Genomic DNA, 57,671 nt, shown 5'->3' on the forward strand with positions numbered 1-57,671 from the left:
TCTAGGAAAGGGCTAGCCCTTTCCTAGACACCCAAATCAACACTTCGAACAAATCTATTTGAATACGAAGGTGATCATCTACCTTGAGAAGTTGAAAAGTCATTTACACAAAAATATTGACAGTACCTTCTACTTAATAGCAAGGTTAATACTAAAATAATAAATAAAGCAATAATAGAAGACCGAAAAAGTAAAATACCAAATAACACACTAAGCACGATTGCCATTCCTTTTATCCATGGAGCAGCTAATAATTTGATTGCTGCAAATAAGCCAATTAATGCATTAGCGATGAAAAAAGCATTCGCAAGTCCAACTAATTGCTCTACTGTCACGATTTTTATAAATAGCAGCACAACAAAGAAGAGATGTGTCAATACAAGAAGTGCAATTGCTTTATATGGAGCACCGTTGGAAAGTTTTTTTGTTAAAAAATGAAAAACTGGAACCGATTTTGATAAGGATGCTATCAGTCTAGCTACTCCTCCCACAACCATTAAATGTGTGGTTATACAAAGTCCTGTTGCCACAATTGTTAGTAAACCAATAGCCAATGGACCAAATAAAGGGAACATGACACCAGTTAAGCGAATTGTAAACGAACTGTTGTATGTCGTCCATTGTACAGCTGCTGATAGCACTAAATTGACAAGCAAAATGATAGCCGCACTAAAAAAAATGGCTTTTCGAATCGTCGACCTCGGATTTTTCACTTCACTGGAATAATTCCCGATAATTTCCCAGCCTACAATTGTCCAAAAAAGAAGCAACAGACTGTAACCAAAGGAATCGAAATGAAATTCAGGAAAATCCCAAGATCCACTAGGCTGGTTCAACAAAGAAAATATACTTCCACTAACTAAAATCAAAACGGCAAAGGAAGAAATAAAAAAGGATAATTTCCCAAGAAAATTCAAGCGGAGCAATAAAATCAACCCATTCATTACTAACAGGATTATTGCAATCCATTCCAATTTTATATGCTCAGAAAATAGCCAGGTCTGAATATATTCAGCAGCAGTCATCATAACTGCAACTGGCCCCATAAGTGCTGCAATCATGAGAAAGATTGAGGCAAGATTTTTTATTTCTGGTCCAAATGCAGTTTCCATTGCATTTCCCAGACCAGATTCTCCTGGAAATTGAATCATTAATTCTCCACAAACATATGCAAAGCAAATCCCAATTATAGACATGACTAACCATGCAAAAATTGCATAGTTTCCTAGATTTTCATAAATAATGGTTGGCAATAAAATAATTCCAGATCCTAATAATGGACCAATGATTAATCCACTTAAGGTTAAGGAACCTATTTTTCCGTGCTTCATTCTTTCTCCCACTCCCCAATAAAATTTATCAATTTCTTATTACCTATTGTATTTCCCTTTTTCCATTCAGTAAAATAGATATATATGATAGATACTATCGAATTTACCGATATCAGGAGGAGAAACAATGGAGATTCGTCACTTACAGACTTTTAAAGCTATTATAGAAGCAGGAGGATTTGCAAAGGCAGCCAACCAGCTTGGCTATGCTCAATCTACGATTACTTCTCATATACAGGCACTAGAAATGGACTTAGAGGGACCGCTCTTTGATCGGCTTGGGAAAACAATTGCTTTAACAGAGCTAGGTAAATCATTTCTTCCCTATGCGAATGAAATGCTTCGTTTACATAAAGGAGCAAAAGAACTTCACCAGTCTTCTATTACTAAAAAAGGAAAAATCACGATTGGAGCCTCAGAATCATTAACAGTTTATCGACTTCCAACAATAATACAGGCATACAAAGAAAAATTTCCAGATGTCCATTTATCGGTTCGCATGGGCACCTGTGAGGAGATTCAACATTTAGTTGAAATAGGAGATTTAGATATTGCCTTGCTTCTTAATTTAGAATTTAAAAAGCATCCATCATTAGAAACGATTAAAATGTTAGATGAACATATGAGCATCATATCTTCACCAGGCCATATGCAGCCTAATTCTATTCTTTATTCGGAAAGCAATTGTCCCTATCGAATGATTTTTGATAAATTTATGGAAGAAGAAAATATTATTCCCTCCTCTGTTCATGAGTTTTGGAGTATCGAAGCAATCAAGCAATGTGTTCAATGTGGATTAGGATTAGCACTTGTTCCAGAAATTACGATTCAAAATGAACTAAAGGATGGCCGTTTATCTGCACAACGTATAGATAAAAAACATGGTCAAGTTGCTTCCTTTCTTTTTTATCATAAAAGCAGATGGGTCTCTCCAATTGTGCATTATTTTATAGAAGAAGCAACAGCCTATTTTAAAAAAGAAGAAGAACAAAGGAAGAAAGAAGATGAGATGTATAAAAAAGAAGCCAGTTACTAAATCGTAATTGGCTTCTTTATCACTTACAGCTTATGCAATTGCAGTTTCTTTTTTTTGCTTATTATTTCTTCTATTGTTCCATTGCTTTTTGATATATGGCATTGCATAACGGTCTAGACCAAATTTACCTGCGTTTGCACCTGCTACGATAACGAATATTGCTAATAGAATCATTTGTCCATTTGTGCTTACTGTTCCACTAAATAAGAAGGCAAAGTTCATGACCATTCCCATCAATGTTGCAAAGCTTGTGAATAAACCTAGGATTAGTGCGATCCCTACTAGAACTTCTCCCCATTGAACCATGAAACTGAATAAATCCGCATTTGGGAGTGCTATATGTTCTAGAAATGTTGCCCACCATCCTTGTACTGCTGGGTGATCACCTGTGCTATTTGCAATTGCCCCTTGTAAAAATCCACTTGCGTCAAAGCCACCACTTGTAATTTTTTCATAGCCTGCATGGATAAATTGATAACCAAGATAAATTCTAAATATCGCTAAAATTCCGGCAACCACTTTATTATTTCTTAATAAGTCTAACATTTTACTCCATCTCCTTAAGATTAGTTATCTGATTATATTGTTCACTATTTCACATTTTTACAAGATCTTGTTTGTTTCTTACTACACTTATATAATATCACCATTTCCAACGTAATAAAGATGTTTGTGATTTAATTCACATTCAGTTCACAAAGTTATGTCTGATTGGTGAACTATTTACATTAATATCACTTCCTATATGGAAACATGATTCATTTACCATTTCCTAACACGTAAAAAAAGGGTACTGAAAAGTTAACAGCACCCTTTTCTGATATTCTGTTTATAACTCATCATACTTAAAGTATGGAAAATAACTTGGTTTCTTTTGCCCACTTAAATCTTGTGTACATACCCCCACAAAGGTTCCTGTGAAGCGGATATAATCTGCATCATCATCCGACAAATGACTAATATCGATTTTACTGCCGATATCCTTCCATTCACTGTCTCCTTCTGCATAAGCAAACTGTAGCCATTGATGATTGACTTTTGCCTTTAACTTAATCTCCCCAATGGATTTTAACGAGATATCTTGATCCAATAGTTCATCATAAACGCCATGTTTAGATTCAATTATTCCGATACACTTTCCTAACGTTTCATGTGTCGTAATTCGGAGGTACACATAATCATCAGTATCATAATAAAAAATTAATCCAGCCATTTGTTGAAAGTTTTCTGGTGTATAATCAACAGCTGTTTCCACTTCCGCTGTGAAAGTCTCTAGTCTGCGCGCAAGCAGGCTTTGATGATGAAGAGAACTCATTGATTCCCCACCTTTTAAAGTTAAATATCCTGGTCGTTCCGTTAAGGAAAGCCATTCTTCACTAAATATTCTTCTTAAAGAGTTCCAGTACTTCTTTAAAGAATGACCTTGGAAATCATCATAGTTGCTCTCTTTTTCAAAAGGATGTGGCTTTAAATGAGGCGCCTCCACAATGGTCGATGGATTTGGTCCTCCTACAATGCGCAGCCAGTCATCTTCCGTCCAATAACATTTTTGGATCGCCGTTTCTCTCCCCAGTGTACATTTTTTATCAACTACTGGTCTTCCGCATAGATGTGCCATATACCACTCACCATTTTGTGTTTCCACTAAACTTCCATGACCTGCTTTTTGTAGTTGATTCTTATCGTCTTCGTTTGAAGTTAAAATTGGATTGGTTGGATCAATTTCGTATGGCCCGAATAAAGAGGTTGATCTAGCTACTGTTGCCGCATGCGTATACCAAGTTCCCCCTTCAGCTGTCACTAAATAGTAGAAGCCATTTCGCTTATATAAATGAGGCGCCTCTGTTAAACCAATCTCTGAGCCTTTAAAGATGTTGTGAATCGGCCCAACTAATCTTTTTTCTTCTACTGAATATTCTTGTAGCGCAATTCCAGCAAATGAATTGGTCCCTTTACGAAAATCCCAAATCATATTAAGTAACCACTTTCTACCATCCTCATCATGAAATAAGGATGGATCAAAACCACTGCTATTAAGGTAAACCGGCTCAGACCATGGTCCTTCCACATTTTCAGCTGTCACTAAATAGTTATGAGTATCCTTAAAAGCTCCCACTCTACTTTTCACATCTGTATAGATTAAATAAAACAAGCCATCTGAATAACTCAAACATGGTGCCCACACACCACCTGAATTGACATTCCCAATCATATTTAATTGGGATTCCCTTGTTAATGGATATGTTAGCAGTCGCCAATTAATCATGTCTTTTGAATAATAAATCTGTACGCCTGGAAACCATTCAAAAGTAGAGACAGCTAGATAATAGTCATCTTCGACTCTTAAAATAGAAGGATCAGGATGATAACCTGGCAAGACTGGATTGATTATTTTACTCATTTTATAACCCCTTTTCTTATAGATTCGTACATTCTTCAGATAATTGGAAAGGAATCTACAAATCTAGTACATTCCTTTACCTATTCTTTCTACTAAACTTATTTTTTCTCCGGCTGGTGTTGCTTGTGTCGGCGTAACCTCTTCCCTTTGTAAATTCGACGACATCTTAATTCCTCCAATCGTTTATTTTTGTTTACGCTTACAACGAATCAAAAATAAAACTATGTTACACCCTTAATCCTTTCGCTTTCTTACCAATTTTATCTGGAGAAAGAACCTGCTTCTTTCGCTAACGCCTTCTTTCCTGTCTCCAATACTTCAATAATTCGGTCGACATCGTACACACTGCCTCGCCAAGTACCGCCACTAACTGCTTGTAGTGCTGCCCAAAGCCTTGTATCATCTGGCAAATCCGGGTCTGGTTTAAGATCTGGATGAACTTCTCGTGTTTCTAAAACATGTGTTGCTTCTTCTTTTGATAATCGCTGATCTCCTGTGCCAATAAAATCAACAGATCCTACCAAGTTTTCACAATCAACCATAATTTCGATTAAGTCCCCATCACGAAGCTTTCCGATTGGTCCATCGCTCAATGCTTCTGGACCAATATGCCCGATGCAGGCCCCTGTTGAAACACCTGAAAAACGAGCGTCAGTTATTAGGGACACATATTTGCCAAAAGGTAAATATTTCAATGCCGAAGTTAATTGATAGGTTTCTTCCATCCCTGTTCCAGATGGTCCTCCACCCATTACGACCATTACATCTCCTGCTTTTATTCCACCAGTTTTTATCGCAGTAATAGCAGATTTCTCAGATGTAAATACCTTTGCTACTCCTGTATGTCTATAGATTCCATCTTCTCCTACTACCGATCGATCGATAGAAGTTGATTTGATAACAGATCCTTCAGGAGCAATATTCCCTTTTGGAAAAGTAATTGTAGAAGTAAGCCCTCTTGCTTTTGCTGTGTCTGGATCCATAATTACTTGGTCAGGATTGACTCCATCTGCTTCTAATAAACGTTTTCTTAATAGCGCTCTCCGTTCAGATTTTTCCCACCAATCTAAGTTTTCTCCTAAAGTCTGGCCAGTAACGGTAAGGACATCTTCGTGTAAAAGTCCTAATTTTCGCAAATGAAGCATTACTTCTGGTACACCTCCAGCAAGAAAAACACGTACTGTTGGATGATGATCTGGTCCATTAGGCAAAACACTTACTAAACGTGGAGTTTTGCGATTAATTCTTGCCCAATCATCAACTGTAGGTATTTTACATTTGGCAGCATGTGCAAGGGCTGGAATATGTAATAAAAGATTGGTTGATCCACCAAATGCAGCGTGAAGAACCATTGCATTTTCGATTGCCTTATCTGTAATAATATCCTTTGTTGTAATATAATTCTTTTCCATTTCTAAAACTGCTCTTGCTGACTGCCTTGCCATTTCCGCCCAAATCTTTTGTCCAGATGGAGCAAGTGCGGAATGTGTGATCGCAATACCTAATGCTTCTGCAATTACTTGAGAAGTTGCAGCAGTACCAAGAAATTGACAGCCTCCTCCTGGTGTAGCACATGCCACACAGCCAAGCTCTGCAGCTTCTTTCAAGGTAATTTCTTTATTCGCAAATCGTGCCCCAATTGTTTGGATTTTCCCTGCATCTTCCCCGATTGTTGGAGGCAAAGTAACGTCACCAGGCACAATGATGGTTGGTAAATCATGCATAGAACTAAGCGCAATCATCATGGCAGGAAGTCCCTTATCGCAGGTCGCAACGCCTATTACTGCTTCTCTAGTTGGCAATGAACGGATTAAACGTCGATAAACAACTGCAGCATCGTTTCGATAAGGAAATGAATCAAACATCCCTAGTGTTCCTTGAGAACGACCGTCACAAGGGTCACTAACAAATCCAGCAAAAGGAACCCCTTTATGTACCCGAATTTCTTCTGCTGCCTCTGCCATTAAAATATCTACTTCCCAATGCCCTGTATGATACCCTAATGCAATTGGCTCTCCATTGTGATCCCGTATACCGCCTTTTGTGCCTAGAATCAGGACTTCTGTTCCCAATAGATCTTTCGGTTTCCATCCCATCCCTACATTTTGACTAAGTCCGAATAAATCCCCACTTGGCGAATCCTCCAACATTTGTGCAGTAAGTGGCAGTGTTCCAGTCGGCCCCTTCGCATTCGTTCTTACTTCATAAAGGGATTCATTCTCGTTTTCAAAAATAAATGGTAATGTCATAACTTTATCCCTCCATCTTGTGTTTGTTTAGTAAACAAATAATCATTCCAAAAAGAAAAACTTGACCTTCTATTATACTAGTTGTGCCTGTTGCAAAATTTCTTTCACTTGCTGTTTCTTCTCTGCGCTTAGTGTTTTGGTAGGAGGCAAAACCTCTGTTGTAATATCAATACCACATAATTTGGATGCTTCCTTCACTACATTTACAAACGGGCTATCAATTTTATATAGTTGTGGCAAAATGGATAATTGTTTTTGGAAAGAAACTGCTTTTTCTAAATCTCCTGCTAAAAAGGCATTGTATATACCAACCGATAATTGTGGAGCAAAATTTGCACTAGCTGATATTGCTCCGTCTCCACCTAGCAGTAATGTATTAAATAGATGATCATCAAACCCGCAAAATACGGAGAAATTAGGATTAACCTTTTTGACCTTATCAATCATTTCGCGAATATGTCCGATAGAATCAATCGTTTCTTTAATGCCAACTATATTTTTATGGTTTAAAACAAGCTCTCCCACAAAATCAGGTGTTAAATCCTGTCCTGTTAGCGTTGGAAAATTATAAAGTAGAACCGGTAACTTTACAGATTTCGCAATGTCACTGAAGTATGTATATAAATTCTCTTCGGTCAAATTCCAGTAATACGGATTAATGGCAACAATTCCATCTGCACCTATTTGTTCCGCATGTTGACTGAGCTGGAGTGCCTCCCTAGTATTCGCACTGCCAATTCCAATTAACACAGGAACTCTTTTGTCAACATACTTAACAGCAAACTCAGCTATTGCTTTTCTTTCCTCTATAAACATTTGCGAAAATTCTCCACCAGTACCTAAAAAGAATAAACCGTTTACTTTTTCCTCTATTAGTTTGTCAATTAATAGCGCCATTTCTTTTTCTTTCAGATTTCCTTCTTTATCAACAATACTTGAAACTGGCGGAATAATTCCTTTAAAGTAATTTAGTTCGGTCATATTTCCCTCTTCCCCTTCGTTTGTTTTATATTATAAAACTCAATTCTACAATTTAGTCTATTCGAGTTGATTATAACATACAGCCCTCAAAAGTAAACACTTACATATAATTAATTTCGAATTTTTTAATTAGTTTAAAATAGACATTGCTATTTTTATATGGCTATATTAATGTAAAATTACTAGATTAGTTTGTTATAATAGCAATTAGTTAAATATTATAAAACGAATACGGAGAAGATATTATGCCAATCATTCAATCAGTGGAACGTGCCCTGCAAATACTAGACCTATTTAATGAGCACACGATCGAATTAAAAATCACGGAAATTAGTGACCAAATGGGATTACATAAAAGTACCGTACATTCCCTATTAAAGACGCTCCAGCAATCTCGCTATATTGATCAAAATCCCGAAAACGGAAAATACCGTTTAGGCTTAAAGCTCGTGGAAAGAGGTAATTTAGTTATCAATACTTTAAATATCAGGCAAATCGCCAATAAATATCTCGTTGAATTGGCACTAAGAACTGGCCAAACATGTCATCTAGGTATTTTAGATGGGAATGCAGGTGTATACATTGACAAGGAAGAAGGGGCTAATTCTGTTATTCGTTACTCTCGAATTGGACGAAGAATTCCCCTTCATTGTACTGCAATCGGAAAATTACTGTTATCCTATCAAAAACAAGAAATAATTGATTCCCTATTAGACGGCTATCCGTTTACGCAAGCTACAAACCGGACTATTACGAAGAAAGAAGATTTTCTTATTGAATTAGAAAAGGTGAGACATAACGAGTATGCTGTGGATGATCAAGAAAACGAACTAGGAGTCCGATGTATCGCGGTACCAATTATTAATCAGCATGGACAAATACTAGCAGCACTTAGCATTTCTACATTAGTTTCTAGAGTAGGAGATGACATCCTTGAAGACTATATACAACTATTGAAAAAAACGGGAAAAGAGTTATCAGAAGAAATGCGGTATGGGGTTGCAATGAAATAAGAGACAGGCAGTTATTCCTGTCTCTTCCTTTTTATCCAAATAACTGTTTCTCTTTTTCTAACGCTTTTTTCATCCACTTCTTCGTTAAAGTAGCTGCTTTTACTTTTAAATTTAGATTTTCAGAGATGTGGATTTTATATTGTTCAGAAACAATGGATGCCTTCAATTGTTCCACTGAATCACATTCATTTTGAAACTCATTATATATGCAGCCATATTGCAAAAAATGATGTGTATCACTTCCGCCAACAACTGGAAGTCCTAATTTCCCCGCAAAATCCTCTAGTTTTTCTCGATAAGCTATTTGACCTTGAGCATAAAGATCTTTTCCATTTAGATCAAGGGCATCCAAACGCTTAAGCTGTTCTGCCTTCAAATGATAAAGAGGGGTACTATCACGGAAAGCATGGGCACCAATTTTTAGAATATCATAATGTTCTGCTATATCCATTAACTTATCAAAGGCAAGAAAATTATCCTCACTCGTGTTAGTTTCTAATAAGCTTCTGATGGATAAAACATCCTTTCGATTACCAATAAGCAAAATATGACCAATCTCTTTCACATCTACTTCTATTCCTGGAAATAGCTTTAACCCATCTATCATGTAATAGTTATTCTCATATGGATAATGCGTATCCAGAAAATTATAAATATCTGTATATCTCCTTGTATTGAAATGCTCTGTCATCGCTATTCCTGTTAACCCAGCTTCTCTTGCCTCTTTCATCATTTCTTGAAAATATTCTGGCATAAAATCAGTTTTTTTGGAAATTTTCACATGACTATGTAAATCGATTCTCATTTATAACCCCTCCTACAGAAATAAAAAGACGAATGTATATAAAAATAATAGATAAAGCACAGACACCATTAAAAACAAATAATCTCTATATTGAAAATGAAGATGTGCAAGTTTGATTTTCTTTATCTCCGGCCGACTAAATGCATAAAAACTTCCTTTTGTTTCTAATGCTTCTACTGTTGTACGTGCTCTTTTTGCAGTACTAAGTAGTAAGGGATAAAAGGAAAGAACGGCTATCTTTGAAAAATAAATGATAGATCGCCAATAAAGAATTCCATGCTTCTCCGGTGCCTTTCCACGCAAACGAAAGGAAAGAAATACGTGGTGATATTCTTCTAGAAGACTAGGAAGCATACGATAGCCATAGGCAATACTAAAGGACACTTGTCCGGGAACTCCAATTTTCAAAAGTCCATTGCTTAATTTTTCAGGATCCATGGAGCAAAACACTGTGATACTAGCTAAAGAAATAATAGAGAGCTTTAAAGTCAGTGTTAATAGAGGAACAATGACTTGTAAATCCCCACCAAAAAACCAAGAGGCAATCAGTAGATATCCTCCCTGGCCAAGTAAACCGAGACAAAGAATGATAATTACTAAAGGTGTAACCTTGGACATAAAGGTTGTAATGGCCATAAATACAAACAACCCTATTAATATACTCTGATTATGAATAAACCACGGAGCAATTCCGAAATATAAATACCAGATAAATAGCGTCCGAGGATCAAGCTTTGCGAGAAACGTTTCATTATTTCCATAAGCAGTATGAAGCAGCTCAATCTTCACTTGCTCTACAGACAGTTTTTCCGTTAATTTTCTAGTATACTCCATTTAACAAGCGCTCCTTTGTATCGATTGATTGCACAAAGTCTGTGACAGTATAAGCTAAGTTTTTCTGCTTCATTCTTCTGCTCAATTCCAGAATTTGCGGAGGCTTGAGACCTGCTTTTTCTAGGAGGGTATGGTTACTAAATACGGATTCACGATTGCCATCATGGATAATCTCTCCTTCATGGAGAACGATAATTCGATTGGCCCATTCTGCGACAAGCTGCATATCATGTGTAGCAATAAGGACTGCTCCCACTTGCGCCTGTAAGGAATCAATTAATTTTGTAATATGCTTACGTGTCGCTATATCAAGATTTGCCGTTGGTTCGTCTAACAATATAATAGATGGATTCATCGCTACTCCAATCGCAAGGGATGCTCTTCTTTGCTGACCACCACTCATTAATCGACTGTCCTTGTCCTGCAACTCTGTCAATTCAAATTGCTTCAACACTCGATCAACCTGCTCCTCGAATCCAGGAACCTTTCGCGCTTTTAAAAAGAACTCTACATCTCTTCTCACACAGTCTTCAATAAACATCTCTTCTGGATTTTGATAAATATATGTTACGATATCTGCCAGTTTTTCTGGCGAACAATGGCGAGTATTTTGACCTTGAACAAGTATTTCTCCTGTCTCTGGTTTTACAAGTCCTGTTAATAAACGCATAAGCGTAGATTTTCCTGCTCCATTGTTGCCGACAAATGCAATTAAATCATTTTTATAAATATCAATGTTTATGCCTTTCACTACTTGCTTTTTGGAGCGATCAACAAGTTTATGTGAAAAGCTTGCATCTCTTATTTGTATCAACCTTTCACGCTTCGTGAATTCCTTGTCATTTTCTATGTTATTCTTCCTCTCTCTTTGTGAAACGGTCTGAAAAAAAACTTCTGCCTCTTCCACTGTAACTGGCAATACCTCTTTTGAATATCCTAATTGATAGGCTGCTAACGTTACTTGTGGCGGATAAATTTGCCGTTGTAGCAGCTCATTTACTTCTGTTAAAGCTTCTTTTGTTTCCTTATTCCAGACAACTTTCCCCTTATCCATCAGAACTACTTTGTTGCAATAATCCGCAATAAATTCGGTATGATGCTCAATAACAATGATTGTTTTCCCATACTCTTGATTTAATTTTTTTAAAATAGCATAGATTTGTGTAGCATGCTCTGGATCAAGCTGTGCAATTGGTTCATCAATAATAAGAATATCCGGGTCCAACGCCAATGCACCAGCTAAGGCTAACTGATGTTTCTGCCCTCCGCTTAATTGCCAAATAAATTCATCGTCATGATTCTTTAGACCAACTAAATCCAGGGCTTTTTTACCCCTTTCAAGATAATCCGCATACCCGAAGTTAAGAGGGGCAAAGCTCGCGTCCTCCAATACACGCGGACTAACAAGCTGATTTTCAAAATCTTGATAAACATATCCAACATGGGAAGAAAAATCAGTTACTTTATGCTCTGTCGTAACCAGTCCATTAACGGTAACTTTTCCAGAATAATCTCCTACATAATAATGAGGAATAAGGCCATTTATTAATTTACATAGAGTGGATTTCCCACTCCCATTACTACCAATAATGCCAAGGAAATCGCCTTGATGAACCGATAACGAAACATTATCTAATACTGGCTCCTCAACACCTGGATATTGAAAGGAAACTTTCTCTATTTCAATTTGAATGGTCATAACTGAATCCTTTCTTCATTACTTGCATTATTTTTCTTTTTCATTTTCTGCATGATACCTATAGTAATACCAGCTATGCATGCCGCAGCAGCAATGCTTACCCAAATAAACCAATCACCGTATGACTTTAGAAAATCTGCTTCCCACTCGACATTAAATCCTGCTTCTGATAAATATTCAAAGAAAAAGGCGAAACAAGCTAACACAATACCAACAAGAATCAATTTAGGCGTTACAATACTGCCCATAGAGTACTTCATTTTATTATTTCTCGGCTTCATGCCTAATAATGGCTCCATTTTCCCATATAAACGTGGCACTAAATATAAGGTTGGCAATAGAGCAAAAAGGATTCCGGAAAATAATACATCATTTAAGAAAGCAAACCCTTCCACAATCACAACACTTTCCGCTAATCCAGGAACCGCCTCCAGCTCTTCTACACCTATCCATACTTTTCCAATATCAACCATTGAGCTTAATGCTTGATGAATGATGACACCTGTTATTGCAGCAATTCCAACCTGCCTTTTATTCTTTGGATCATTCACAAGGGATCCAGCAATAAACATGGCAAGAGAAAAAGTAATAAATTTTTCTAATTCCCCAAAACCACCAAATTGTCCTAGCATTATCTCACCAAAAACAACTTCTCCTAAAGCAGCTCCAATTGCAGCATATAAAGGATGAAATAGCATACATAAAGTCAATGGAATAAATGCAAAATACTCAACGGAAAATTCGACAGGACCAAGGTGAAAAGCAGGAATAAGTTCTGTAATCATGTTGGAGAGTCCATATAAGGACATAGATAAAATGAATACCATCATCTTTTGAGACTGTGTTAAAACATACCTATCTTTTAATTGATTCATATTATTTGCCTCCTTTATTTGAATACCTTTATCATAAAGCACAGAATTTAATGGAATATGGTAGACAAGTAAAAGGAACGTAAATTTATTATCGTTTTTTAACATTATGTAAAAAAATTATCAGGAATAATTTGTGAAGAAAAAAATGTGCTATATTAAGGTCAAATAAAGACGGAGGTTAGAGGTTATGTTTAAATGGAATACAAAATCAATGTCGCCAAGCCAATACAAAATTGCAGATTATCTTCAAAAAAACACGCATCAAGTTCTATTATTAACGGAACAGGAAATAGCTGAAGCAGTTAATGTTAGCATTGCATCTGTGTCTAGATTTTGGCGTATAGTCGGCTTTAAAAATTTAAAGGAATTTAAAGGAGAAATTGCTGCCCAGCTAAAGCCATCCCCTGCCAAGAAAATAGCAAAACTAATAAATACGGTCGATAAACAAGCTTTCCCATACCATACACTTAATGCTTCTATCCAACATCTCTATAAAACAATAGAGCAGTTTCGAGAAGATACTTTTAAAAATGCTGTTCACTCGATTATTTCCGCAAGAAAAGTCTATTTATATTGTCCTGGCCCTTCCTTAGGACTTGGAGAATTACTGAAGTATCGAATAGTTAGATATGGATTAAACTTTTCTATCCTTCATAAAGGAGGAAGTGAATTACTAGAAGACTTTATCCATTTTTCCAAAGAGGATGTAATCATTATATTTGGCTTTATCCGTTTGCTTCCAGAAGCACAGGCGCTTATGGATTATCGTAAGCAAATTGGCTATAAAATCATTATCATTACAGACCAGCTTATTTCAGAATTTACGACACAAGCTGATATTGTTTTATTTGCAAGTAGAGGAGATATCCGTGAGTTCCATTCGATGATTGGTCCAACCTATTTAATCGAGAATCTTGTCCTTGCAGTTGGAGCGGAGAATGAAGCAGCAAATCTACAAAGACTTGAGAAAATTAGTGAATTGAGGACTCAATATGATTATTTGCTGCCGAGATAAGCCTGCTATTACCAACATTAAAGCATTGTTATTCGCCGCCATTGCTTTTATTCCCTTTTATCTTTTGGAAAAGACCCCCATAAATCATTGACGCGGATTAGCATTCTTTCGATTTTCTGCTCATCATTTAAATCAGCTTGCCCGGTTATATTTTTTACTTCTTGTGATTTCCCCTCTTTCTGATACTGTAATTGGATGGAAAAATTATATATATTCTCTTTAGAATGTGTTCTTTCATATTCAATATTTTCTACCGCAAGTATATAGTTGTTTTTATGCGATTCTGTCATGAATACTGTTCCATATCTTGAAATGAAATCATTATATGCTGTTTCACTTGCAAAATAATCTTTATATAAACTATCTTCGTATTCAGTCAAAGCTGTGGATCTTTCATTTCCTTCCTTCAGCTCTAGTATGTCTTTCAATGTATCATCTGGCCCTGTTAAGGCATTATGTAAAACAGCATCTACTGCCTGTATGTATTCATCTGTTTTCTCATCTACTTTTTCTGTACAGCCAATTAATAATAAAATAATAGGAAATAAAGCGATACTGAAAGCTTTATAATGAATTCTTTTCATCTCAACCCCTCCATGCTATTAACATATACGAATAGACAGATTATAAAGTTTCAAATATTTTCCTTTCTACGATTATTTAAGATGGTTAAAATAAAAAAGAGGAGTATTCCTATTGAATTCCCCCTCTCATTACATTAGTTTTTATATTTTCGTAAAACGAAATATCAATTTCTTCTTATTATATAGAAAACGCGTGATTACCTATTCGTTTAACTACTGTTCTTGAGAAAATCCAATCACTTGTTGCAGTGTCTGGATTATAAAAATAGAGAAGCTCTTTGTTCTCTTTTCCATTTTTTAACGCTTCTTCTACTGCTTTACGTGACTCTTTATCTGCTTTTTTTTGGATTGAACCGTTCTGTACAGGTTGAAAGGCATTCTTTTCATAAATGACACTTTCTACTGAATCAGGAAACTGCTTATTTTCCACACGATTTAATACTACATCAGCTACTGCCACTTTACCGGCAAACGGCTCACCCTTCGCTTCTGCATGAACAAGACGGGCCAGTAAATTCTTTTCATTGTTCGTTAGATTTGCTGATTCATCAGAAGCTTTTACATTCTCCTTCTTATCAACAGCAAATTTTCTTGTTGATACATTTTTTGTTTCTTCTGTATTAATTGATGCTGCTACGGCAAAAGATGGAACATATATATAAGAACCAAAAACTAAAGTAATGGTAGTTGCTATAAATAATAACTGTTTCATTTTTGTATACCTCCTGTTTTAACAGGCCCATATACAAGGCTAACAGGTTTGCAAGCAAAACTCATTACATAATTGTTGGAAAAGCTGTAAGATTTCACGGGATAATTGGGAGAAATAACTATATATTTACAATTAGATATTACTCAATATGACCATTTGCTCTGTTTTCCCGGATAAAATTGTGTAAATAGGAGAAGTTAAATGATTAGTACAACTTATTAAAAGTTAATTCTTTTCCCAATGGTTTTTCTACCCGCACCTTAAGAATTAATTCTCCTGTAAAAAAGAAAACTGATATCAGAAAAAAGCCGATATCAGTTTTCAATCTTAACTATTTCGAACTAATAATGCACAGCATTCTACATGCACCGTATGTGGGAATAAGTCCACAGGCTGTACTACTTTTAATGTATAGCCGAATGGCTCAAGCTGTTTGATGTCTGTTGCAAACGTATCTGGATTACAAGATACATAAACGATACGTTCTGGCTGAGAGCGTCCGATACGTCTCATTACTTTTCCACCTGCTCCAGACCGTGGTGGATCTAGCAATAGTAATTCTGGTCTGCCAAATGTTTCTAAAACTTGGGCTAATCCAGTTCTTGCATCTTGTGCTAAGAATGTAGCATTATCAATGCCATTATCGCCAGCATTACGTTTGGCTGATTCAATCGAGCTTTCTACAATTTCAATTCCTACAAGCTTGCCAACTCTGCTTGCAAAAGGAAGGGAGAAAGTACCTACACCACAAAAAAGGTCAATCATATTCTCTGATTTTTTTGGTTCTGCCATTTCTACAGCTAAATCAACTAATTTTTGTGCTTGTGTTGGGTTCGTTTGGAAGAATGTATCAAACCAAACTCGGAAACGGTATCCATCCATTTCATCATATATAAAGTCTCTGCCTGCTAATGTATGGCTTTTTTCTGATTGTGTACGATCTGCCCAATCCGTATTTTCTAGCCACATAAAGCTTTTTACTTGTGGGAATTTTTCTGTAATGCGAGCAATTAAAATGTCCACTGCATTTTTTAAAGATCCATCTGGAGCTTCTGTTGCAAATAAAGCCAACATCATTTCCCCTGTAGCAAAAGACTGTCTCACCATCAAGTGACGAAGAAGTCCCTCGTGTGTATCTTTGTTATAGCCTTTTAATTCATGTTCTTTTACCCATGTAGCTACTTCAAGTGCTGCTTCCACCATTTCTTTTCCAGCAATAAGGCAAGTTTCTAAAGAAATGATTTTTCTAAAATTCCCTTGCTCATGTAAACCAAGAGAACCATCTGTAGCAAAGGTGAATTCCATTTTATTACGATATCTCCAAGGCTCGTCCATTCCGATAGTATCTTTTACTAGGCTGGGGTCAAATCCTTGCTCCTCAATTACATGTTTCACATGATTTGTTTTTTGTTGTAATTGTCCATTATATTCCCAATGCTGCCAGACACAACCGCCACATTTTTCAAAATGAGGACATTCTGGTCCAATTCTTTCCGCATGGGCAGCTAATATTTCTTCTGGCATTGCCTTTCTATGCCTTCTTTGTGGCTGATCAACAGTAACTCTTACCTTTTCGCCAGGTAATGTTTGCGGAATTGTTAGCTTTAGTTTCTTCTTGTTTCCTAATTCATTTTCGCGCCAAACAACCGCCTGTCCAGCACCTTTTTCATCCACATTCTTAATATCTACAATCATTGTTTCCTTTTCAATTGTCGTCAAACGTTTTTTCCTCCTTAAACAATTTCACTAATCAAATGTATTTTAAAATGATTTATTTTTCATTGTTAGTTTACCTATTATATTTTTAACATACTTCCCTAGTATAAAGGACAATCATACATATGAAAATAATTTTTATTTTGTAGATATTAGGAAATTCCCACCAAGGCATATAGGAATTTAAAAGGGACGTTGCTCTTATCACAACGTCCCTCTTTCAAAACTATTTCAAGTTTCACTCCAATACTAACACATCATAACCCTTCAATCTTACCTTCTGATAAACCTTCTCTCCTGTTAAAATATCTGTCATTTCTTGTTTCACGTTAATTTCCTGAGACAAATGAGAATAATTCAACAAGAAGACAAATTCCTGCCCTTCTTTCTTGCGAATAGATAACTCTACACTTTCAGGTAACTCAAATTTATTTCGATAATCATTTATTTGTGTTTCTTCCATTAGTTTTTCAGCAAGCTCGATTGTAAAAACCCCACCAAAGTAATAACAAGTACCCTCGCCAAATTGTCGTTTAACTAGGCTAGGCTTTCCCTCAAAATAGCAGTTTGAAAATTCCCCAATCACTTCAGCATTTTCTGTTTCTACTTTCAAAACCTCATAAAAATTGGTTGTTGTGATTTCCGTTTTTTCTTTATAAATTATCTTAGGAGTAGCTTCAAATGGCGCTTCCCTTGTAAAGTCTTCTACTGTAATTCCAGTAAGCTCTGTTAGATAACCAGGAAAAGCTTTCATATAAGTTTGACCCGTTTCATCCTTATATCCACTTCGACATCCTAGAATTAATTTGCCCCCTTGTTTTACGTACTCTTTCAACAATTCTGCTGTTGCCTCTGACACAATTGCTGCATGGGGATACACTAGTACTTTGTATTTTTTCAACTCCTGTATAGTAGAGTTTCTATTTAAATTATAAGCATCTACAGGTACGTGATTGTACTGCAACGCTTTAAACCAAGCATCTTTGCTTATGGAAGTAAATGGCCCACTCCACTTATCAAATTCCCCGTCCCACTCATTATCATAGTTGGTGACAATCGCTATCTCAGCTTGATAATTTGCTCCTACTACCTTCTCTCCAATTAGTTGAATCTCCTTGCTTACTTGCTCCACTTCTTTTATACGGCGGTTAGGCAAATTATGATAATCATTAATACCATGCCAATAAATTTCTGTTCCTTTTGTTGCCGTTCTCCAGCGGAAATACATCACTAAATCTGCACCATGAGCAATCGATTGATATGTCCAAAGGCGGAGCTGTCCAGGATTAGGTGACGGTTGTTCTAGTCTTGTTACCCAGCCACCGGGACCAGACTGCTGTTCAAAAATCGCGAAATTAGGTGAAATACTGCGCACAACACTTAAATTCCAGCTCCATTTTCGGTCGCGTAAAGGCTTCTCACTTTTATCTTCTAGCACCCTTCCAAAATTAGGGTAAGAATCATATGCATAGAAGTCTAGTACTTCGTTCGTTAGTTTATGATTATCGAGATGCTTAAACATTCCATTTGTTGTAACCCATTGATTAGGAGTTAATTTGCGAATGATGTCGCCTTGCATTTTTGCATAGGAAATGGCACTATCAGAAATGAATCTCTTTTCATCTAGCATTTGATGTGGATTCGGTGAATTTGAAACAGTTGACCTTGTTAAATAGACTTGATCCCAGTCTGTATACGTCTGATTCCAAAAAACCGTACCCCACGCCTCATTTAATTGATCTAACGTTTTATACTTTTCCTTCGTCCATTTTCTAAAAGCAAGATGATCTGCTTCCGAATAAAAAACATCTATTTCACAATTTAATTCATTATCAATCTGCCAACCCACAACTCCTGGATTACCACAATAATGTTTAGCCATTTCTGTAACGATAGCCGAACTCAATCTTCGATAGTTTTCCGAATTATAGTTATAATGTCGACGTGCTCCATGCTGGTATGGAATACCTGTTTGTGAGACATTCAACACATCCGGATATTTCTGTGTGAGCCATGCTGGTGGTGTTGCCGTCGGAGTACCGAGCACTGTTTTTAATCCAAATTTATGTGCCTTTCCAATCGCCCGATCAAATAAATCAAAGGAAAAAACGCCTTCTTCTGGCTCAAATATCGTCCATGCAAATTCTCCCATTCTAACATAGGTAAATCCTAAATCCTTCATTCGTTGAAAATCATCTTCCCACAGTTCCTCTGGCCAATGCTCTGGATAATAACAAACTCCAAGTGTTAATTTATCTGCTGTCCATTTTTTTGTCATGACTTCAGCTCCTATCTATATCATTTATTCTTTTATCGAACCACCTAAAATACCGGAAATAAAGTGCTTTTGCAGGATGAGAAAAACGGCCATTACTGGGATTACCGAAATAGCTGTCCCTAACATTAATTGCCCGTAATCAATAGAATTAAGACCTGCTAAAGTGGATAAAGCTACTGGTAAAGTATAATTTTCCTGTGTCGTCATCACTATTAATGGCCACATAAAATTATTCCATTGATGGGTAAAAAGAAAAATCCCAACAGCTGCCAAAGCCGGCTTCATTGTAGGTAAAGCAATTTTGAAAAAGATAAAGAATTCACCTGCACCATCTATTCTCGCCGCCTCTATTAAGGAATCTGGTATCCCTTGCATATTTTGCCTAATCAGAAAGATAGCAAATGGATAGCATATTTGCGGCAATATAATCGCTTGATACGTATTAATCCAATCTATCGCTCCAAAAATCTGAAACAGGGGAATAATCGTAGCTTGATACGGGATCATCATCGCCAATAAAAAGGATGCAAAAATCAGATTACTACCCTTAAATGTAAATTTCGCAAAAGCATAGCCAGCTGCCGAGCATATTAATAAACTTACTACCACAAACACAATGGCAATGATAGATGAATTCGTTACTGCTTTCATAATATCGATGGAATTACTCAAATTTCGTAAGTTCTCCAGCAAATAATCACCAGGAATCAACTTAGGAGGAAAGGCTAATACATCGCCTGAAGGATTGGTTGCACCTACAACCATCCAATAAAAAGGTCCAATCGAAATGACAACACCAATAAGTAAAAATAGATGCATCAATATTTTTTGAATACGTTTCTGTTTTGCCATTAGTCATTTCTCACCACCTTAAATTGAATCCATGATAGAACGGCGATAAAGAGCACGATTACATAAGCAATGGCAGATGCATAGCCAAAGTTAAAGAAACTGAACCCTTGATTATATAGATAGTAGGTAATCGTTATCGTCGCATTATTTGGACCACCATTTGTTAAGTTGTACGGCTCATCAAATAATTGAAAGGAACCAATTGTAGACATAACAAAAGTAAATAATAGGACTGGCTTCAGCTGAGGAATTGTGATATAAAAGAATTTCTTTATCGTACTGGCACCATCTATACTAGCTGCTTCGTACAAGCTATGCGGAATATTTTGTAAACCAGCTAATAAAATAACCATATTATACCCGGTCCATCTCCATGTTGTTACAAGAATAAGAGAAACCTTCGCCCAAAATGGGTCTGTTAGCCAACGAACCTTCTCAAGTCCGATTGATGTTAACAAATAATTGATTAATCCATAATCGGTATTCAGTAATAATACAAAGATGATGGAGGCGGCAACTAATGAAGTAATTGCAGGTGTAAAAAATGCAACTCGATAAAAACCTTTCATTCTTAATAACCCAGAATTCAATACACTGGCTAAAATGACAGCAAGAAATAACATGATCGGAACCTGCACTAACAAAATAATAAAGGTATTGCCTAGCGCCTTATAAAAGAGCGGGTCACTGAAAAGCCGTGTATAATTTTCAAACCCAGAGAAAGTATAAACACCTGCTACCTTTGTTTGAAAGCTTAATAGAAAAGATGCAATAATAGGATAAACGGTAAAAGCAATAAACAATAAAAGAGCAGGACCAACAAATATATAAGGAACTGTCTTAGGCGTGATAAACTGTTTCTTCTTTTTTATTGTTATAGGATTCGTTCCTGTTTCCAGCATTTTATTATCCGCCACACTTATTCCCTCCTTTTTTAGAGGCTGCTTCAAAAATAGGTTCTATCTCTCAGCTAGCCTCTAATTTTGTATCAAGAATAGTTTTTAATTGCTTGATGCCAATCCAGTTTGCTGTTCTGCTTGTTTTTTCCCATCTTCTAATATTTGTGCTACTGGTTTGTCTTCTAGCAAAAATGCTTCCATTTGACTTGTCATAATGGATCTAAGCTCTAACTCTGCACTGCTGTGATTAACAGAAGGAATATCTATTACTGTATCAGCAAAATCTTTAAAGAATGTTTGGTTGTTAAAATATTCTTGTTCTTCGCTGAAAATAGGCTCTTCATATGCCGCTAATAAAGCTGGGAATAAACCTCTATTCGTAAGCGCCTTAATTTGTGAATCTACATCTGTTGATGCAAATTCAGCAAACACATATGCTGCAACTTTATTATCCGATTTACTTGGAATCGCCAAGGCTGATCCTCCATCATTAGAAGCTCTTCCTCCCCCTTCTTCAAAAACAGGAAGTTGGAACATGCCCCACTTACCTGACAGCTCAGGCATTTGTTCAATCATCGTTCCACTCCACCAGACAGCACCAGGCTGTGTCGCAACCTCTCCATTTTTCATTGCTGCTACCTGTCCATCCCAGTTATTTGTATAGATAATTAATCCAGCATCTTTCATTTTTTGTAAAACATCAACTGCCTTTTTGGCGGCGTCTGAAGTAAGATCTAATTTATCATCCTCTGTAAAATAATAGCTTCCTTGCTGTTGTAACATGATTCGAAGCAATCCATCACTATCTGTTCCTAAAAAAGCCTTGCCTGTATGGGCAACAACTTTTTTCCCTGCTTCAATATAGTCATCCCAAGTCTCAATACTTGCCGGATCTATTCCAACCTCTTCAAAAATATCTGTACGGTAAATGACACCAACTGGTCCTAAATCTCTTGGTGCTGCGATTATATTTCCATCCTTATCCTTTAACCCATCAATTTTTGATTTAGAAAATTCACTTTCATGTTTATCAAAACCTAGCGAACTTAAATTCGTAAATGCATCAGGAAAATCATCTGTGAATGAATGAATGCGGTTATTTTCTACCTGTACGACATCTGGTAATCCACTTCCGCCTGCTGAAAGACCTGCACTTACTTTTTGGTATACTTGATCAACACCAATATGCTCAACCTTTACATTTACATTCGGATATTTCTTATTAAATGCCGGAAGTACATCCTTTTCTAAATAGTTTGCTTCTAAGGCCCAAGCCCAAACTGTAATTTCCCCTTTTACATCTTCTGGATTATCTGGAATAGTTAAATCTTCTGTGCTCGTCGAAGAACTATTACTACATGCCCCTAACACCATTGTAAATAGGAAGAATAAAATAAAAGCATACTTTTTCCTCATAAAATCCACTCCCTTTAAGAAAATTATTTTACAAACTATTAATCTGCTTGTATATTTAAGAATGAGCAGATCATTAGTAAGCGCTTACTTTCTTAGTCCAAGTATATAATGATATCCAGCTTTGTTATGGTATAATTTCTATTATTATGGGATTTTAACTACCTTATCACTCTCTAAATTTTGACAATATTCAAGTGAATGGAGGAGAATCTAGTGGAAAATCGTCTAAATCTGAAGAATTTGGAGTATGTATGTAGCTTAATGAAAGATATATTAAATGTCTCTTTTCATGTACTTGATAAGAAAGGAACCTTAATCATAGACATTTCACCAAATGAATCATTTAACCCCCTTTATCCCTCTAAACAATCTTTTTTTAGACAAGTCTTTCGTAGGGAGGAAAAGAGAAGTCCTGGTCCCACTATAAGAAGCACTCCATTTTATGAAACCGTATTCTTTATTCCTATTGGCAACTTAGGAACCGTTATATTAGGTCCGGTATTATCTTCTCGACCAACTCAAGTGCTAATCGATGAATTGATTTCTAGCTATGGCAAAAAAGAGATGGAAGAGTCATTAAGGAAGTATTATCATTCTCTTCCTGTAATAAACCGCTCAAAATTAATTCAAGTTTCCAAGCTTTTTTACTTTTTATACCATAAAAAGATAGAAGACCAGGATATTATTGCTCCCGAAATGCAAATGGACAATCAATTAATCGATGAAAAAATGTGTAATAAACATATGTTAGAAATACATCAAAACTCCTCTTTTCACCATGATCCTATTGCTGAAAAAAAAGTCTATCAATATATAATGGATGGACATAAAGAAAAGCTTCTTCCTTATTGGAAAGCATTTAAAGAAAACACTTCTTTTGATTTTGGAAAACTTTCCAAAAAAAATGAAGTAAGAAACCAAAAAAATTTATCCATTGCAACCATTACACTTGCTACTCGTGCAGCCATTTCAGGTGGACTTCATCCAGAGATTGCTTATTCTTTAGGAGACAGTTTTATTCAAGACTTGGAAGAATTGCAAGATATAGAGGACATTCATCTTTTCACAGAAAATATTTTATATGAGTTTGCAAGTAGGGTAGAAAAAGCCAAAAGAGAAAATCACTCGAGACCCATCTTTCAATGTAAAAATTATATTTACAAGCATATCTATGAACCACTATCTTTACAGTCCATCGCAGAACATTTGAATATGAGCCCCAAATATTTGTCCAATTTATTTAAAAAAGAAGTGGGAATCCCAATCAGTGAATATATTCAGCAAACCAAAATTGAAGAAGCTAAAAAACTCATGACATTCGGCGAACACTCCTTATCCGATATTCACTCCCTATTAAATTTTACCGATCAAAGCTATTTCACGAAGGTGTTTAAAAGGTATACAGGAATTACACCTAAACAATTTATGAAGAAACCTGTTAGTTTTTAAAAAAATATAAAACGAAGGTTTGTCTATAAGTCGGCTATCTGACCTATTTGACAAACCTTATTTGTTCTTCCCTTTCTCTATGAAATCTTTTTTTTATCATTTTTTTCTCCCTAATAAGAATAATAATTTCACAAATACTTTCTCACATAAGTCAAAAACTTATTTATCTACAAGAGACATTCCCATAACAATCCCTTTTCGGACCCATTTTTCCGAAAATAATGTTATACTAGTTAATGGCTGTAAGATAAATTTTAAAAAAAGTTGGTTATTTAGTTAGCAAAATCGGGTAGTTAGTTTTAAAGAAAAGTCTGGAGGTGTTCGTAGAAATTGATCCAATTTAAAGAAGTTACTAAAACGTTTCAAGATGGATTTAAAGCACTTAAAAATATTTCATTTCAAGTGAATGAAGGTGAATTGCTTGTTCTAATTGGACCAAGTGGTTCTGGTAAAACAACAACAATGAGGATGATCAATCGACTAATTGAACCTTCCAGTGGTTCCATTACCATTGAAGGAAAAGATATTTCCACTGAAGATCCGGTAAAACTCCGCAGAACTATTGGCTATGTCATTCAGCAAATAGGTTTGTTACCCCATATGACGATTAAAGAAAACGTCTCGCTCGTTCCGCGACTTCAAAAATGGAAAAAAGAACAATACATGGATAAAATCAATGATTTAATGAACATGGTTGGGCTTGATCCAGAAATTTTCGGTGATCGCTATCCGTCTGAACTAAGTGGTGGACAGCAACAAAGAATTGGTGTTATCAGGGCACTTGCTGCTGAGCCAAAAATAATCCTGATGGATGAACCATTCAGCGCCTTGGACCCTATCAGTCGAGAGCAGCTTCAGGATGAATTAGTTCGATTACAGCAAGAAATTCAAAAAACGATAGTCTTTGTAACACATGATATGGATGAGGCCTTAAAAATTGCGGATCGCATTTGTATTATGAAAGACGGAGAAGTCGTGCAACTGGATCGACCGGAAAATATTTTGCGTCATCCAGCAAATGAGTTTGTTCGTAATTTTATCGGAGAAGATCGATTACAAGAAAATATTTCTTTACCAAAATTGAAAAAGTTAATGATTACCCCCGTAAGTGCCGGCCAATCACGTGGTCTTGCTGAATCATTGAAATTAATGAGAAGAAAACGGGTAGATAGTCTTGTTGTGTCAGACAATGCTAATACCTTCCTTGGTATTGCTACTGTTTGGGAAGTACAAAAACGATACAATGAAGAGGAATTAACATTAAAAGATATAATGGACACCAATGTAAACACACTCAAACTGGATGAACCGACAGAAAAGGCTTTTCAACTAGTAAATGAATCCAAATATGGTTTTGTGCCAGTAATTGATAAGGATTCAAAAATTGTTGGGATTGTCAATCGTGCAAGCCTTGTTGAGTACATCGCTGATCAAATTGGTGAAGGAGGTTTGAACCATTCCTAATATAATTACAGAGACAATAGATGTCTTTATAAACCGTTGGCCAACAATTTGGAACTTAATTTTAGAGCATATGTACTTATCTCTTCTTTCGATTGCCATTGCAATTGTGATTTCCGTTCCTCTAGGAATTTATTTAACTCGCCATAGAAAAATCGCAGACTCCATCATCGGAGTAGCTGGCGTCTTTCAAACAATACCAAGTCTTGCGCTACTAGTGTTTTTAGTGCCATTCATCGGAACTGGTAAGCTTCCAGCCATTATTGCTTTAACTGTTTATGGCTTATTACCTATTTTGCGCAATACATATTTAGGAATTATCGGAGTAGAACGATCCGCAATAGAAGCTGGCGTTGGGATGGGCATGACCAATCGCCAAGTGCTGTGGATGGTTGAATTACCACTTTCCCTAAGAGTAATCATGGGAGGAATCCGAACCGCAACTGTCTTAATTATTGGTGTGGCAACGATTGCTGGACTCATTGGCGCAGGCGGTTTAGGAGATTTAATCTTCCGTGGGTTACAAACATATAATACTGGGCTTATACTTGCTGGTGCCATTCCTTCTGCTCTATTGGCGATTATATTTGATTATTTATTGAAAGTATTGGAAGCGGATGTAACGCCTCAAGGTCTACATGGTAGTAAAAAAGGAAATAAAAATAAAAGCCGTATTCGAATATGGATAATAGCAGCCATAATAGTCTTAGTCCCACTGTCAACTGTCATTGCAAATTTCAGCAATGGAAAAGGCGGAGAAGATACCATCACCATCACTGGTAAAAATTTCACCGAACAAGAAATTATGGTTTATGTGATGGGGCATCTGATTGAAGAGCATACCGATTTAAAGGTAAACTATGAATCTTTTCTTGGCGGGACAGCTCCAGCATTTGAAGGAGTTAACACAGGCAATTATGATATGTACATGGAGTATACAGGAACAGGATTATTAAGCATTCTAAAAGAGGACATGGTTAGTGATCCCGATGAAGCCTATGACATTGTAAAAAAGAAATTTAAAGAAGACTATAATTTAGTTTGGCTAGAGCCATTTGGTTTTAACAACACATACACTTTAACACTTCGAAAAGAAGACGCTGAAAAGTATAACATCCAAACTATTTCGGACTTAAAAAAGATGGCTCCGGAACTTACATTAGGCTCTGAACCAGAATTCCTTGAAAGAGAGGATGGTTATCCAGGTCTCATTGATACTTATGGGATAGAATTCAAAGATACCCAAGCAATGGACTCTGGCATTATGTATAGTGCGATTAAAAACGGAGATGTCGATGTAATTGATGCATTTTCAACAGATGGACGTATCCCTGCATTTGATTTAGAGGTTCTAGAAGATGATCAAAACTTCTTCCCTCCTTACTACGCAACACCAGTAATTAGAGCAGAAACATTAGAAAAACATCCAGAATTAGAAGAAGTATTAGGAATGCTTGTCGGAAAAATCGATAATGAAAAAATGCAAGAACTAAATGCACGTGTTGATATTGACAAAGAACAATATGAAGATGTTGCAGTAGACTTTTTGAAAGAGGAAGGTCTTATTGAATAATTAAAATAGTGGTTTGGACATAGCTATCCCCGAACAACCATATGGAAATCCTATGGTTGTTCGGGGTTTTATTAGTTTATAAAAGGTCTGTTTCAAATGGCTGTGATTCACCCTGCTTCGTCTTACCAATTCATTAAATTTTTTTATTTCCACAATAGTATATAGAAAAACAATCTTTTATAAACAAGTGGTATGGAGCGGATAACACTCCTATCCATTATTCAATCATTTCAAGAATTTCTTCGATATCATGTTTCTCCACATAAGCTTTACTATCATTTAACATTTCATCTGTAAACTGGATTCCGCTCATTACAATATAAGGTTTATCTACATCACTTACGCGTGAAAGTTGCAAGACTGCATCGCCTTTAAATAATTCAAGTGGCAATATCTGCTTTGTTTCCGTATCATAAATCTGTAATTCTCCACTAGGAATCGTCCCATACATATAACTATTAATATAGATAATATAGCGCTCATCTAACCAAAGAGCTCCACTTGGATAATATTGTTCTCCTGAAGTAGCTTTGACATTGATTAATTCCTTTAGTCCATTTTCTTTTGAATAGACATAAAGCGCCCCACCTTCTTCCCATCCATATTGTGGTGTTAACAAGACTTTTTCACGAGATGGCGAGTAATCAACAGGTTCCATCTTCCCAAAAGCATTATCATGCTCAAATATTTGTTCTGATCCATCCTCTTTTGTTAAAATCAAGGAAGTTTGTTCGACACTGTAGGATACATTACCATTACCACTATCTGCCTCTTCCTTCTCTTCTGTTTCCTTCCCATTTGATTCTTCTTTAACAATTTTCTCAGACTTTGCCTCAGTTGCCTTTTGGAAAGAATAATTACCAATTAATACAATTCCTGCTCCGATGATTAACACCGTAGCAACACCAATAATAAATCCAATCCATATATTTTTTTTCACGAATAATCCCTCTCTTTCCTCCTAGCATACCTTCTCATATTACCATACCATATTTTGTGTCATTGATTCTTATCATAGGAAATTATTTATGATGTATTCAATAAGGACCATCTCTTATAAAAATATGCATATAATCTATACTACAAAAAGAGAGGAAGGGAATGAACCCCTACCTCTCTTCTCCCATCCTATTAAAATCAGTAACTAATAAACATTTGATGATATTATTTAAAAGATATCCCTCTGCTATTTTTTCTCATTCACCCAAACGATCATTTCACCTGGTTCGCGATTACACCAAGCATAATACGGAATCGCTTTCAATTGTACTTTCGTAGTACTGTCCTCAACTGTACGATACAGCTCGCTATTCCAATTGCTTTGGTCTAGTCGTTCCGCTTCCCCAGTAATACTAACAACTCCTTCAAGCAATTCTGGGTCATATTCTACTTTTAACTCTGCATCTCTTGGTAAGATAATGCCATGTAAATTTTCTCCATTATCTACTTGCTCTAGACAATAAACCACTGGTCCACGTTGAATAGCCACTTTCCCAACATTATGGCGTACCTGTGGATTCGATTGGATACGTTCTGCTACCATTGGGAGAGATAATTCAATATGGTCATTTTCTTTCCATCTACGATTAATATATACATAACCATTCTTCATTAGTGGAAAATGATCTACTATCTCCCCATTTAGCATCACCACTGTTCCTTTTGCCCAACCAGGAATGCGCAGTGCCATAGTAAAGGTTTCCTCCTTTTCCGGAGAAACAATCATTGAGACATTTCCATCCCACGGATAGTTCGTTTGTTGAACAAGCTTAACTTGGTTATTTGCGATTTGAACATTTGTCTCACTTCCCATATATAAATGGACAAATAGTTCTTTTTCCTTTTGTGAATAAATGTAATGGCCAATAGATGCAATTAACCTTGCTAAATTCGGAGGGCAGCATGCACAGCCAAACCACTTTTGGCGAACAGATTTCACATGCTTTTTATCCTTTCTTTTATCACTAGCTTCTGGTAAAACTTCTAATGGATTGACATAAAAGAATTTCTTACCATCTAAATCCATTCCGCTAATGGTACCATTATAAAGAGCCAGTTCCATTACATCAGCATACTTATTATTTGCTTCTAGCTGTAACATACGGTTAGCCCAGAAAACTAAAGCAATAGAAGCACATGTCTCTGTATAGGACAAATCATTTGGCAAATCATAGTTGAAGGAGAAAGATTCACCAAACTCCATGGAACCAATGCCTGCAGTCACATACATTTGCTTTTGGGTGACATTATTCCAAAGTTCTTCACATGCTTTTTTTAGGGATTCATCTTTCGTTTTCAATGCAAGATCGGTCATTTCTGTATACATATAAGTAGCTCTAACTGCATGGCCAACTGCTTCTTTTTGTTCCCTTACTGGCTTATGTGCCTGATGATAAGCATAATCGTCGTTAAACCAAAACGGTTTTGTTTCTTTTCGTTTCTCTTTCTCTATATCAAAATAGTGAGGCTGTTTTCCCCGTTCATCAATAAAATATTTACTTAAGTTCAGATATTTTTCCTGCCCTGTTACATCATATAATTTAACTAATGCTAACTCAATTTCTTGGTGTCCTGGATATCCCTTTAACTTATCTTCTTCCGGACCGAAAACGCTATCAATATGATCCGCATATTTACACATAATATCAAGGAATTGCTTCTTTCCTGTAGCTTGATAGTATGCTACTGCTGCTTCTATTAAATGTCCAGCACAATATAATTCATGATTATCACGAATATTCGTCCATCTGTTATTAGGCTCTTTAACTGTATAATAAGTATTTAAATATCCATTTTCATCTTGCGCTCTGCCTAATAAAGCGATTACTTCATCTGCCGTTTTCTCTAGTTCCTCATTTGGCTCATTTTCTAAACTATATGCAACAGCTTCCAGCCATTTAGCAATATCACTGTCTTGAAACACCATTCCATAATATTCACCAGAAGATTCCCCTGCTGCAATTCGAAAATTTTCAATGGCATGGCTTGGGGAAGTATCTGGTAATCGATCATTCAATGCATCCCATTGGTAAGGGATGACATGATTCCGTACAACCTCTAAATATCGCCCCCAAAATCGATCATTAATTTTCACTTTATTCGTTGCGATTTCTTCTACTTTCTTCATTCATTTAAACCCCTCTCCTATTATTCTTTTACTATTTTCTTAAATTGCTTTACTCATAGATTATAGCTTCTGTGAATTTTGTAAAAATCCTTTTTTACATCTATTATTTATTCACTTGGATATCTACCTTCCAATAATGGAGAAACACTCTCTTCTAATTCTGCCAGGACATCATCTAGAGATTTCGCATCTGTCCAATATTGGTCAAGTCCTTGTTCTAATTCTGTATTGATTTGATCCCAATTACCCCTTTTCCGATATAGTCTAAAAGAAGCTACCATCGCAAATAAAACGAATTGTTTAGAATATTAATAATATTATTATATTTATTACTAGAACGCAATATTTATATAACAAATCCGATATACTTAGTGCGATTAAGCACATATTTTTTGTAAGCACTATTTTATTACGATTCAATCTTTTTTATTACAATCATGTATTTTTTTTGTAAATTTTCGTTATATCTATGCGTTGTTTGATAAAATAATATCTAAATCCGTATATCAGAAGAGGTGATACTTTGTTTAGAAAAATCATGAGGAAAATACAGCAATTTTCGGGCAGCTACAGTAAAAGCCGTCGTCATAAAAGATATAGCAGTAGTGACCGAAGAGGTTATCACAAACACAAAAGCTACAGCAGCTCTGATTATAGAAAACGCAATCCATACGGTGGGAGCCATTATTATAAGCGCCGGAAGCATAGTAGTAGTTAATACTAAAAAATCTTGTACTCAGATGTACAAGATTTTTTAGTTTATACATTTTTTTAAAGCTTCCCTCACACTTTTTAAATCATTTTCAATTTTATTCCCATTCGTATAAGGTTCGGAAATAGCTAACAATTTTTTAAGAAGCTTTACTGTTGCAGGATGCAACGTTAATTCCTCAAGCCATGTCCTTTTTTTGCTTTTCTTCCCTTTAAACTCTGAATACAATAAAAACAAAAGTATCTGTCCCAAATCATAGTAATCATCTTGACGATAATTACTCATTTCTTTCTCCTCATCTTCCACTTGCTTAGCAAGACCAAAGTCAATTAAATACACTATACCTTCTCTAACAAGAACATTTGGTGGTCTAATATCTAAATGAAAGATTTTGTGTTGATGAAGATAGTTAATAATAGAGAGAAGTTGAGTCATCAGGTCTAGCGCTTCTATTTCTGTGAACTTTTGATTTTGATAAAATAATAAATCTTCTATATTATCTCCCTCTACATATTCCATCACATAATAATGTAGAGTTCCTATTTTAAATTCCTCGATTAGAGCTGGGACCGCGGGGTGCTCTATTTTTCTCAATAACGCTGCTTCATCCTTAAAACGTTCACACTCGCGCTGTTTTTTCCCTTTGCTTGGCCGCAATTGTTTCACTACATATTTCTTTCCTGAGCGTTTATCTGTGCACAAGTAAATCATCCCATATGCACCAAAGCCAAGACATTTATCGACTTCGTATATGTTTAAGGAGGTTCTATTTTTTAGTGGTTTATCAAAGATCCAACGATTTACATAACTCCATTTCAATATGGTTTATCCCTTCTGTTTAAATGTTCTACATTCCATTTTAACAAAAATAGTCCAAAAAAGCACCAATCTATTAAGACTGGCGCTTCTATTACTATTTATCTAGCAAAACGATGATTTCCAATTGTAACCGTTACTTCTCGTGTTAAAATCCAGTCACTTTTGGCTGTTTTTGGATTAAAGAAATAAAGAGAACCATTTCCTTGGCTGCCTAAAGCAATGGCTTCATTCACCGCTCTTTTTGACTCTGCATCAGCAGCTTTATTTATCTCCCCATTTTGAACTGGAGTAAATGCATAATAGCCATTTGATTTTTCATAAATGACATTACGAATTGTATTTGGAAATTCGTTGCTTTTCACACGATTCAGAACAACAACTGCCACTGCAACCTTCCCAGCATAAGGTTCTCCAACTGCCTCCGCACGTACCAATCGTGCCATTAAATCTTTATCAGCAGGTGTTACTGTTGCATTTGGTAGAATCATATTTTGACCTGTCATTAACGGTTTATTATTATTAGCCTTCATTAAATCACTGACAGGAATCCCAAATCCTGTAGCTACTTTCCAATAAGTGTCTCCAGATTGAATCGTCCGATTCGTTGCTGCCTCTGCTTCTTCTATTAATGTAAAAGCTAAAAAAGATAACACTATTCCAGCGGCTACTATTAGCTTCTTTAGTTTCTTCAAATTCTATTACCTCCTAGTAGTTGTTTCTGTGTCTACTACTAAGCTATCAGATGTAATATTTCTATTCATCGTCCAAAAAGTGGTAATAGAGAGATTGCTAGGTGAAAGCTTTGCTAGATAAGGATTGAGATTTTTGATGGAATTGTTAACCAATTGAGTTAGTTAGCTAGAGATTTCCTTAGGAGGAGAATTTAGGTAGGAATGTTACAATGTGATAATTGCTTTTAACATTAGAAGAGATAAATTAGCGCCCTGATATCCAGATTAAAGGGCGCTAAAAAAGATAATGTACATATTTCCCTTATACCGAAGATAAATACTGTTTTAAATAATCAAGGGATTGCCCAATTTCTTCTTCAAAATCCCGCCAGTTACACTCGATGGAGATTCTGCCATCATAGTTTGCTTTGTGAATGTAATTAGCAAACGCTGAATATGGATACGTGCCAGTACCTGGAGGAAACCTATTAGAATCGGCAACATGGATATGTGAAATAAAGTCTTTATGTTCATATAAGTTGGTAAGTGGTTCATTTTCTTCTTCCATATGATAGAAATCAGCTAACGCTCTTAAAGATTTTCGATTTATCTTCTTTGTCCATTCAACCGCCTCAGGTACACTATTAATCACATTAGATTCCTTTTTGTTTAGTGGTTCAATGACAATTGTTAAGTTTAGCTGTTCGGCAATATCTGTAACCATCGACAAAAAGGCTGCAATTTGTTCTTCCCCTTTTTCTTTCGGAAATCCCTTAGGCAAACTTCTAGCACCACCACTTCCGAATACAATAGTATCTGCGCCAATTCGATGTACACGTTCTAATGCCGAAGAAAGATAATTTTTCACTCGCTGATTATTCACGTTTTCTCCAACAATTTTCAAATCGCTTGGAAGGAGAATATTACACGCTTCAATCGGTATCGGGGATTCTTTATATTTCTTAAAGATGTTTTTAAATACTTCTTCGCCTTCCTCTGGCATGAGAGAAACAACGGTACATTCAATAAAATCATAGCCCGCTTTATACAGAGCCTCTGCCTTATCAATAGCAGCACAACAGCCAAACTTCATTCAAATCAACACCTTTATCGGAGAATATTTTTCATATACTTACTCACTAGTGTCGCTCTAAAATAATTCAACACAAATTTTAAAACTGAATTTTCTGCAACTTAATTTTTCCATAAAAAAATCCTTTATAATGGTTGGGAGGTAGTAACCTATCCAAATCCAAAATAAAGGACCTACGCATGGATAAGTTTACACGAAAAACATCATTTGAACAATGGCTTTCACCGCTTAATCAGACATTATTAGAAGAACAGGTGAAAACACATCAATTAAATTACTATACAAAGAAGCTTTATATGGTTTCCTTTTTGAAACTTCTTTTGTATGCGCAGCTCCATGAGACCGAGAGTTTACGGGCTTTGAGTGACGCTGTATTTTCAGACGATTTGCAATGTGCTACAGGGTTGAACTCGATTAGCTTCTCCCAATTAGGAAGACGAATCAATACCATTCCAACAGAGTTCTTTCAAACGATTTTTTTAGATTTGGTCGCCCAAATCCACAAGAAAACAGATTTTGAAAAACGAAGAAAGATTTCGACACCACTGAAAATCATTGATTCGAGTACACCCCCACTTAATTTAACCAATCATACGTGGGCAGAGTTTCGAAAGACAAAATCGGGTGTAAAGCTTCACTTACGCCTCGTGTTCATGGAAAAGGGTTTCTCTTATCCAGATAAAGGAGTGCTTACGAATGCCATCGAACACGATCGAGGTCAGCTAGAAATATTCATGGACGACAAAGAATGCATGTACGTATTCGACCGTGGTTATTTAGACTACGAACGTTTTGATCGCATGACGGATGATGGCTATTTCTTTGTCACAAGACTTGGCAAAAATGCCGTAGTACGAGTACTTGAATCATTTACACTGCCTACACATTCCACGGTTTTATCGGATGATATGGTGGTGATTGGTACAACTCAAAACCGTTCAGAAAACGTGTTTCGTCGACTGAAATTACTTGATACAAAAGGCAAAGAGCTAACCTTACTAACGAATCGATTTGATTTAAGTGCAGACGAAATCGCAGAAATCTATAAATCACGTTGGGCGATTGAACTCTTTTTCAAATGGATGAAACAACATTTGAATATCAAAAAGTTCTATGGTCATAGTGAGCAAGCTGTACACAATCAAGTGTATATAGCGATGATTGTGTATTGTTTGAACGTATTGGCCCAGTTGAACTCGAGTAGCGACCGAAGTTATTTACAAATTAGTCGCTATTTAAAAGCAGCTTTATGGAAATCCGCAAACATTTGGTTACGCAAAATCAAAGGAAAGTGCGTGCCATAAGGGCTTTAACAGTCGTTGTTGGATAAGTCACAGGTTATAGTAAAAAAATGGATGTTTACTACCTTAGTTTTGGTGTTTTCATTTTTTCTTAAAAATTGAGGAAATTTAAAACTGAAAATTCAGAACTTATTTATGCGACACTAGTGTGAATGGATATACATCTAAACGAAGCGCCTTATCTACATTCCTTTCCTTTTGCCTTTTATTTTTCATCCTATTTATTCTATATTCTTATGATTGTTACCTTTTAAAATTACAAAAATAATAGTGAAAAAATGTTTTAATTGATAAAGTATTAATACTTATTAGATTCATAAAAAAAGACCGGCATGGCCGATCTCTCATAACTGAGCTTAACACGAGATAGAATGTGATATATCACTCTCACATCTCCTCGATACACAATCGAATCCCTCTAACCAAATCAGCATGAGACATACTTGGTATTTTCCCATGCTGAATAGCAAGTTCATGGGAAGCCGGAATATGAATAAATCCAGATTTCACATTAAGTTGATTTATCTTAATATGATATAACATTCGATACATAACATGATTACAAAGATAGGTACCTGCTGTGTTGGAAATATCAGCTGGCAAACCATTTTTTGTAAGTGATTGTACCATTTTGCGAATAGGAAGCGTACTGAAGATTGCATCAGGTCCTTCTTCTATTATTTTTTCATCAACTGGCTGATTGCCATTGTTATCTTTGGCTCCATCATTACAGTTAATCCCTATTCGTTCTGGTGTAATTTTAAATCGGCCACCGGATAATCCTAAAGAAATGACGGCATCTGGCGTAACCGAATCAAAATGATCTAATATTTCATTACCAGATTTGGAGAAATCAACCGAAAGAATTTTACCCACTATTATATAATCATTTATCGCAGTTCCATCCAATTCTTCTACAATTTGCTTTGTAGGATTAATGGGAAAATCTAAAAATGGTTCAAATCCAGTTAGTAGTAGTTTTTTCATATTACTGCACCTCATTAAGTCTTATTGGTCTTTCTCTATATATTGCACGCTTCTTCTTATTAACTCGATGATTCACTCGTATATTACCTTGAATCATCGTTTCAATAATAGCTGTATGAAAAAGCTTTTGTGCTTTTATACAAGCTTCTAATGTTTTATCATACACTGTTTCGTCTGCTGCTTCTGATATAATATCAGCTGCTATCCAATCTGGAAATCTAGACACGGCACTGGTCGCAGAAGCATTAGCTTCTACATTCCAGACGTAAAAAATCAAATCCTCATGCAATTGAAGGGGGAAAATATCAGGAATCCAATTATGACCATATTTTTTGTATCGATTTAGCCAATAATGGTTCTTTTTTTGAATATCCGTTCCTACAATTTTCTGTTGAATACTTTTTATAATATTCTTCAAATTCTCAACATGGAGGGAACTATTATTTAACTGACGACCTATTCCGTATATTAGGGCATTCGGGATAAAGTATGAAACCGGAAATCTTGGAGGACTATTATATCCTGCAAATGGCTGTACCCACTCATGTGAAGGGATTCCATGTCCATCAACGATTACATCTGGTGCCCATTTTTTCATCACTGCTGGAATAACATCAGCCTCTCCAAACTCTGTTTCCTGGTAAAGGACATCACGATATTCCAATCCCACTGCATTATAGCGGGCAGCATGATGTTTCCATTCCGGATTATCTTTTGTCATTTTTCTATGTAATTCTCTCCCATCAGGATTTGCCATAGGAAGTACGACAAGATTAACCTTTTGTAACACATCCGTTTTTATTTCCTGAATTAACTCCAAAATAGCAGGTGTGCTGGACACTTCATTCGCATGATGTCCTGCTTCAATAAAGATAGTAGGTTTATAGATGGATAGTTTTATGGAAGAATGAAACTCTTCCTTCATTGGAGCAGTAACCTCTAGTATTTGCAACGGATTCCCTTTATAAGAAACAGCAGGATACCATTCCCGTATCTGTTCTGATTGTCTGTGCTTATAAATTTTATTTACTTTAATAGCAACCTTTTTACGCTTGTTCGTCTTTACATCTACTAGGTAAGCAAATCTAGCATCACCATTCTTCGTAAAATCAATTTTTTCTGTTAGCCACCTATCTTTACTCTTTGATTGCCACCTGTAGGCAATTATTTCGGCAAAGGGAGTCGCAGCTTTTACTGCCTTCACAAAAGGGTGCACACCCCCAGGGGCAGTATAACCCTTCCCAACCGTTTCTTCCCCTTTTAGCATAAAGTAATCTAATGTATTAAAATAGATATCTTCATGCAATGCCTCCATAGAGGAGATTCGTTCTTCATTCAGAAAAAGCTTTCTTTCTTCTTCACTCATCGTTGCATAAACATCTATTCGATCAAATAATGGTTTGGAAAATCCTTGGCCTTCTTCTATATTGCCAATCTCTTTAAATAGTAACTCCATCACTTCATGTTGGTAATAAAAATAAAAAGATTCTCTGTCGGTCATATGTAACTTTTCATAAAGGCATTTGTCATTTTCTCTAATCCGTAGCAATCCTGTTGTAGGGAAAACTTTCTTACCCTTATCTATATAGGGAGATTCACGAACAGGAACGGTCAGCTTTTCACGTACGATTATTTGCTGCTCTCTATTATATGCTGTCAAACAATAGGTAGAAGGAGGACTTTCTACTAGAGAAAAATGAATATTTTCCTCTAAAATTCCTATCTCTCTTTCTATTAATAAATCAACTGGATATAACTCTTGAATCCATCTAATTGGTAATTCTACTCCTGCTAATAAATCTTTTTCACATTCAATCATTATGTGGCTAATATTGTCAGCATGTTGCTTTAATAGTGGCAGAATCTCTTCCTCAATCCAGAAAAATCCAGGTTTGAAAGCAGAACGAACTTTTACATGGTTGGTGTCGAATATTTCTTCTACTTGTTCTTTCACTTGTTTTCGAACCTCTGTTGGTTCCGATAGAAAGATTTCAATCATAAGATCTTTTCTCCCTTGATAAATGCTTGCTTGTTGCTGACATAGCTCTATCATTCTTTGTACTTCCCCTTTATCCTCCCATCTTAGATGAAACATCACCTCTTCCTTCATTGCCTTATTATTATCTTCCAGCTCTTGTTCCCATGATAGATAGGATCCCCCTTCAGAATAGTGCTTGCTACTACTGAAAAAATTCACCATTTTTGGAAGAATCGCAGATTTTCCTTTAAACTGAAGTATTTGAGTGTTCGGCAAAAAAACAATTTCCTCTTCTCTCTTACTATCAATAAATTCAATCGTAATTCCGTCCTTGCAAATACTGTCAGTCAGAGGGAAATGAAGCTCTGTAGACATCATGCCGATTCTAGCAGCTAAATAACATGCCTCCCTTATAAGATTGCTAGTACAAGGTTGTAAGAAACGAAAACCAACCTTTGTTTCCTTTGCAGGCGCTGCTTCTTTAACCTTCGTAAAACCAATTCCATCCCAAAAATCAGATAAAGACTGAATAGGATAATATTCAGTTTCTTTTTCTATAGAAGTGACAGGAATGGGTAGATGCATTCTCTTTCCATCTATTGCATATGCAAAAAATTCATTTTCCTGAAAGCCGACTTTATAAACTGGTCCATCTAAATTTTCACCTGGCCAATAATGTGCAAAATAGCGAATCAGCTTATCCAAATCCTTTCCATTATTATAGGTGAATACTAGATTTCCACTTGCATCAATTTGACATGCCGTTTCTACGTCATTTTTTTCAAAATAAATTCTCCAATCATACTTTGTTGATTCTTTAAAAAAATCAAAAGAAAGAGCTGTTGTTTCAAAGCCTAGTCTTCCACAAAAATCGATTAGTGCTATTGGAATAAAATCTTCTTTTAAGCAAATACAAACATTTACCCCATCAGGAACTCCATCATTATTATTGTCTGCAAGTAATCCGCCTATCTTCCATAAAGAATTTAGATCCCTCATATCATCCCAACCTTATAATTTTAAATTTGGATCCAATTTATCTCGAAGCCAATCTCCAAGTAGATTAAAACCAAATACTGTCAACATAATAGCAATACCTGGGAAAGTCGACGTCCACCATGCAGATGCTATATAATTTCTACTATCCGCCAACATTCCACCCCATGATGGAATTGTAGGGTCTACCCCAAGCCCTAAAAAAGTTAAGGACGCTTCTAAAAGTATGAATTCAGCTATATACAAGGTGCCGAGTACTAATATAGAGGAAATAATATTAGGGAAAATATGTCGCCTAATAATAGAAAAATTAGTGCCTCCTACAGCTTTGGCAGCTTGAACATATTCTAGCTCTTTAAGCGTGATTACTTGACCTCTGATTAATCGAGCGAATCCCACCCAATAGGTTAAGCCAAGAATAAGCACAATATTCCAAATACCTGTTCCTAATACACTCATAATAACAATTGCGAATAAAATAAAAGGAAATGCAAGCTGAACATCAGCCACACGCATAATAATATCATCAAGCCATTTTCCGAAATAACCAGATACCAATCCTAATACCGTTCCAATAACTAGCGCTATAAGGACTCCAAAAAAGCCAACTGTTAAAGAGATTTTTGCCCCATAAATAATTCTACTAAAGAGATCTCTTCCCAATTGATCTGCACCTAGAAAAAAACTTGATTCTCCTGATTCATCAATCCATGAAGGAGGAGCTAATCTAGCTGTCAAACTTGCTTCTCCAGGATCCATTGGTGCAATTAATGGGGCAAAAAAAGCACACATGACACTTATCAGTACAAGCAATAAACCGATCATTCCCCCTAAATTATTTTTCAGAAACACCAAAAACTTCATTATTTTTGACTGTTTCTTTTTTTCAATCTCACTAGAAAGAATGGTAGATTCAGCTTTTTCTACTAAAGGTTCCATCATTTTGCACTCCCTCCTGCTTTAATCCTAGGATCAAAAAAGCTGTAACTTAAGTCGACAATTAAATTTACTATTACCATTAATAAAGCCAAGACAATAACGCCACCTTGAATTACAGGGTAATCCCGTTGATTAATGGCATCCACAATTAGTCTCCCAACTCCAGGCCATGAATAAACTAATTCAATGATAACCGTTCCACCTAACAAGGAGCCAAATTGTAATCCAAGAAAAGTAATGGTTGGTATTAGTGCATTTCTGAAAGCATGCAATAGTATAACTCTCCATTCCGCTATTCCCTTGGATCTCGCTGTTGAGACATACTGTTGATTAAGTGTTTCAAGCATCGAGGATCTTACTAGTCTAGCTAACACTCCAGATAAAATTAATCCAAGTGTAAAAGAAGGAAGAATTAAGTATTCAAACCCTTCATACCCCGAAGAAGGAAACCATTTTAGATTGACAGCAAATATAATCATTAACATAATACCTAACCAAAAGTTGGGAAAAGAAACCCCTAATAAGGAAAAAACACGACCTGAAAAATCGATAAATGTTCCTCTCTTTAAAGCAGAGAGGATTCCAATTGGGAAGGCAATTAATATCGCTACCACAATTCCTCCTAAAGCTAAAATAACTGTTGCTCCCATTCTATCTTCAATCATGTGACTTACTGATTGGCCTGAATGAAAGGAAGTTCCTAAATCAAACGTTATGATACCTTTTAAAAATATCCAATATTGGACATATAAAGGTTCATCTAGCCCAAGACTTTTCTTTATTTGTTCAATCGCTTCATTAGTTGGTTCTCCAGCCTGAAACATTACAGCAACCGGATCTCCCGTTAACCGAATAGAGAAAAAGACTAATAAAGAAATCGCAAAAATAACAAATAAAGTATGCAATAATCTCCTCAGAATATATTGTATCAATGCGGATCCCACCTAATTATTAATTTTAAGATAAAGGATAGTATGAACCATACTATCCTTTAGGTCTCTTTCTTTATTCAACAGTGACATTTTCTAAAAACATACGGTCATCATGTGGTGGTTGGAAATTCTTCACTCTATTATTCACAGCATATAAATCAACTGTAGAATATAATGGAATTTCAGGAGTAAGTTCATAAATTCTTTCTGTTAACTCCATGAAAATCTTTTCACGTTCCTCTTGATCAACAGTGGTTCTTTCAGCAGTTAACAATTCTTCTACCTTATCATCTTTAAAAGTAGGGTTGTAATATTCACCTTCGTGATACATTAAGTAAGCAGTATTATCAAAATCTAATGTCCATCCGCCCCAGCCTTGTTGCCACATATGACCAGCGTTACCCTGAGGGACTAATTCTGTTCCTAATGTATTACTATCTACACTATTAATATTTGCTTTTAATCCAACCTGTTCTAAAAAGAAAGCTACGGCTTGAGCAATTTCTTTAAACGTTGCATCTGTTCCAGAAATATAGAAATCTAATTCTGTTCCCTCTGCAACACCCGCTTCCTTAAGAAGTTCTTTCGCCTTTTCAGGATCATATGGATAAGGTTCTAAATCCGGATTATTCCCAAATGATAACTCACTTTGGAACGAAGCAATCGGTTTTCCATATCCACTTAATATCTCATCAATTAACGCTTGTTTATCTATCGCATAATTAATAGCTTGTCTCACTCGAACATCATCTGTAGGTTTTTCGTTAAGGTCAAAGCGAATGGCATTAGCAGTTGGTGTTCCGACTTCTATTAGATTCAAAAATGAACTATCTTTCACTGTTTCAGCTTGGCTAACTTCCACTTTTTTCATAATATCAATTTTTCCTGTTTGCAATTCAGCAAGTCGCGTAGCAGACTCTGGTATTATTCTAAAAGTTACTTTATCCAACTTTGGAAGCTCTGCTTGCCAATAATCAGGATTTTTCTCAAGTACAACTTTATTATTTGATTCGTATTCTGTTAACTTAAACGGACCTGTTCCAACAGGATTATTATTGAAAAATTCATCGCCCTTTTCTTCAATATATTTAGGCGGTACGATTACTGCTCCATAGCCTGCTAGTTTTGTGATAATTACAGGATCCTTCGTTTTCATAATGAAATTTACTGTATAGTCATCCACAACTTCTACATGATCTATTGATGTATAATTAGCTTGTTGCGGTCCCTTTGCACCTTCCTCACCAAGTAAGCGATCAAAAGTAAACTTAACAGCATCAGCATTAAATGGCTCTCCATCGTGAAAGACAACTCCTTCACGCAATTTAAATTGTAATGTATTGTCATCAATATATTCCCACTCAGTTGCTAATCCTGGTTGAATCTCTAAATCTACTGTTCTCGTAACAAGCCCTTCATAAACAGAGGTCATTACCGTACTCCAATCTAAACGAAACGTATCAATTGGATCCCAGTTTTGAGGTTCTGTAGCTACCCCAATTACAATCTCATTACCTCTGTCTGTAACAGGATTTTCCTCACTTGAATTATCATCACTTTTACTTGATGATGACGAATTTGAACTACATGCAGCCAATAATAATATACCTATTACTACAATAGATATAAATTTAAAACTAATTGTTTTTCTCATTTTTTGTCCCCCATTTTCCTAGTTATTGATTTCTACTATTAGCTAATTTTTTCACTCAGTTCTTTATTGTAAAGATGACATGCTACCAATCTTCCATCTGAAAATTCCTGTAATTTCGGGGTAACCGATTTACATACTTCCATACACTCATTACATCTAGTATGAAAGCTACATCCTGCAGGTGGATTAGAAGGACTTGGTACATCCCCTTGTAAAATAATCCTTTCCCGTTTTTTCAAAGGATTTGGAACCGGTAACGCTGATAATAATGCCTTAGCATATGGATGTAACGGATCATTATATAGGCTCTGTTTATCCGAAATTTCAACCATCTTTCCTAAATACATAACCCCTATTCTGTCACAAAAATGTTTCACGACACTTAAATCATGGGAAATGAACATATAGGTCAATCCCAGTTCTTTCTGTAAATCCTTTAGCAAATTAAGAACTTGAGATTGGATAGAAACATCTAAAGCAGAGACTGGTTCGTCCGCCACAATTAGCTTAGGATCTGTTGCCAGTGCACGCGCTATTCCTATTCTTTGTCGTTGTCCCCCACTAAATTCATGGGGATAGCGATCAATCTGACTAGCTGTTAACCCTACTTGATCCATTAGTTTCAGTACTTTTTTCCTTCTCTCTTGCTTATCATATAAAGAAAAATTGATTAGTGGCTCCTCTATGATTTCTCCAACTTTCAAGCGTGGGTTTAAGGAAGCAAAAGGATCTTGAAAAATTATCTGTAAATCTTTGCGCAGTAATCTCATCTTTTCTTTATTAAGCATTGCAATATTTTTCCCTTGAAAATAAACTTCGCCATTTGTAGGTTCTAAAAGGCGAATAATCGATCTACCTGTCGTACTTTTCCCGCAACCCGATTCTCCAACTATCCCAAGTGTCTCTCCTTTATAAACTTGAAAGGAAACATCATCAACAGCTTTCACTTGTTTGCCTTCTTTTTTTCCAAATAATCCTTCTTTAATGGGAAAATATTTTTTTAAATTCCTTACTTCAAGTAAAACTTCATTTGTCATCAGCAAGCACTCCTTCCATTACGTATGCTTGATCATATAACCAACACTTACATGTTGATTTCTCATTAATTGAAAAAGTAGGAGGCTCCTTTTTGCACCTTTCATGGACCATAGAACATCTTGGTGCAAATCTACAACCTTCTGGCATATTCCCCGGGGAAGGTACTACCCCTGGAATGGAGGATAAGTATTCCCGTTCATTTTCGATGTCCGGTATAGCTTCTAATAATCCCTTTGTATACGGATGTTTAGGATTTTGAAAAAGCTCTACTACATTTGATTCCTCAACCACTTCTCCTGCGTACATGACAATGACAGTGTCACACATTTCCGCAACTACTCCTAAATCATGGGTGATAAGAATAATGGACATATCTAGCTCTGTTTGTATTTTTTTCATTAATTCCAGAATTTGTGCTTGTATCGTTACATCTAAAGCAGTCGTTGGTTCGTCTGCAACAAGTATGTCTGGATTACAAGATAATGCAATTGCAATCATCACCCGTTGTCGCATTCCACCAGATAATTGATGTGGGTATTCATGGAGTACTTCCGTTGGTCGAGGAATCCCTACTAGCTCTAACATATGTAAGGCTCGTTCATATGCTTGTTTTTTCGTTATAGTTTGGTGATTTCGAATAAGTTCTACTATTTGATAACCAATTGTATAAACAGGATTGAGAGAGGTCATCGGTTCTTGGAAGATCATTGCAATATCTTTCCCTCTAAATTTCCTCCACTCTTTCTTTTTAAGTTTTGTTAAGTCTCTTTGTTTTAAATTGATTATTCCACCTTTATAGCTTACATTAGGAGGCAATAAGCCCATCAAGGCGAGAGATGTCATACTTTTTCCACATCCTGATTCACCAACAATTCCGAGGGTTGTCCCTTTTTTTAACGAAAAAGAGACATTATTTACAATGTTGATATAGCTTCCACCCGCCGTTACGCCCACTTCCAAATCTCTTACAGTTAACACTTCTTCTGTCAAAAAATCAGCCCCTCTATATTCAAAATATCAGAAAACAACTAATTGAAAAATCTGATAATCTTAAATTTTTTGAATTTTTAAAGTAAAAAATATTCTGAATGATAAAGTTTGTCATTTTGTTGGAATTGGTAATCATTTTCCATAATAAATGTTCAAGTTCTGAAATTTGGAATTTAAGTTCCGAATATTTATTATGAGTTTCATTCTAGCATGTTAAATTTAATTGTAAAATGTTTTGTTAGATCTTCTGACAATATTTTTACATTTTGTTGTATAATAAATCATTACAGTGGATAATTATTCCATATACTAGATTCAGAATATATTTAATTTTTCCTTCTTTACTGTGGCACGCCTACTTTATATCCTAGTTTTACAGAGATTGCATTTGCCCCTTCTCTTACCTTTTGAATAAAAAGATCAAGCTTCTCTTCTTGAAAACGCACTTCTGGACCAGCAATACTAATTCCAGCAATAATTTTTCCTTCATGATCAAAAATTGGAGCTGATACGGATACTGTATAATTTTCAAGCTCTGATTTACTAACTGTATAACCGTTTTTGCAGGTTTCTTCTAATTGATAGCGAAGTTCATTCTTGTTTGTAATAGTTCCTTCACCAATCGGCTCCAAAATAACTTCTTCTAAATACTTTTCCTTCTCTTCTTCAGGTAGATAAGCTAATATAATGCGAGAACATGCCCCAGCATATAAAGGCGATCTTCTACCTATAGCTGTATATAATCGAACGGGATGATTCGTATCCAATTTCTCAATATAAATTGCTTCTTTTCCATCTTGTATAATGAGATTAACCGCTTCATCCACCTCATCACGTAGATTTCGCATAATAGGCAAGGCAACTTGGCGAATATCAAGTCTGTCTGCAACCAATTGACCAAATTGCAAGAATAATAGCCCTAGTGAATACTTTCCTTCTTCATCCTTTTCTAGAAAACCCATATCTTCTAAAGAACCAAGCATACGATGCACTGATGTCTTAGGTACCCCTGATAAGGAAATAATTTCATTAAAAGATAGTTTTGGGTAAGTAATAAAAAGGGTGAGTATATCTTTTGATTTAATTACCGTTTTATTTTTATTTTGCATCCTTTACCTCTCCTAGTTGAAACGATTTTCATTTATTTTCATTTTTAAAAAAATATCTAGCTCTCTCATTCCTTTTTCCTTTTGAATGATTAGGTATTCTGCTTCTTGTAGGGTACTTTCTTGAAAACTAATTTTTTCTCCTGGCTTTATTTGTGCTATTAAAGATAAATCCGCGGAAACTACTTGCGCAATTTTTGGATAGCCACCTGTTGTCTGTCGATCTGCAACAAGAATTATGGGATTGCCGTCAGGGGGAAGTTGAATGGTTCCGAACGTTACCGCTTCAGAAAGCAGCTCACATTTCTCGTTTAGTTTCACTTCCGGCCCATTTATTCGATACCCCATACGATCAGACTGTGGAGTCACAGTATATTTTCCAGTATAAAAATTCATCTGACTGTTAGTAGAGCACATCGAAAAATGATTTCCAGCTAAAATTCGTATTCTGTATTCATTAGAAAATGTAATAAATTTATGGAAATCTACAAACCAGTTGGTTGAAGTAAATGCATTTAATGCTTTGTTGTTCTGGAGTTTAATGATAAGTTTCTCAGAAAGATGAGATATCGAATTAATCTCAATCCTATCCCCTGCTTTTAAGGGCCTGCCTTTATAACCACCCATACGAGCACGTAAATAGGTGCTCTTACTATTTAGCATCTCAGGAACAGTGAATCCCCCGGCAACACAAAGGTAGGCACGGCATCCAGACTTTATTTTTCCAAAATTTAGCACACTTCCTTTTTTCACTAAAACAGGACGCCATAATGGAACACTCTTCCCCTCTATTGCTGGGGATAGATCTCCTCCGGTAATAGCAATAAGCATATCATTTTCAAATAAAAGTGTAGGACCTAACAAAGTAATTTCTAAGCCAGCTTCTTCTTCTTTATTACCGACAATTAAATTACCAATTCTAAGAGAATAGCTATCCATTGCCCCGCTAACGATCACGCCATGCTTCTGGAAGCCATGTCTCCCCAAATCTTGGATACTTGAAAGCATGCCCGAATTAAGTACGGTAATTGTCATGCTTTTTCCTCCTTCTGGAAAAGGAATTCCTCTTCTGATATAGGAAAAAATTTCACAATGTCTCCAGCTTGAAGTAAACTTGGAGGATTTTTATTGGACAAGAATAGTTGCAAGGGAGTTTTACCAATGAGTTGCCATCCTCCAGGTGTAGCAATAGGATATACCCCTGTTTGTACTCCAGCAATTCCTACTGACCCAGCAGGAATCAATTGTCTTGGAGTAGAACGCCTTGGTGTCGCAATCTTTTCTGACATTCCTCCTAGAAAAGGAAATCCTGGTGCAAAACCTATCATATGGACAAAGTATTCTCCACTAGAATGAAGGGCTATAACTTGATCAACAGTAAGATTATTATATCTTGCCACAAATTCTAAGTCAGGACCGTATTCTCCACCATAACATACTGGAATCTCCACTTTTCGATTGGTGGTCATTTCTGCTTCTTCAAGATGATTTACAATCTCTTCCATTCGCGATTTCACGATAAGAAAAGGAGACAAAGATTGGTTGGTTGTTTTTCTATAAGATTCATAAATTAAATAAGGATGATAATAAACCGTTACATTTGTATATGCTGGAACACATTCAATAAATCCTGGAAAAGCATGATTTTCTAAATAGTTAGTTATCATTTGCACTTTTTGATGAATACCCGAGTCAATGCAATTACCAAAACGAACAACAATTGCTGAATCGCCAAAAGATTCTATTATTACATTATGTTGTATTCTAGATGCATCAAGCAGTTAAACCACCTCTTTCTACTTCTAAATTCAGTTACAACTACACTTGTTTTCGATTCCCGAAATTCAGAAGTTAAGTTCCGCTTTTTAATTATAAATAATCTTAGCATGCCCTCTTCCAAAAAAATACTATATTGTCAGATTAACTTACACATCTTTTATGAGTGTCTCTCTCATTTTTATGGGGCTTATTGTATATTCATCCTTAACTTGATTTTTTTTATTGAAAAATATGTACAAGAATGCATAATATTATTAATAATGAAGAAGGAAGAATTAGTTTATTTCTTATATAGTTTTTTCAAATGAAGAATAGGGAGAAATAAAAATGCTCATTCGAAATGTCCAACCATCGGATTTACCACCATTATTAGAAATAGAAAATATCGCTTTCACTTCAGCAGAAGCAGCAACAAAAAAAGCCTTTATAAATAGAATGGAAACCATTCCTGATACGTTTATTATTATGGAAGAAAACGGAGTAGTTATAGGGTATGTTAATGGACCCGTTATCTCGAAAGCCTTTATAACCGATGACTTATTCGAAAGAACTGTTCCAAATCCTCCAAAAGGGGGCCATCAAAGCATTTTAGGCATTGCAGTCCATCCCAATTACCAAAGAAAAGGCATCGCTAGTATCTTGCTTAAAAAGTTAGAAAAAATAGCAGCAAAAGGCGAGCGATTAAGCATCACTCTAACTTGTCGCAAAGAGCTGATTCCTTTTTATGAGAAAAATGGTTATCAAAATCAAGGTATTGCCGACTCCCATCATGCTGGCGTTCAATGGTTTAATATGATCAAGCAGTTAAAAAAATAAAAGGGGGACAACATTTATAAACAGTGTCTTCACACTTTATAAATGTTGTCCCCCTTTTTTATATCACTTTATCTCCTCTACTGAATAAACCTGATTTAACACCTTAAGTGTTTTATTCTTAGCTGTTTTCACGACTTCCTCTGCAGTTAATTGATAATATTCTGGTCTAAACAATTCAATAGAAGCATGATCTGAAAAACCTTTTTCTTTTATAATTGAAAGAATGCTAGGCAAATCAATCACTCCATCACCAGGATATAGACGATCCTCATCTAACAAAATCCCCGGGTTAAAATCCTCTACGTCATTAATATGAAATAAGAATACTTTGGAAAAATCCGTATTTTTTAAATCTTCCATTGTGGAATTCATTGCATAAAACTGAAAGGTATCAAATACGATTCCAACATTTTCACGATTTACGGCTGCTACAATTTCATTAGCAAAGCTTAGTGTATTAACGGTTGCATGCGGATGGCCAATAAATTCAAGCGCTAGCTTTACTCCATATGGATTGGCTAAATCGGATAACTCGGTTAATACTTTTACACAGCTTTGTTTAATTTCCCCTCTCTCTATTTTCTTTTCAGAGACCAATGGAACAACCACAATTCTATCGATATTTAACATTTGCGCATACTCTAGCATTTCTTTGTATTCTTCCAACAACGCTTTGTATTCTTCTTCCGTACGATTATTAAAATAAACTAGCGCATTGAGTGATAATGGCTTTAAGTGATGGGTTTGAAAAAAATCTACTAAGTCTTGGATAGTGTGTGATTGTAAATATTCCTTCAATTTATCAATCGAACGAATTTCAATATAATCATAGCCGTACTTCTCTAATAATTGAAGATCAAGCTCCAGACTTGAGTTCTCTAGAGTAGTACCTTGATTCATTCCTAGTTTCATCCTTTTCCCTCCATTTTGTTTAGAACGAATAGTTAAACATTTGCTGGTCTAAGATTTTTCTTGTAAAAGTCAGGCTGTTCAAGGAAAAAAACATCTTCTTTCTTTCCTGAATTTTGTGCTTTAAGACAAGCCTCAGCAGTGACTTGAGCAATATAGCCATCCCATGCTGTTGGTCCATTTGGCTCACCCGTTTTTCTAATAGCATCTATAAAATCCTGCCATTCTGTATCATAGGCATCCATAAAACGCTCTTTCCAATCCATTAAAATATTGGAGCCAATTCCTCCATTTTTTCGAAAGGTAATGCTAGGCACTTCAGGTAATTTAGCTATCCCTTCTTCCCCTACAACCTCACACTGAATATCATAGCCATACTTGCAATTAACAGAGATTTCTACATTTATTACAATCCCTGATTTAGTTTCCAAAATAACAAATTGAGGATCTCTTAATTCTTCATGTGCGTAACGCGTTTTTTTAGGAAAAATAACTTGTACCGATTTATAGTCATCATTCACTAACCAATGTAAAACATCAATTTCATGAATCAACGTATCTGTAATGGCCATGTCTGTCGAATAAGTTGTGTCAACCTCTGGATTTCTATGGGCACAGTGTAAAAGTAACGGCTCACCTATGAATTTATTATCAATAGCTTCCTTCAATTGTAAGTATCCACTATCATATCTGCGCATAAACCCTACTTGCACTAATCGCTTCCCATGTTTCATTTCAGCTTCAACAATTCGCATACAGCCTTCAATAGTTGTAGCAAGCGGCTTTTCGCAGAAAACATATTTTCCTGCTTCTATTGCTGCAATCACGCTTTCCTCATGTTCCGGTCCCCAGCTCGTCACCAACACTGCATCGACATCTCCCTCTGCAATTAGGGTTTTATCATCAGGATAAATAGCTGCATCTAATCCAAACTGTTCCATCGCAGATTTTGCGGATGCTTCCTCTATATCTGTGACTGCAACTATCTTTCCACCTGAGAAATTGTAAGTAATTCTTCTAATATGCTCCTTTCCAATTGCACCTGTACCAATTACCCCAATTCTTAATGTCATAGCAAATCACTCCTCTATTTCTAGCTTCATATAGTGCTTTCATACTTTACACAAAATATAGCTATCTATTATTAGATACCTTTACCCAAGTGACATATTTCTACAAACATCAAACATAGAGAGTCAAATGAATGCCTCTCCAAAACAATCTTATTTTTCACTGGTAAATGAATTCTCGTAACACTCATTCGAACATTTGCCTTTATAACGACTTCGTGCAATTTAGTACTGCCCTGTCAAAGCGCTCTAAATGTTTTACACCAAGTATGAAAATTGTCATGTTGTATCTTTTAACTTTGGAACAGTAGATACAACATATCCCTAAATAAAAAACGAAAGAGTCTTTTTGATATAAAGCACTCTTTCGCCATTCACAAATATTCTATTAAATTAACGCTGTACCTATTATCTTAAATGAATTGTGTATCACGCTATAAAACTAGCAGGTTTTGATGTCTTCATAACTTATGGTGCTTGCATTTTCTTATTGTAACTCCTAAATTTCTTATGCAGAAACCCAAACCAAGCATTTTTCCAGTATGTTCATAAAACCTGGATCCAATAAACCTTCCTTGTTATGGGCAGGTGTTAGACAGCAAACTTTTCCATTGCCGTAAGTATGATACCAGCCTGCAATGGACTGCCCATCAACGGAGTTAGCTTGAAGAAAGACTGTGGTTTGTGCTAAATCACAATGAACGAAGTAATGTTCATCTAAAAGATCCAATGAAATATTATCTGAAAGTATTTCATTGTCTTTTGTATTTGTATAGCGGACGAGTTGATGCTGTTTTGGATGGTATTTAAAATAGCCTCTAAGCATCTGCGTATATTTGCCATTTATTGCGTAGGAGGCCAATCCAGAATGCCATGCCAGCCACCTTCCGCCATTTTCTACATATTGAGTTATGGCATCAGCAATCTCTTCCGTCATCCAAGTATCCACAGGATGATCTGCTGGATTTATTCGATTTTCTGAAAACAATACGACGACATCTGGCTTTCCAGCAAGTTTCTCTAATAAGCGATTAGGATTACATGTTGCTAATTCCATTTTCCCATTAGAAATATGTTTGTCTAGTGCTTGTTCTAAAGACTGCAGTGCAGCTTCACTTGGATGATAGTAATCTCCAACGATAGCTAGTATGGATGTACACATACAATTTCACTCTCTCCCTATTTTTACATTACTAGTTTCTTCTTATTTAAGCTGTATCACTTTGCTTCATCATTTTCCAATAATTCTAAGATAATTTTTAAATCTTTAAAGGTATCCATGTAAGCATATCTCCCGCCAGTATATTCGCCTTTTTGAAGAAGAGGCATTTGATTTTTTTCCATTAAAGTAACCTTTTCTTTCATTCCATTAATAACAAAAGCGATATGATGTGGACCTTCTCCATGTTCATCCAAATATTCACGCCATGTACTTGGATTACGATCTGGTTCAATCAATTCAAGCTGAAGGGATCCCAAATTAAAGAAGGCAAGCTTGGCACGTGCTTCTGTAGATTGATTGCGATATTCTGTTTGTGCACGATCAACCGTATCAGTTAAAGACCACTCGGGTTTATCTACGCCGAAAAAATCTGCATATGCCTGACTTGTTTTTTCAATATCGTGAACTAAAATCCCAATTTGTGTAATGAAGTTATTTCCTAACATATTTTTCTCCATCACTCATTCTCCTTATTATTTAAATGAGACGTTTTTTCCATTTAGACATTGGATGAACTTCTGAAAAAGCCTACTATGGAAGAATCTTTGAATCGTATTTGTGTCAAGCTATAAATTTAGCAATAAACAAATGTTTGAATAAAAAACGCAGACAATCTCAGAATGGGGTTAACTGTCCCAACAAATCAAGTGGACCCATTTCCATGCTTTAACCCCTCATAGAAATAGGCTTTACTATACTCTCTCCATGCTCTCGAACCGATCCTCTGCTCCCTCTATCAATATATATCTTTCCTTATCTTTCGTATGAAGTATTCGTATTTGTTCTTCTTGTTGATATGAAGCATATTCTTCTTTTCTTAATATGTTGTACCGGATACGACAATCACCACCATGTGAGGAGTAGATAGATAAAAAGGTGAGTTGATGATTATCCCATTTCATTTCTATTTCAAAACCTCCCCTTGCTTTTAATCCTTTTACTTCTCCACTTTTCCATGCTTTTGGTATAGAGGGAAGAAGATGAATGTCATTTGCTTGGCTCTGAATAAGCATTTCTGCAATTCCAGCAGTTCCACCAAAACCCGTCTATTTGAAATGGTGGATGATTGTCAAATAAGTTTGGTAGGGTAGAAGATTTTAGTAGCTCTAGTACATTTTCGTATGCTAACTCTCCTTCTTCTAATCTTGCCCACATATTTATAATCCAAGCCCGACTCCAGCCAGTATGTCCACCACCATATTTCAATCTTCTTTCTAAGGTGCGTTTAGCAGCAATTGCCCATTCTGGTGTTTCTCTAGGATTTATCTGCTTTCCAGGATGAAGAGCAAATAGGTGGGAAATATGTCTGTGACCAGGTTCAGCTTCTTCATAGTCAACAAGCCATTCTTGAATTTGTCCATACTTACCTACTTTCAAGGCAGGTAACTTGTTTTTAAGTTGTGTTAATTCCGCCCTAAAAGGATGATCTCTATTCAGTCGTTTACTTGCTTCAATGCAACTAGAAAACAGGGCATAAATTATTTGTATATCCATCGATGGCCCTTCTGTTAAGCTTCCCTTCTCCCCATTAGGCAATAGATACGTGTTCTCTGGTGAGACAGAAAGTGGTGTAATAAGTTCTCCTTCTGGTGTTTCAACTAGATAATCAACAAAGAACAATGCAGCATCTTTCATCAATTCATAAGCCTTATCTAAAAACGTACTATCTACTGTATACTCAAAATGCTCCCACAAATGTAAAGATAGCCAAGCAGCTCCTAATGGCCAAATACTCGCTGGTATAAACATATCTTGAGGAGCAGTATCTCCCCAAATATCCGTATTGTGATGGGCGGTAAATCCACGGCAACCATACATGATTTGAGCAGTTATCCTTCCTTGTTCTCTCATTTTCTCCAAATGATCAAATAGTGGTTGGTGGCATTCGGAAAGATTACATACCTCCGCTGGCCAATAATTCATTTGTGTATTAATGTTGATTGTATATTTACTATCCCAAGGAGGTAACATTTGATCATTCCAAATTCCTTGCAACGTTGCTGGTAAGGAATCTGGTCGACTACAAGAAATAAGTAAGTATCTGCCAAAGTGAAAATACGTACTGATTAAATCAAGATCTTCTTCTCCTTCTTTTAGTAAATACAGCCTTTTATTTGTTGGTATATCGTGCTTTCTATTGTCTTTTCCTAGGTTGAGATCCATTCGATGAAACAAAGATTGGTAATCTTGAAGATGTGTTTTCCATAACTGTTCATATGATTTCTTTTCCGCAGCTAAAACGGTCTTTACACATTGACTAGCAGGTTGTTCGTAGCGATAGGATGTAGCTGCAGCTAGTATTATGGTTACAGCACTTGCCTCTTGAACTATTATTCTATTTCCAATCGAAGTGATTACTCCTTTTTCCACTAACACTTTGACCCCAGTATGAAAATGAATTCCATTTTCTCCACCAGTTTTTCCATCCATTATTAAATAATCTGGTTCGACTGCTTTCATATCATCTACATTTCTTGTCTTTCCTCTATCCAAAAACAATTGAAAGGAGATTGCTTTCTCTTTAGAAGCAGTTAAACGTATCACCATTACTTGGTCAGGATAACTTGTGAAAACTTCTCGATTATAGGCAATATCTTTACACATATATTTAATAGTAGCTACTCCACGGTCTAAATCTAATTCTCGTTTGTAATTGGTAAATACATCATCTTCATGGTGAAAATCTATCCGCAAATCTCCTAATGGTTCATAATGTCTTTGTGATTCCGGGATGCCCGTACAAGCAAGTGCAGCTAGTTTTTCGGCTTCCCTAATTTCCCCGTTTTCTAAATGTTCCCGAATGGTAGGAAATTGCGTAAGTGCATCTGGATTATTTCGGTCTCTAGGTCCGCCATACCATACAGAGTCTTCATTTAATTGAATCCGCTCCCGCTCGATATGACCAAAAACCATTCCCCCAATACGTCCATTTCCAATAGGCAATGCCTCATTCCAGTCATTTGCTGGTTGCTCATACCAGAGTCTCTTTTTGCTTTGATTCACTTCATCACCTCAAAATCAAAATATATTCTCCATTCATTGATGAAAATAAAGATGCTATCCTCTAAAAGACAAACTAGATAGCTTCTGTTATATCCTGCAATAAACATTTATTATTCATTCAAAGATTCCATTCTAAAATAATCAAAATCAGCATAACCACCTATTTCTTCTGTAGAAAAATAAAACAAGCCATATCGATATCCGACAAAATGATCTAATTTATACTTCATTTGGAGTTCAGCACCTATTCTATTCCAATCCAATCCGTTTAAACTATAATAGAAATATGCCTTATCCCTACTATCTTTAAAATCACAATCAATTCTAAAATAAACTCTTTCCTGCTCTAGAGGAATAGATTCTACTACCACAGGGGAACCAGGACTTGCGTCGACCATTGTTATCATTTTTGAATCATTTATTACCTGTACACCAACATATCCATAATCTTTTTGAAAAGCAGCAAATCCAGCAATATCGCCATTCTTCATACCGTAAATCTCCAATGCAATATTGGCAGAACATTTGGGTCCGAAAGTTCGTTGAGTGAGGGTATTTTTTGCTGCCTCTAAGTCAGGACAAAGCTTATTAGTTGTTAAACGTAAGTACCCAGGACGCTCCGTTACAGACCATTTCGTCGGATCGGGATTATGATTCCACTGCCATACCAAGTCAAGTGAATCACTTTCATAAACAAACTCATCTGATGATACAATACGGTTTTCACTTTTATCCTGATGAACTAGAATGGACAAGTTTTTTGGTGTAATACCATTTTCTCCAAAAATTGGCCATCCATCCTCCCACTTAACTGGGAGTAAACACGGCATTCTACCTGCAGCCCCATTGTCGCAAAATAACATACCGTACCATTCACCTGTTGGCGTATCAACTATTCCTCCTTGCGCTACACCAGTTGGATCATCTACTGCAATTCTCCCTTCATATTCTCCATCAAACGCTATTGCCCGATGCACTCACTGGGTTCGATGTCCATTTTTCGGCCACGTAATAGTAAAAACATAATAATAGCCATCTATTTTTTGAATATGCGCACCTTCAGCTTGTAATCCTACTTCTTCTTTTGAAGATGCTACTAAACTAGCATCGGGAATGATTATCTTATTCAATCCGCCCTCTTTAATAGCTGTTGCATCTGCTGTTAGTTCAATTGCGCGTATATTCCCATTTCCATAAACTAAATAGACACGTCCATCATCATCAAATAATAAAGACATATCATGATAATATTTATTCAAGATAGAGCGCTTCCATTTATCTTTCTCCAAATCCTTTGTTTGAAAAATATACGTTTTATCTGTTGCTAAAGAGCCCACAACTAAATAATACATCCCTTGATGATACCGAAGACAACTTGCCCAAGATCCTTTTCCATATTCGTTTTTTCCATTGTTCAGCTCTTGCTCGTCATTTGTTGCTAATGTGTCATATACATAGTTAACAATTTTCCAATGCAATAGATCTGTTGATTTCATAATCGGAACGCCAGGATTCATATGCATCGTTGTACTAGACATATAATAGGTATCTCCAACCCTAATTACATCTGGATCCGGAATATCCAAATACAAAATTGGATTTTCGTAGGTAAGCGCTTTCTCTTTTTGGCCACTATCTTCTAATTTAGAATGACTAGTCATTATTCCTCTCCTCTACTCCTTTTGTTTTCTCACCACTTATTAAGTACTTTATCAGTTCGATAGATTCCTCCTTTTTTTGGCTATAATTTGGTACAAATGCCACTAAAGATTGTTTCGATGTCACCCCTAACTTTGAGATAGCATAAGAATCATTCCCTAGAGGGAGGGCATATAACTCCGTTTCGGATGTATCAGGATTCATTCCCTTTAAATTTTCTAGAAGATTACTATTTAGAGATAGCTCTTCTCTACTTTATATGTGGTAGATGCCTGGAAGACTTCCATTATAGAAAATGTTTGTCGCTCAAGCTAGAGGCCAATCCGTTTTTCCAGCTCTTCAAGGAGGCACTGTAATGGTGACGGTAGAACAAGTTGCAGAAGCGGCTATTGGCGCAATGGAAAAAGGGGAACATCGCCATACCTATGCTATTTGTGGAAAAAACATGAAATTTCAAGAGTTTTACCAAATGATTGTAGACGCATTAGATCAACACGAAACCACTCAAGTACCAGTAGTAGACTATGAACAAATGAGACCAATTTATGAAGAACTGGATAAACATGCAGAAGCAGCAGGTACAGAGCATGGCATTCATATTTGCGATAAGTTCAAAATTACAAACAGAAGATTTATACCTTGATCCAGAAGATACTATGCCCGTATTAAGCATAAAAGAGTACGATATTATCGCTTCCATTAAGGAAACATTAGAAAAATGTTTATAAGAATGGGGAAATAGACAGGGAAATCTACTTTCTTTTTATAGAGTGTAAACTACGAAATTTGGTTTTCCCTTGATAGTTATCTATTTTTTACTATTAATATGTACAAATAGGAAAAGGCACCAGAATATCATTATCTGGTGCCTCCAAGTTCAATCCAGCTAAGCTTCTCTTTATAGCCCGACTCATTCGAAATCATTAAATCCACAATCTACTACTTTCCTGTCTTCTCAGTAGAAGCCTCAAAAATAGACGTAACAGCTTCTTTTAATGCAGCATTAAATTCCTCTTCTGATTGGTTAACGTTTAACTCTTCGCTTAGCGCTCGAGAAAAACTTGCGATGATATTGTCGTTTTCCTTTAATTTTTGATTTGCTTCTTCTCTGCTGTATCCACCTGAAAGTGCTACTACTCGCACTACTCTTGGATGTGTAGTCAACTCTTTGTAAGTATTAGCAACTGTAGGGATGGACAGCTTAAGCATGACATTTTCATCTTCTTTTAGACTATTTAGATTTGTTAATAGTTCCTCTTTCAATATAGCTTCTGATTGCTCTTTATCTGGACTAGTAATATCCACTTCTGGTTCAATAATTGGCACTAGCCCTGCTGCCATTATTTGTTTTCCGATTTCAAATTGCTGATCCACTACTGCTTTGATACTTTCAGAATTTGCTTCCTTAATAACTGAGCGCATTTTCGTTCCAAAAATATGGCGCTCCTTTGCACGTTGGAGGATCTCATCTAAATCCGTGATCGGCTTCATCAATTGAACTCCATTTGAAGGTTCAGCTAACCCTTTATCAATTTTTAAAAAAGGAACAATCCCTTTTTCCTCTGCTAAATAATCAGCTGTATACATGCCTTCTATCTTACTATCCATCGTTTGCTCGAACAAAATGGCACCAAGAATATACTGAGAATCAAAAGCTGGAGATGTAATAATTCTTGTCCGCATTTGGTGCA

51 protein-coding genes (1 of these 51 running past the window's edge) are annotated in these 57,671 nt (G+C 36.0%); 9 read left to right on the top strand and 42 right to left on the bottom strand.

Going from position 1 to position 57,671, the window contains the following annotated elements; all coding sequences use genetic code 11:
- Positions 1-74 precede the first annotated feature (74 nt).
- Complete coding sequence (locus QQZ16_RS07315; protein WP_235252820.1) at positions 75-1,331, bottom strand: APC family permease; 1,257 nt, start codon at positions 1,329-1,331, stop codon at positions 75-77.
- 127 nt (positions 1,332-1,458) lie between these two features.
- Here QQZ16_RS07315 and QQZ16_RS07320 point away from each other — a divergent pair, with 127 nt between their 5' ends.
- The gene (locus QQZ16_RS07320; RefSeq protein ID WP_235252821.1) at positions 1,459-2,367 is read left to right on the top strand and encodes a LysR family transcriptional regulator; all 909 of its coding nucleotides are present in this window, start codon (positions 1,459-1,461) and stop codon (positions 2,365-2,367) included.
- 30 nt (positions 2,368-2,397) lie between these two features.
- Here the strand turns inward: QQZ16_RS07320 and QQZ16_RS07325 are convergent, their stop codons facing one another.
- From QQZ16_RS07325 to QQZ16_RS07340, 4 genes are all read right to left on the bottom strand, one after another.
- Positions 2,398-2,913 carry a DoxX family protein gene (locus tag QQZ16_RS07325; protein WP_031539602.1) on the bottom strand — a complete coding sequence of 172 codons (516 nt, stop codon included), beginning with the start codon at positions 2,911-2,913 and terminating at the stop codon, positions 2,398-2,400.
- A gap of 283 nt (positions 2,914-3,196) precedes the next feature.
- Complete coding sequence (locus QQZ16_RS07330) at positions 3,197-4,768, bottom strand: glycoside hydrolase family 43 protein (RefSeq protein ID WP_235252606.1); 1,572 nt, start codon at positions 4,766-4,768, stop codon at positions 3,197-3,199.
- Positions 4,769-5,028: 260 nt separating this feature from the next.
- Positions 5,029-7,017, bottom strand: coding sequence for a YjhG/YagF family D-xylonate dehydratase (locus QQZ16_RS07335; protein ID WP_284561222.1), 1,989 nt, complete (start codon positions 7,015-7,017; stop codon positions 5,029-5,031).
- Between the two features lie 72 nt (positions 7,018-7,089).
- Positions 7,090-7,998: a dihydrodipicolinate synthase family protein gene (locus QQZ16_RS07340; RefSeq protein WP_235252604.1), complete on the bottom strand. Its 909-nt coding sequence runs from the start codon at positions 7,996-7,998 to the stop codon at positions 7,090-7,092.
- Between the two features lie 245 nt (positions 7,999-8,243).
- On the opposite strand from QQZ16_RS07340, the gene QQZ16_RS07345 reads away from it, so the two are divergent.
- Entirely contained in the window at positions 8,244-9,011 is a 768-nt protein-coding gene (locus tag QQZ16_RS07345; RefSeq protein WP_031538824.1) for an IclR family transcriptional regulator, read from the top strand.
- Between the two features lie 31 nt (positions 9,012-9,042).
- Here the strand turns inward: QQZ16_RS07345 and QQZ16_RS07350 are convergent, their stop codons facing one another.
- Genes QQZ16_RS07350 through QQZ16_RS07365 form a run of 4 tightly spaced genes read right to left on the bottom strand, consistent with a single transcriptional unit; the run spans position 9,043 to position 13,224 of the window.
- Entirely contained in the window at positions 9,043-9,816 is a 774-nt protein-coding gene (locus tag QQZ16_RS07350) for a PHP-associated domain-containing protein (protein WP_235252603.1), read from the bottom strand.
- Positions 9,817-9,828: 12 nt separating this feature from the next.
- Positions 9,829-10,650 (bottom strand): energy-coupling factor transporter transmembrane component T family protein, encoded by an 822-nt coding sequence (locus QQZ16_RS07355; RefSeq protein ID WP_235252602.1) that lies wholly within the window; start codon positions 10,648-10,650, stop codon positions 9,829-9,831.
- Positions 10,637-12,349 (bottom strand): ABC transporter ATP-binding protein, encoded by a 1,713-nt coding sequence (locus QQZ16_RS07360; protein ID WP_235252601.1) that lies wholly within the window; start codon positions 12,347-12,349, stop codon positions 10,637-10,639. The genes QQZ16_RS07355 and QQZ16_RS07360 overlap by 14 nt, the downstream gene beginning before the upstream one ends.
- On the bottom strand, positions 12,346-13,224 hold the full coding sequence (locus tag QQZ16_RS07365; protein WP_048717189.1) for a hypothetical protein: 879 nt from the start codon (positions 13,222-13,224) through the stop codon (positions 12,346-12,348). Before QQZ16_RS07365 ends, QQZ16_RS07360 begins: the two co-directional genes overlap by 4 nt.
- 187 nt (positions 13,225-13,411) lie before the next feature.
- Here QQZ16_RS07365 and QQZ16_RS07370 point away from each other — a divergent pair, with 187 nt between their 5' ends.
- Complete coding sequence (locus QQZ16_RS07370; RefSeq protein ID WP_031538820.1) at positions 13,412-14,239, top strand: MurR/RpiR family transcriptional regulator; 828 nt, start codon at positions 13,412-13,414, stop codon at positions 14,237-14,239.
- A gap of 47 nt (positions 14,240-14,286) precedes the next feature.
- On the opposite strand, the gene QQZ16_RS07375 is transcribed toward QQZ16_RS07370, so the two are convergent.
- The 7 genes from QQZ16_RS07375 to QQZ16_RS07405 form a co-directional block, all read right to left on the bottom strand.
- Positions 14,287-14,823, bottom strand: coding sequence for a hypothetical protein (locus QQZ16_RS07375; protein WP_235252600.1), 537 nt, complete (start codon positions 14,821-14,823; stop codon positions 14,287-14,289).
- 178 nt (positions 14,824-15,001) lie between these two features.
- The gene (locus QQZ16_RS07380; RefSeq protein ID WP_235252598.1) at positions 15,002-15,535 is read right to left on the bottom strand and encodes a cell wall hydrolase; all 534 of its coding nucleotides are present in this window, start codon (positions 15,533-15,535) and stop codon (positions 15,002-15,004) included.
- A 327-nt stretch (positions 15,536-15,862) separates the two neighbouring features.
- Positions 15,863-17,230, bottom strand: a complete 1,368-nt coding sequence (rlmD, locus tag QQZ16_RS07385; RefSeq protein ID WP_419181478.1) for a 23S rRNA (uracil(1939)-C(5))-methyltransferase RlmD — start codon at positions 17,228-17,230, stop codon at positions 15,863-15,865.
- 259 nt (positions 17,231-17,489) lie between these two features.
- Complete coding sequence (locus QQZ16_RS07390) at positions 17,490-19,529, bottom strand: beta-galactosidase (RefSeq protein ID WP_284561223.1); 2,040 nt, start codon at positions 19,527-19,529, stop codon at positions 17,490-17,492.
- Between the two features lie 24 nt (positions 19,530-19,553).
- On the bottom strand, positions 19,554-20,381 hold the full coding sequence (locus QQZ16_RS07395; RefSeq protein WP_031538815.1) for a carbohydrate ABC transporter permease: 828 nt from the start codon (positions 20,379-20,381) through the stop codon (positions 19,554-19,556).
- Complete coding sequence (locus QQZ16_RS07400) at positions 20,381-21,283, bottom strand: carbohydrate ABC transporter permease (protein ID WP_268817934.1); 903 nt, start codon at positions 21,281-21,283, stop codon at positions 20,381-20,383. Before QQZ16_RS07400 ends, QQZ16_RS07395 begins: the two co-directional genes overlap by 1 nt.
- 99 nt (positions 21,284-21,382) lie before the next feature.
- Positions 21,383-22,696 (bottom strand): ABC transporter substrate-binding protein, encoded by a 1,314-nt coding sequence (locus QQZ16_RS07405; RefSeq protein WP_284561224.1) that lies wholly within the window; start codon positions 22,694-22,696, stop codon positions 21,383-21,385.
- Between the two features lie 213 nt (positions 22,697-22,909).
- Between QQZ16_RS07405 and QQZ16_RS07410 the strand changes: the two genes are divergently transcribed.
- From QQZ16_RS07410 to QQZ16_RS07420, 3 genes are all read left to right on the top strand, one after another.
- A complete protein-coding gene (locus tag QQZ16_RS07410; protein WP_284561225.1) occupies positions 22,910-24,145 on the top strand; it encodes a helix-turn-helix domain-containing protein in 1,236 nt (411 codons plus the stop codon).
- 330 nt (positions 24,146-24,475) lie between these two features.
- On the top strand, positions 24,476-25,609 hold the full coding sequence (locus tag QQZ16_RS07415; RefSeq protein ID WP_031538810.1) for an ABC transporter ATP-binding protein: 1,134 nt from the start codon (positions 24,476-24,478) through the stop codon (positions 25,607-25,609).
- A 70-nt stretch (positions 25,610-25,679) separates the two neighbouring features.
- Positions 25,680-27,179, top strand: coding sequence for a glycine betaine ABC transporter substrate-binding protein (locus tag QQZ16_RS07420; RefSeq protein WP_081836684.1), 1,500 nt, complete (start codon positions 25,680-25,682; stop codon positions 27,177-27,179).
- A 217-nt stretch (positions 27,180-27,396) separates the two neighbouring features.
- Here QQZ16_RS07420 and QQZ16_RS07425 read toward each other — a convergent pair whose 3' ends face one another.
- From QQZ16_RS07425 to QQZ16_RS07450, 6 genes are all read right to left on the bottom strand, one after another.
- A complete protein-coding gene (locus tag QQZ16_RS07425) occupies positions 27,397-28,119 on the bottom strand; it encodes a hypothetical protein (RefSeq protein ID WP_284561226.1) in 723 nt (240 codons plus the stop codon).
- Between the two features lie 246 nt (positions 28,120-28,365).
- Positions 28,366-30,306: a glycoside hydrolase family 127 protein gene (locus QQZ16_RS07430; RefSeq protein ID WP_284561227.1), complete on the bottom strand. Its 1,941-nt coding sequence runs from the start codon at positions 30,304-30,306 to the stop codon at positions 28,366-28,368.
- Between the two features lie 107 nt (positions 30,307-30,413).
- The gene (locus tag QQZ16_RS07435) at positions 30,414-30,587 is read right to left on the bottom strand and encodes a hypothetical protein (protein ID WP_284561228.1); all 174 of its coding nucleotides are present in this window, start codon (positions 30,585-30,587) and stop codon (positions 30,414-30,416) included.
- Positions 30,588-31,060: 473 nt separating this feature from the next.
- On the bottom strand, positions 31,061-31,837 hold the full coding sequence (locus QQZ16_RS07440) for a serine/threonine protein kinase (RefSeq protein ID WP_284561229.1): 777 nt from the start codon (positions 31,835-31,837) through the stop codon (positions 31,061-31,063).
- A 98-nt stretch (positions 31,838-31,935) separates the two neighbouring features.
- Positions 31,936-32,529 (bottom strand): cell wall hydrolase, encoded by a 594-nt coding sequence (locus QQZ16_RS07445; RefSeq protein WP_284561230.1) that lies wholly within the window; start codon positions 32,527-32,529, stop codon positions 31,936-31,938.
- Between the two features lie 301 nt (positions 32,530-32,830).
- Positions 32,831-33,601 (bottom strand): sugar phosphate isomerase/epimerase family protein, encoded by a 771-nt coding sequence (locus QQZ16_RS07450; protein ID WP_284561231.1) that lies wholly within the window; start codon positions 33,599-33,601, stop codon positions 32,831-32,833.
- A 179-nt stretch (positions 33,602-33,780) separates the two neighbouring features.
- On the opposite strand from QQZ16_RS07450, the gene QQZ16_RS07455 reads away from it, so the two are divergent.
- Positions 33,781-34,905: an IS4 family transposase gene (locus QQZ16_RS07455; RefSeq protein WP_284561232.1), complete on the top strand. Its 1,125-nt coding sequence runs from the start codon at positions 33,781-33,783 to the stop codon at positions 34,903-34,905.
- Between the two features lie 384 nt (positions 34,906-35,289).
- Here QQZ16_RS07455 and pcp read toward each other — a convergent pair whose 3' ends face one another.
- From pcp to pxpB, 10 genes are all read right to left on the bottom strand, one after another.
- A complete protein-coding gene (pcp, locus tag QQZ16_RS07460; RefSeq protein ID WP_284561233.1) occupies positions 35,290-35,889 on the bottom strand; it encodes a pyroglutamyl-peptidase I in 600 nt (199 codons plus the stop codon).
- 1 nt (position 35,890) lies between these two features.
- Positions 35,891-38,866 (bottom strand): M14 family metallopeptidase, encoded by a 2,976-nt coding sequence (locus QQZ16_RS07465; RefSeq protein WP_284561234.1) that lies wholly within the window; start codon positions 38,864-38,866, stop codon positions 35,891-35,893.
- Between the two features lie 12 nt (positions 38,867-38,878).
- Positions 38,879-39,805 (bottom strand): ABC transporter permease, encoded by a 927-nt coding sequence (locus QQZ16_RS07470; RefSeq protein WP_048717021.1) that lies wholly within the window; start codon positions 39,803-39,805, stop codon positions 38,879-38,881.
- The gene (gene nikB, locus QQZ16_RS07475) at positions 39,802-40,734 is read right to left on the bottom strand and encodes a nickel ABC transporter permease (protein WP_016204070.1); all 933 of its coding nucleotides are present in this window, start codon (positions 40,732-40,734) and stop codon (positions 39,802-39,804) included. The genes QQZ16_RS07470 and nikB overlap by 4 nt, the downstream gene beginning before the upstream one ends.
- 73 nt (positions 40,735-40,807) lie before the next feature.
- Positions 40,808-42,388: an ABC transporter substrate-binding protein gene (locus QQZ16_RS07480; RefSeq protein WP_048717018.1), complete on the bottom strand. Its 1,581-nt coding sequence runs from the start codon at positions 42,386-42,388 to the stop codon at positions 40,808-40,810.
- A 38-nt stretch (positions 42,389-42,426) separates the two neighbouring features.
- Positions 42,427-43,425 carry an ABC transporter ATP-binding protein gene (locus QQZ16_RS07485; protein ID WP_048717015.1) on the bottom strand — a complete coding sequence of 333 codons (999 nt, stop codon included), beginning with the start codon at positions 43,423-43,425 and terminating at the stop codon, positions 42,427-42,429.
- Positions 43,415-44,416, bottom strand: coding sequence for an ABC transporter ATP-binding protein (locus QQZ16_RS07490; protein WP_082169239.1), 1,002 nt, complete (start codon positions 44,414-44,416; stop codon positions 43,415-43,417). The genes QQZ16_RS07485 and QQZ16_RS07490 overlap by 11 nt, the downstream gene beginning before the upstream one ends.
- A 341-nt stretch (positions 44,417-44,757) precedes the next feature.
- Positions 44,758-45,525: an IclR family transcriptional regulator gene (locus QQZ16_RS07495; protein WP_048717013.1), complete on the bottom strand. Its 768-nt coding sequence runs from the start codon at positions 45,523-45,525 to the stop codon at positions 44,758-44,760.
- 12 nt (positions 45,526-45,537) lie between these two features.
- Positions 45,538-46,557: a 5-oxoprolinase subunit C family protein gene (locus tag QQZ16_RS07500; RefSeq protein ID WP_048717011.1), complete on the bottom strand. Its 1,020-nt coding sequence runs from the start codon at positions 46,555-46,557 to the stop codon at positions 45,538-45,540.
- On the bottom strand, positions 46,554-47,285 hold the full coding sequence (gene pxpB, locus QQZ16_RS07505) for a 5-oxoprolinase subunit PxpB (RefSeq protein ID WP_048717009.1): 732 nt from the start codon (positions 47,283-47,285) through the stop codon (positions 46,554-46,556). The genes QQZ16_RS07500 and pxpB overlap by 4 nt, the downstream gene beginning before the upstream one ends.
- Positions 47,286-47,628: 343 nt before the next feature.
- Between pxpB and QQZ16_RS07510 the strand changes: the two genes are divergently transcribed.
- Positions 47,629-48,117, top strand: coding sequence for a GNAT family N-acetyltransferase (locus tag QQZ16_RS07510; RefSeq protein ID WP_284561235.1), 489 nt, complete (start codon positions 47,629-47,631; stop codon positions 48,115-48,117).
- Between the two features lie 63 nt (positions 48,118-48,180).
- Here the strand turns inward: QQZ16_RS07510 and QQZ16_RS07515 are convergent, their stop codons facing one another.
- The 9 genes from QQZ16_RS07515 to QQZ16_RS07550 form a co-directional block, all read right to left on the bottom strand.
- Positions 48,181-49,029 (bottom strand): sugar phosphate isomerase/epimerase family protein, encoded by an 849-nt coding sequence (locus QQZ16_RS07515; protein WP_048718206.1) that lies wholly within the window; start codon positions 49,027-49,029, stop codon positions 48,181-48,183.
- Between the two features lie 32 nt (positions 49,030-49,061).
- Positions 49,062-50,099 carry a Gfo/Idh/MocA family protein gene (locus QQZ16_RS07520; protein ID WP_048718205.1) on the bottom strand — a complete coding sequence of 346 codons (1,038 nt, stop codon included), beginning with the start codon at positions 50,097-50,099 and terminating at the stop codon, positions 49,062-49,064.
- A 505-nt stretch (positions 50,100-50,604) separates the two neighbouring features.
- Positions 50,605-51,258, bottom strand: coding sequence for a ThuA domain-containing protein (locus tag QQZ16_RS07525; RefSeq protein WP_031537962.1), 654 nt, complete (start codon positions 51,256-51,258; stop codon positions 50,605-50,607).
- Positions 51,259-51,314: 56 nt separating this feature from the next.
- Positions 51,315-51,776 (bottom strand): VOC family protein, encoded by a 462-nt coding sequence (locus tag QQZ16_RS07530; protein ID WP_048718203.1) that lies wholly within the window; start codon positions 51,774-51,776, stop codon positions 51,315-51,317.
- A gap of 234 nt (positions 51,777-52,010) precedes the next feature.
- A complete protein-coding gene (locus QQZ16_RS07535) occupies positions 52,011-52,331 on the bottom strand; it encodes a glycoside hydrolase family 95-like protein (protein ID WP_053094375.1) in 321 nt (106 codons plus the stop codon).
- Entirely contained in the window at positions 52,306-54,321 is a 2,016-nt protein-coding gene (locus QQZ16_RS07540) for a glycoside hydrolase family 95 protein (RefSeq protein ID WP_053094374.1), read from the bottom strand. The genes QQZ16_RS07535 and QQZ16_RS07540 overlap by 26 nt, the downstream gene beginning before the upstream one ends.
- 110 nt (positions 54,322-54,431) lie before the next feature.
- Entirely contained in the window at positions 54,432-55,298 is an 867-nt protein-coding gene (locus QQZ16_RS23160) for a beta-xylosidase family glycoside hydrolase (RefSeq protein ID WP_342395194.1), read from the bottom strand.
- Complete coding sequence (locus QQZ16_RS23165) at positions 55,299-55,982, bottom strand: glycoside hydrolase 43 family protein (protein ID WP_342395195.1); 684 nt, start codon at positions 55,980-55,982, stop codon at positions 55,299-55,301.
- Complete coding sequence (locus tag QQZ16_RS07550; RefSeq protein WP_048718201.1) at positions 55,975-56,184, bottom strand: hypothetical protein; 210 nt, start codon at positions 56,182-56,184, stop codon at positions 55,975-55,977. The genes QQZ16_RS23165 and QQZ16_RS07550 overlap by 8 nt, the downstream gene beginning before the upstream one ends.
- Before the next feature lie 151 nt (positions 56,185-56,335).
- On the opposite strand from QQZ16_RS07550, the gene QQZ16_RS07555 reads away from it, so the two are divergent.
- The gene (locus QQZ16_RS07555; RefSeq protein WP_053094373.1) at positions 56,336-56,623 is read left to right on the top strand and encodes a hypothetical protein; all 288 of its coding nucleotides are present in this window, start codon (positions 56,336-56,338) and stop codon (positions 56,621-56,623) included.
- Between the two features lie 296 nt (positions 56,624-56,919).
- On the opposite strand, the gene QQZ16_RS07560 is transcribed toward QQZ16_RS07555, so the two are convergent.
- Positions 56,920-57,671 carry the 3' portion of a fructose bisphosphate aldolase gene (locus QQZ16_RS07560; protein WP_048718199.1) on the bottom strand. Its footprint extends 145 nt past the window's final position, so the window shows 752 of its 897 coding nt (coding positions 146-897); the start codon falls outside the window, past its right edge — the gene reads right to left on this strand; the stop codon is at positions 56,920-56,922.

The sequence above is a fragment of the Bacillus sp. T2.9-1 genome (assembly GCF_950097965.1).
In the GTDB taxonomy this organism is placed as follows: domain Bacteria; phylum Bacillota; class Bacilli; order Bacillales; family Cytobacillaceae; genus Niallia; species Niallia hominis.

Coding starts and splice junctions, on each gene's coding strand:
- QQZ16_RS07315 (WP_235252820.1), bottom strand. CDS start 1,331: ATGAAGCACGGAAAAATAGGTTCCTTAACCTTAAGTGGATTAATCATT.
- QQZ16_RS07320 (WP_235252821.1), top strand. CDS start 1,459: ATGGAGATTCGTCACTTACAGACTTTTAAAGCTATTATAGAAGCAGGA.
- QQZ16_RS07325 (WP_031539602.1), bottom strand. CDS start 2,913: ATGTTAGACTTATTAAGAAATAATAAAGTGGTTGCCGGAATTTTAGCG.
- QQZ16_RS07330 (WP_235252606.1), bottom strand. CDS start 4,768: ATGAGTAAAATAATCAATCCAGTCTTGCCAGGTTATCATCCTGATCCT.
- QQZ16_RS07335 (WP_284561222.1), bottom strand. CDS start 7,017: ATGACATTACCATTTATTTTTGAAAACGAGAATGAATCCCTTTATGAA.
- QQZ16_RS07340 (WP_235252604.1), bottom strand. CDS start 7,998: ATGACCGAACTAAATTACTTTAAAGGAATTATTCCGCCAGTTTCAAGT.
- QQZ16_RS07345 (WP_031538824.1), top strand. CDS start 8,244: ATGCCAATCATTCAATCAGTGGAACGTGCCCTGCAAATACTAGACCTA.
- QQZ16_RS07350 (WP_235252603.1), bottom strand. CDS start 9,816: ATGAGAATCGATTTACATAGTCATGTGAAAATTTCCAAAAAAACTGAT.
- QQZ16_RS07355 (WP_235252602.1), bottom strand. CDS start 10,650: ATGGAGTATACTAGAAAATTAACGGAAAAACTGTCTGTAGAGCAAGTG.
- QQZ16_RS07360 (WP_235252601.1), bottom strand. CDS start 12,349: ATGACCATTCAAATTGAAATAGAGAAAGTTTCCTTTCAATATCCAGGT.
- QQZ16_RS07365 (WP_048717189.1), bottom strand. CDS start 13,224: ATGAATCAATTAAAAGATAGGTATGTTTTAACACAGTCTCAAAAGATG.
- QQZ16_RS07370 (WP_031538820.1), top strand. CDS start 13,412: ATGTTTAAATGGAATACAAAATCAATGTCGCCAAGCCAATACAAAATT.
- QQZ16_RS07375 (WP_235252600.1), bottom strand. CDS start 14,823: ATGAAAAGAATTCATTATAAAGCTTTCAGTATCGCTTTATTTCCTATT.
- QQZ16_RS07380 (WP_235252598.1), bottom strand. CDS start 15,535: ATGAAACAGTTATTATTTATAGCAACTACCATTACTTTAGTTTTTGGT.
- rlmD (WP_419181478.1), bottom strand. CDS start 17,230: ATGATTGTAGATATTAAGAATGTGGATGAAAAAGGTGCTGGACAGGCG.
- QQZ16_RS07390 (WP_284561223.1), bottom strand. CDS start 19,529: ATGACAAAAAAATGGACAGCAGATAAATTAACACTTGGAGTTTGTTAT.
- QQZ16_RS07395 (WP_031538815.1), bottom strand. CDS start 20,381: ATGGCAAAACAGAAACGTATTCAAAAAATATTGATGCATCTATTTTTA.
- QQZ16_RS07400 (WP_268817934.1), bottom strand. CDS start 21,283: ATGCTGGAAACAGGAACGAATCCTATAACAATAAAAAAGAAGAAACAG.
- QQZ16_RS07405 (WP_284561224.1), bottom strand. CDS start 22,696: ATGAGGAAAAAGTATGCTTTTATTTTATTCTTCCTATTTACAATGGTG.
- QQZ16_RS07420 (WP_081836684.1), top strand. CDS start 25,680: ATGTACTTATCTCTTCTTTCGATTGCCATTGCAATTGTGATTTCCGTT.
- QQZ16_RS07430 (WP_284561227.1), bottom strand. CDS start 30,306: ATGAAGAAAGTAGAAGAAATCGCAACGAATAAAGTGAAAATTAATGAT.
- QQZ16_RS07435 (WP_284561228.1), bottom strand. CDS start 30,587: ATGGTAGCTTCTTTTAGACTATATCGGAAAAGGGGTAATTGGGATCAA.
- QQZ16_RS07450 (WP_284561231.1), bottom strand. CDS start 33,601: ATGAAGTTTGGCTGTTGTGCTGCTATTGATAAGGCAGAGGCTCTGTAT.
- QQZ16_RS07455 (WP_284561232.1), top strand. CDS start 33,781: ATGGATAAGTTTACACGAAAAACATCATTTGAACAATGGCTTTCACCG.
- pcp (WP_284561233.1), bottom strand. CDS start 35,889: ATGAAAAAACTACTACTAACTGGATTTGAACCATTTTTAGATTTTCCC.
- QQZ16_RS07465 (WP_284561234.1), bottom strand. CDS start 38,866: ATGAGGGATCTAAATTCTTTATGGAAGATAGGCGGATTACTTGCAGAC.
- QQZ16_RS07470 (WP_048717021.1), bottom strand. CDS start 39,805: ATGATGGAACCTTTAGTAGAAAAAGCTGAATCTACCATTCTTTCTAGT.
- QQZ16_RS07480 (WP_048717018.1), bottom strand. CDS start 42,388: ATGAGAAAAACAATTAGTTTTAAATTTATATCTATTGTAGTAATAGGT.
- QQZ16_RS07485 (WP_048717015.1), bottom strand. CDS start 43,425: ATGACAAATGAAGTTTTACTTGAAGTAAGGAATTTAAAAAAATATTTT.
- QQZ16_RS07495 (WP_048717013.1), bottom strand. CDS start 45,525: ATGCAAAATAAAAATAAAACGGTAATTAAATCAAAAGATATACTCACC.
- QQZ16_RS07500 (WP_048717011.1), bottom strand. CDS start 46,557: ATGACAATTACCGTACTTAATTCGGGCATGCTTTCAAGTATCCAAGAT.
- QQZ16_RS07510 (WP_284561235.1), top strand. CDS start 47,629: ATGCTCATTCGAAATGTCCAACCATCGGATTTACCACCATTATTAGAA.
- QQZ16_RS07515 (WP_048718206.1), bottom strand. CDS start 49,029: ATGAAACTAGGAATGAATCAAGGTACTACTCTAGAGAACTCAAGTCTG.
- QQZ16_RS07520 (WP_048718205.1), bottom strand. CDS start 50,099: ATGACATTAAGAATTGGGGTAATTGGTACAGGTGCAATTGGAAAGGAG.
- QQZ16_RS07525 (WP_031537962.1), bottom strand. CDS start 51,258: ATGTGTACATCCATACTAGCTATCGTTGGAGATTACTATCATCCAAGT.
- QQZ16_RS07530 (WP_048718203.1), bottom strand. CDS start 51,776: ATGGAGAAAAATATGTTAGGAAATAACTTCATTACACAAATTGGGATT.
- QQZ16_RS07535 (WP_053094375.1), bottom strand. CDS start 52,331: ATGCTTATTCAGAGCCAAGCAAATGACATTCATCTTCTTCCCTCTATA.
- QQZ16_RS23165 (WP_342395195.1), bottom strand. CDS start 55,982: ATGACTAGTCATTCTAAATTAGAAGATAGTGGCCAAAAAGAGAAAGCG.
- QQZ16_RS07550 (WP_048718201.1), bottom strand. CDS start 56,184: ATGAATCCTGATACATCCGAAACGGAGTTATATGCCCTCCCTCTAGGG.
- QQZ16_RS07555 (WP_053094373.1), top strand. CDS start 56,336: ATGGTGACGGTAGAACAAGTTGCAGAAGCGGCTATTGGCGCAATGGAA.